Raw genomic sequence first — 56397 nt, 5'->3', positions numbered from 1 at the left:
GAGCGTGAGCAGGTCAATGGCCTGGATCTGGCCACGGGCGAGCAACGCTATCGCCTCAATCATGCTGATGCCGGGACAGGCTTGCTGCTGGGCACAGTGCAGCGCAACGACATGCTGGTGGTGATCGGCAGCGAGGCGACACTCGGTCTGGATATGCGCCAGGGCACCCGGCAATATGCGACGCCTACTGATCGCGTCAGCCACTACAGTCTCCATGGTGCCAGCCTGGTCCTGAAAAGCGGACAGCGCAATGCACAACGCGTGAACCTGGATAGCGGCACCTCGAGCCCGGTGGTGCGTCTGGGGAACGGCAGGACTTACTTTGGTGACCTGAGCGACGGCTTCGCGATTGACGGCGATGCGCGGCAGGCTATCGGTGTGAACGAAGAAGGAAAATTGCACGGCTACCTGTTCTGAGCCGTTTCCGAGAGATATTTTCCTACACGGCACCCTGCTGCGGCGTAATACTGAACAGTTCGCAGCTGTTGCGATAGGTATATCCGGCGACTGCTGCTGGCGTGTCGTCGCGGCATACCGCCAACTGCTGAACGATCCAGGGCAGCAGGGCCGGCTCGTTGCGGCCCTTGACCGGCGGCTTGTGTGGCAAGTCTCGCGGGATCAGGTACGGGCTGTCGGTTTCCACCAGCAGGCGATGGTCAGGAATATTGTGCACCAGCTTGCGCAGCGGCTCGCCGCGTCGCTCATCGCAGAGCCAGCCCGTGATGCCGATATGGCAGTCCATATCCAGATAGGCGAACAGTTCTTCCTTGCTGCCGGTGAAGCAGTGAACGACAGCGCCCGGTAGTTGGTCGCGATACTCTTTCAGGATGGGCAGAAAGCGCTCGTGGGCGTCGCGCTGATGCAGGAATACGGGTTTCTGCACCGCGACGGCCAGCCCCAGTTGCGCGGCGAAGGCATTCTCCTGTGCCGGGCGGGGGGAAAAATCGCGGTTGAAATCCAGGCCTGTTTCGCCGACAGCGCGCACGGCATCGTCTTTCGCCAGCGCCGCCAGGCTGCTCAGCATGTCCGGGCAGAAATGACGCGCTTCATGGGGGTGCAGGCCGGCGGTGGCGAACAGGTTGGTGTGGGCGGCGCTGAGAGCGACGGCGCGCTGGCTGCTTTCCAGATTGGTGCCGGTGACAAGCTGCCAGCGCACGCCGGCATCCTGCGCCCGCTGCAGGACGTCATCAAGGTCATTGGCGAAACGCTTGTCGCTGAGATTGACGCCGATATCAGCCAGTTCATCCGTCATCTTTGTATTTCACTCAGTGCGAGGCTGCATTGCCGCATTCAACTCGTCACGGAGCTGCTCGATCCGTCGTGCGTTAGCACCCATATCCCAGTAGCCGACGCGTGAGGCCGAGCGCACATCAATCCGGCCGTCATCGTGTAGCCAGAAGGCGACATCGTCCTTGAAGCGCATCAGCCGACTGGTAAATACGGCATGCACATAACGTGTGTCCTGGCTTTCCCAGGTGACGCGAGGCAGTGCATCCAGGACCTGAGAAAGATGCTTCCGGCTTTCTTCCAGGGTGCTGCCGCCCTGCAGCGGTTCCACCAAGCGGTCGGGGCGTTCGGCTACCGTATGGGCAATAGTCGCTGCGCAGTTAGGGGCTTTCGGGCAGGGCGCAAAAGGCACCGCCGGTTCCACGTCAGCTGCGGGCGCAGGTTGGTTTGCGTATGTCAGCGCAGGGCCCAGCAGCAGCGCCGCACAGAGCAGAGGGGTGGTAAATACAGATCTGGTCATACCGCATCCCGTATCAGCCCCACAAAGATACCTTCGATAACCAGCTGGTCGGCACCGACGGTGATGGGGGAATAGTCGTCGTTGGCTGGCATCAGTGTAGCACTGCCATTCCCCAGTTTGAGGGTCTTCACCGTGACGTCGTCGTCAATGCGTGCCACCACGATCTGTCCGGATCGCGCCATATTGCTCTTGCGTACGGCAATCAGGTCACCATCCAGGATGCCAGCGTCCTTCATGCTGTCGCCCTGAACGCGCAACAGGTAAGTGGGCCTTTGCCGGAACATGCCCTGGGGCACCGGCACACTGCGTTCCACGTTCTCGATGGCTTCGATGGGCAGGCCGGCGGCCACTTTGCCGACGACCGGCAGCTCATCTTCGGGCCAGAGGGCAGCGTCCAGCATCTGGATGCCGCGTGAACGGTCATTGTGCAGGCGGACATAGCCCTTGCGCTCCAGCGCACGCAAGTGATCGGACGCCGCGTTCTTGGACTGGAACCCCATGAGCTCGGCGAGCTCCGCCCGGGTGGGGGCCATACCGGTGTCGGAGAGAAACTGGCGAATGCAATCCAGTACCTGCTGCTGGCGGAATGTCAGCTTGTCACTCATGGTGGCGTCCTCACGTTAAGTGCTGCCGGCCTGTCTGGTCGGTTAATGATCAGATGCTAGCATGGATACTGTCGAAAAGAACAGTGCCCTTTGGTCAGCACGTCGAGATATTTGCGCGTACATCGGTAGACCGTTGAACAGCCGGGCAGCCGCGACTAGCATTGGCCGCGGCCGGATTTCCGGGGGGATACATAAATGAAGGAACGGAACCAATGAAGCTGGTGAATCGGTCTGACTGGCCGGATGAACGTATCAAGGGCTTGCTGGCGGGGGTGCCCTTCTTCAACGAGGTGCTGCGAGCGGACGCCGAGCAATTCCAGTTGCTGCTGGATCATGCGGATGTGCTGGTAGCGCAGCCCGGTGATGTCGTGATGCGTCAGGGGGACGACGACAACTACCTTTATTTCCTGCTGCGGGGGCAGTTGGGGGTGATGGCAGATCAGCGTGAGGCGGGCAGTCAGGTGCTCAATTACATATCGCCGGGCGAGGTGTTCGGGACGCTGGCGATGCTGCGCGGCACGCCGCGCACGGCGACCATCCGTGTGGATGATGCGACCCGGGAGGCTGTACTGGCCCGCATCGATTTCACGTTGTTCAGCAATATTCGTGCGGCCAGTGTCTTCTCGTTGGGGACCCGGCTGTCGTTTTACACCATGCTGGTGCACAACATCCGCTGGACGCTGGAGGTCAACCGCATGCAGGAACCGGAGCATCCGGTGGTCTCGCAGTTGCGCAAGGTGCCACTGTATACCGGCGCCAAGGGCACGGAGGAGGAGCTGGATGCCCTGCATCAGCAGGCGCATGTGCTGGCCGATCTGCTGTGCCAGTGGAATGAGTCGCCGCCAGCCATGGGCAACATGCAGCTGACCTGAAAGACCGCACAGAAAGGCCGTAAAAGTCAGCTGCGGGGGATTTTCACTGCGAGGACATCACAGTGCGCCCCCGGTACCACACCCCGTGCGGTGGAGCCCAGCAACAGGGCGAGGCCGGTGCGGGTGTGGCTGCCGATGACGATCAGGTCGGCACCGAGCATGTCGGCCTTGTCCTGGATGGTTTTCTCAATGGAGCCCAGTTCGACGTGCACCTGCGTCGGCGGCACCCGGAATTCCCCGGCGTAGAGGTCGATATTCTCACGCGCCTGTTGCATCAGGCTGGCCTGGAGATCGGTCACATCCATCGGCACATCCGCCCCGTAAGCCAACGCCAGGGGTTCGATGACATGCAGCAGATGCAGCCTGCCGCCGCTCCCGTCGACGATGGCGGCGGCGCGCGACAGCACGCAGCGAGACTCCTCGCTGCCATCGATGGCGACCAGCACATCCTTATATGTTCCGCCCATTGACACACCTCCGCGGCACCTGTCTCCATGATGTAGCACAGCTGGCGCGGTCTGGCAAAGAATCCGGGAAAAGACGTTTTTCAGCCTGCCTGAAACGGGGGGCAGGATGGGGGCCGGGACGGGGGCTGGAAAGGGCCCGAAAAACAGGTTCCTTGACCTTGACCGCAAACGCTTGCGTAAATAGGCGGCCTTTGGGACGGCTGAACGCCTGCCATGGCACAGGCCCGCAGGCACCTGAATATCCGCATCCGAGTAAGAGAGCTGATGGGAAAATCGCTAGTAATTGTCGAGTCTCCGGCCAAGGCCAAGACCATCAACCGGTACCTGGGCGACGACTTTATCGTCAAGTCCAGTGTCGGCCATGTGCGTGATCTGCCGGTCAGCGGCGGCGCCAGGACCAGCCCGGCCGAGCGGGCAAAAGAGGCGGCCTATACCCGTTCGTTGCCCCCGGAGGAGCGTGCCCGGCACAAGCAGAAGAAGGCCCGCGACCAGCTGGTAAACCGCATGGGCGTCGATCCGGACAAGGGTTGGGATGCGCGCTATGAGATCCTGCCTGGCAAGGAAAAGGTGATCGACGAGCTCAAGCGTCTGGCGGCCAAGGCCGACCGCATCTACCTGGCCACTGACCTTGACCGCGAGGGGGAGGCGATTGCCTGGCACCTGCGGGAAGTCATTGGCGGCGAAGACACCCGGTTTGATCGGGTGGTGTTCAACGAGATCACCAGCAAGGCCATCAAGGATGCGTTCAAGCAGCCGGGCAAGCTGGACATGCACCGGGTGGAAGCCCAGCAGGCGCGGCGTTTTCTGGATCGCGTGGTGGGCTTCATGGTGTCCCCGCTGCTGTGGGACAAGATTGCCCGGGGCCTGTCTGCCGGTCGCGTTCAGTCCGTGGCGGTGGAGCTGGTGGTGGAGCGTGAGCGCGAGATTCGTGCGTTCAACCCGGAAGAATACTGGGAGCTGCATACCGACACCCGTGCGCCTGCCGGTGAAGACGTGCGTCTGGCACTTGCCCGCAGCGGCGACAAGGCGTTCAGGCCGGATAACGAAGCGGATGCCCGGCGTGCCGAAGCCGATCTGAAACAGGCGGGCAAGCTGGAAGTGGTGGGTCGCGAAGACCGGCCGACACGCTCGAAGCCGTCGGCGCCGTTCATTACCTCGACCTTGCAGCAGGCCGCCAGTACGCGGCTGGGCTACGGCGTCAAGAAAACCATGACCATGGCGCAGCGCCTGTACGAAGCCGGTCATATCACTTATATGCGGACGGATTCCACTAACCTCAGCGCCGACGCGGTGGAAACCTGCCGCAAGTGGATTGTGGCGGAGCTGGGTGAGCGTTACCTGCCGGAAAAGCCGATCAGCTATTCCAGCCGTGATGGTGCCCAGGAAGCCCACGAAGCCATTCGCCCCTCGGATGTGCAACGGACGGCGGAATCACTCACGGACATGGAGCGTGATGCGAAGCGGCTGTATGAGCTGATCCGCAACCAGTTCATCGCCTGCCAGATGCCCCCGGCGGAGTATCTCAGCAGCACGATCACGGCCCGCAGTGGCGAGTACGAGCTCAAGGCCAAGGGGCGTATTCTCAAGTTCGACGGCTGGACGCGCATCCTGCCGCCGATGTCCCGCAAGGGGCAGGAGGACGTGGTCCTGCCCGCGCTGGAGCAGGGCGATACGCTGAAGATTACGAAGATTGATACGACTCAGCACTTTACCAAGCCGCCGGCGCGCTATACCGAAGCGAGTCTGGTGAAGGAGCTGGAGAAGCGTGGCATCGGCCGCCCGTCCACCTACGCTGCGATTATCTCGACGATCCAGGATCGCGGCTATGTGCGCCAGGATAACCGCCGTTTCTATGCGGAGAAGATGGGCGATATCGTGACGGATCGCCTGATGGAATCGTTTCCGAACCTGATGGATTACGGTTTTACGGCCAGCATGGAAGAAACCCTGGACAAGGTCGCCGCTGGCGAACGCAAGTGGCGTGATGTGCTGGATGAGTTCTACGCGGATTTTGTCCGTCGGCTGGAAGCCGCTCAGGGCGAAGCGGCGGGCAAGCTGGCGCAGGGCGGCATGCGTGCCAATCTGCCGACCGACACGGACGTAGCGTGCCCCAAGTGCGGCCGTCACATGCAGATCCGCACCGGCTCGACAGGCGTGTTCCTGGGCTGTTCGGGGTACAACCTGCCACCGAAAGAACGCTGCACAGCGACCCTGAACCTGTTGCCGGGCGAAGAAGCGGTCAGTGCCGATGATGACGAGGCGGAAGCGCTGGAGCAGCGCCGCAAGCGTCGTTGCCCGTTGTGCGGTACGGCCATGGACAGCTACCTGCTGGATGAAAAGCGCAAACTGCACATCTGCGGGAATAACCCGGACTGTGCCGGTTATGTGGTCGAGCAGGGCGAATTCCGCATCAAGGGCTATGACGGTCCGGTGCTGGAGTGTGAGAAGTGCGGCAGCGATATGGAGTTGCGCACGGGCCGGTTCGGCAAATTCTTCAAATGCACCAACGATGAATGTGGCAATACCCGCAAGTTGTTGCGCAACGGTGAACCTGCGCCACCGCGGGCTGACCCGGTGCCGATGCCGCATCTGAAGTGCGAAAAGGTGGATGACTATTACCTGCTGCGCGACGGCGCCTCGGGGTTGTTCATGGCGGCCAGCCAGTTCCCCAAAAACCGGGAAACCCGCGCACCGCTGGTGGAAGAGGTGCAGTCGGTCAAGGACAAGCTGGACCCCAAACACCTGTACCTTGCTGAAGCACCTGCCACGGATTCCAAGGGCAACAAGGCGGTGCTGCGTTTCAGCCGCAAGGCGCGGGAACAGTATGTGATGACCGAGGTCGACGGTAAGGCGACAGGATGGGCTGCCTTCTATCGTGACGACCGTTGGCAAGTCGAGGACAAGAGCGCAGAGAAGAAACCGGCGAAGAAAAAAGCCGCAGCCAAGAAAAAAGCAGTGAAAAAGAAAGCCGTAAAGAAAAAGGCGCCGGCAAAGAAAGCCGCAGCGAAGAAGGACTGAGCCATGTCGAGAATGGTGCGCGAAAGCGGTACCAGCGGGCTGCGCGAAAGGCTCTGGTTCGCCCGTGAGAGTCTGACGCTGTTGCGGCAGGCGAAGCAGAACGGTGCCGCGCCGGGGCAGCAACTGGCGTTACGTGGCGCTGTCATCTTTCATGCCTACAGTGTGCTGGTAGGGCTGGTGCGCCAGGCAGCAAAAAGCTACAGCGTAGCCGGTTGTGACCCGTTGCTGAGTCTGGCTGCGCTGGAGGCACAGTTTCGTGCTGCCGACGTCGAGTCGCCGGAGCTGAATCTGGTGGCGCGGGCGCGGGCTGACCAGCGCGATCCGCTGGCGTGGCTGGATGCGCAAGTGATGGGGGCCTTCGGTGCCGCCGGCATGGCACGGCGCCCGCAGCCCCAGGCCGAACAGGGCCAGCGTCTGGCGATTGCGGCGGAAGATCCCTATGCGCCACTGGCGGACGGCGACCTGTCTCGACTGGCGGCAGCGATCGACCGTGTGGCCGTCGTGCTGGAAGAGAGTGCCCCTTATTCTGACGAGTGGTAGAGGCTGAACAAACATGGAAGAAAGTCGGATACGTGAAGCATGGCGTGTACTGCGAATCCAGTCGGAGCTGGTGGATGGCATCGACAAGCTGGCGGACATAGGCCCGTCAGTCACCATCTTCGGCAGTGCGCGACTGGGCGAGGAATCGCCTTATTACCGTGATGCGGAAACGCTGGCGGCGCGTTTTTCTGAAGAGGGCCTGAACGTGCTCACCGGCGGCGGGCCCGGCATCATGGAAGGGGCCAACCGCGGTGCGTTTGGCAAGGCCTCCTGCTCTATCGGCCTGAATATTTCCCTGCCCCATGAACAGAGTGCCAATCTGTATCAGGATCTGGGCATCAATTTCCGCTACTTCTTCGTGCGCAAACTGATGTTCGTCAAACATGCGGTCGGCTTTGTCGTCTTTCCTGGCGGCTTTGGTACCATGGATGAGCTGTTCGAGGCACTGACACTGGTGCAGACCGGCAAGACAGCGCCGTTCCCCATCGTCCTGTTCGGCAGTGCCTTCTGGGCGGGCCTGGTGGACTGGATGAGCGAGCGCATGCTGGACGAGGGCTGTATCAGTGCGGCGGATCTCGAGCTGTTCTCGATCACTGATTCGGTGGACGAGGCGTTTGATATCGTCTTCCGCGCCCACAGCAAAATGCCGGAGCGCTCGGACAATCTGCCGCCCAGCGTCTAGACCTGGTTGCCCCTTTCCTTGACAGCGATGCCTTGCAAACATATGTTTGAAACGTTTGTATGCCTCGGTGATTCTCTGCCGGGCAGTCATGGTGCGGAGAGGCGGGGACACAGGCATGGCGGCGCAGTCGGGTACGGTGGAACGGATTCTGGATACGGCGGAGGTGCTATTTGCCGAGAAGGGCTTCGCTGAAACCAGTCTTCGGGCCATCACCAGCAAGGCCGGTGTCAATCTGGCCGCAGTCAATTACCACTTCGGGTCCAAAGAAGCCCTGATTCAGGCGATCTTCGAGCGTTTTCTGGCGCCGTTCTGCGCGGAGCTGGGTGCCAGCATGGCGCAGCTTGCGGCAGATGGGGAAACTCCCGACCTGGAGCGGCTGCTACGCATGATGTCGCGCACCGCACTGGGGGCTCACGGCAGCAGTCCCGAGCGCCTGGCGCTGTTCTTTCGCCTCTCCGGCCTGGCCTACACCCAGGCCCAGGGACATCTTCGACGCTTTATCCGTGAGCAATACGGTGACGTGTTCAATCGCTTTCTGACATTGTTGGCCAAAGCGGTGCCGGATGTGCCACCGCTGGAGCTGTTCTGGCGAGTACACTTTGGCCTCGGTGCCACCGTATTTGCCATGTCCAGCATGGATTCCCTGCGCGCGCTGTGTAAAAGCGATTTCGACACCGAGTTGAGCGCGGCGGACGTGACCCAGCGCCTGTTGCCGTTTATCGTGGGCGGCATCCGGGCCTGATACTGATTTGCCAATGCACATCCAGATTTCCCTTTCGCAACAGACGCTGACCTTTGATGACGGGCAGGGCGCTACGGTGACCTATCCGGTTTCCACCGCGCGAAACGGCGCCGGGGAGCAGGAGGGCAGTGGCTGTACACCCCGTGGCCGACATATCGTGCGCGCCTGCATTGGTGCCGGGCAGCCGCTCAACGCGGTATTTGTCGGGCGCAGACCAACCGGTGAGATCTGGTCCCCGGCGCTGGCGGCGGCTTTCCCGCAGCGCGACTGGATACTGACCCGGATCCTGTGGCTCAGCGGTTGTGAGCCGGGTCGCAATCGCCTGGGCGCCGTGGATTCCATGCGGCGCTTCATTTATATTCACGGCACACCCGATACCGAGCCCATGGGCGTGCCCGCATCCCACGGCTGTGTGCGTATGCGCAACGAGGCGGTGGCAGCCCTGTTCGACAAGGTGCGAGCGGGTTGCCCGGTAACCGTATCCTGATCAAGCAACCCCTGACTGGGCGATTTCATGTCTGACTCTCACACGACTTCTCGGCAGATTCCTGCGTATCCCGGTCTGCTCATGCTGGATATCGCGGGCACCGCGCTGGACGACACCGATCGCACCTTGCTTGCCAACCCGCTGGTCGGCGGGTTGATTCTGTTTGCCCGCAACATTCATGATCGCGCGCAGCTTTGCGCCCTGACAGCCGATATTCGCGCGCTGCGCCCCGACATACTGATTGCCGTGGATCAGGAAGGCGGGCGTGTGCAGCGCTTTCGTGACGGGTTCGTGCGTTTGCCGCCGATGGCGGCACTCGGTAAGCGCTACGAGGACGACGCCGAGCAGGCGCTGGTGGACAGTCGCTTGCTCGGCCGCCTGATGGCGGAAGAAGTGCTCGCCTGCGATGTGGATATCAGCTTCGCGCCGGTGCTGGATATCGACCACGGCAGAAGCGACATCATGGGGGACCGTTGTTTTTACCACGATGCGGAGGGTGTCAGCGCGCTGGCGGGCGCTTTCGTGGCGGGTATGCAGGACGCGGGGATGGCGGCGACGGGCAAGCATTTTCCCGGGCACGGTTATGCCGAGGCCGATTCCCACCTGGCCCTGCCGGTTGACGAGCGTGACATGACAGCCCTGCGCAAGGCAGACCTGGTTCCGTTTGCGCGCCTGGCGCAGCAGCTCACAGGTATCATGCCGGCGCATATCGTCTACGAGTCCATGGATGATATGCCAGCCGGTTTCTCCCGTTTCTGGCTGCAGCAGGTGCTGCGAGCGGAGCTGGGGTTCAGTGGTGTCATTTTCAGCGACGATCTCAGTATGGCCGGTGCGGCCATGGCGGGTGGCTATCCCGAGCGTGCCCGTGCGGCGCTGGAAGCCGGGTGCGATATGGTGCTGGTGTGTAATGATCGCCCCGGTGCGTTACAGGTGCTGCGTTTTCTGGAAAGCGAGCTATCAACACTGGCGTTGCCGGCCGCGCCGGTCAGTGCCAGATGTCTGCTGGCAGGCGAGGGTCGGCGTATGACCGGTAGCGAACGTGAGGATGCAGAAGCGCTGGCCGAGGCGCTTTGTACTGAAGCAGGCATCATTTGAAGGCAATTGCTGAACACAAGGCCGAAGACAGCGCGGAAGGAAGACTCATGAACGGCGAAATCATCAACGGCGACCTGTTTGAACAGTTGCTGGCAACATCAGCTGAACCGCGCATCTGGATGCTCCAGGTGTTCGTGGTGGTGCTGGTAACGGTCACACTCAACTTCATCCTGATGCGCCTTATCGACCTGATCGAGCGGCTGGTCAAAAATACCGAGACCTTGTGGGACGATGCCCTGCTGGAGGCGGCGCGTCTGCCAGTCAGGCTGGTGATCTGGGTGGTCGGGCTTTCTTTTGCGATCAATATCATGCAGGAGGTGGCGCCCGCGGCGGTGTTCGAATCCTTGCCGGAGATACGCCGACTGTCGCTGATTGTGATTCTGGCGTTGTTCCTGACGCGCTTTATCCGCAATGCCGAACAGGTGCTGGTTGATGGCAGCAAGGTGGACAAGCCCATGGATCAGACCACCGCCAAGGCAGTAGGCAAGCTGCTGCGGCTGTCGGTGGTGATCACGGCGGGCCTGCTGTTGTTGCAGAATATGGGTTACAGCATTTCCGGGGTGCTGGCGTTCGGCGGCATCGGCGGTATCGCCATCGGTTTTGCGGCCAAGGATCTGCTGGCCAACTTCTTTGGCGGCATGATGGTGTATCTGGACAAGCCGTTCCGTGTCGGTGACTGGGTGCGCTCACCGGATCGCGATATCGAAGGGACGGTGGAGGATATCGGCTGGCGGTTGACGCGGATTCGTACCTTTGACAAACGCCCGCTGTATATTCCCAACGCCATGTTTTCCAGCATCGTGGTGGAAAACCCGTCGCGCATGCATAACCGTCGTATTTTTGAAACACTCGGTGTGCGCTATCAGGATGGTCCGAAGTTGCAGGTGATCTGCGACGAGGTGATGCGCATGTTGCAGGCGCATGAGGAGATCGAGAGCGATCATACCCTGATGGTGAACTTCAACAGCTACGGCGCGTCATCGCTGGAGTTCTTTATCTACGCGTTTACGCGCACCACCAACTGGGTGAAGTTCCATCAGGTGAAGCAGGATGTGCTGCTGAAAGTCATGGCCATTGTCGAGTCTTATGGCGCTGAGTTTGCCTTTCCCACGCGCACGCTGCACTTCCAGCCTGCGACGCCGGCGGAGGCGTCTTCCCGGAGCGTCACCAGCACGCCACCGGCAGCCCAGGCGGCGCCTGCACAAACTGGAGAGAGTCCGGAATGAACGAGTTGTTACGCAAAGAGCTGATGCAGGTTCGCGAACAAGCGCGCGAGCTGCACGACATGGCGGCAGTGGACGCCGGTATCGACCAGGTTGCCCGGGCATTACGCCGGGATTATCAGGACCGTAACCCGCTCCTGCTGACGGTAATGAATGGCGGCGTCGTGTTCGCCGGGCGTTTGCTCACCGCGCTGGATTTTCCGCTGGAAATTGATTACCTGCATGCCACCCGCTACACCGGTGATACGGCCGGGGGCGATATTCAGTGGCTGGTCACACCCGGGGTTAATCTGGCCGGGCGCCACGTCATCATCATGGATGACATTCTGGATGTAGGCACAACACTGCTGGCCATCATCGACGCGTGTCAGGCGCAAGGTGCGGCCTCTGTGGCAACGGCGGTGCTGGTAGACAAGCAGCACGAGCGCAAGGCGCGCCCGGGCCTGGTGGCGGATTACACGGCGGTGTACGCCGAGGATGCCTACCTGTTCGGTTGTGGCATGGATTACAAGGGCTTCTGGCGTAACGCTCCCGGGATCTATGCGGTGGCGGACACGGCGTCGTCAGGAGACGCGTCATGACGCTGGCCCTGATTGGCGGTACTGGCTTGAGCCGGATGCCTGGTCTGGTGATCGAGAATGCAGACGCTAATGCCGGCGCCAATGCCGTCGTCACCGAGTGGGGCGAGTCCGCTGCGCCGGTGTTGCAGGGTCGCCTCAACGGGCTGCCGGTGCTGTTTCTGGCCCGGCACGGCAATCCCCATCGCCTGTTGCCACATCAGGTCAACTATCGGGCCAACATTGCCGCGTTAAAGCAAGCGGGTGCCAGCGCCATCATCGCGGTCAATGCGGTGGGGGGGATCAGTGCCGAAGCAGCCAGCGGTGTCATGGTGCTGCCAGATCAGATCATCGATTACACCTGGGGCCGGGATATGACCTTTTTTGATCAGGGTCAGACGCCGGTGGTGCATGTGGATTTTTCCTGGCCTTTCGATGCCGCACTGCGCGAACGTCTGGCGGTGGTGCTGGCGCGCAGCGGTATGCCCTGGCTGAACGGCGGTTGTTACGCGGCGACCCAGGGGCCTCGCCTGGAAACGGCAGCCGAAGTGCTTCGTCTGGAGCGTGATGGCTGTGACATCGTCGGGATGACCGGCATGCCGGAAGCGGTGCTGGCCCGGGAGCTGGAGTTGCCCTATGCCATGCTGTCGCTGGTGGTGAATCCAGCGGCGGGTAAAAGCGAGCGGGAGATCACCATGGCCGAGATCGAGGCGGTGCTGCACCACGGCATGGACAGTGTCTGCCGGGTGCTGGCGGAGACCTGCGCCGATATGTTACGCCAATGATTCTGCAGATCCTGATCGGCACAGTAGTATTTCTGGTGCTGGTACTGGCGGCGTTGCCGTTTTGGCTCAGGCGCCCCGGATCAAGTGTTCCCGGTGCTTATTATCTGGCGCAGACATTCCGTGACCAGGTGGTGGATGTGTGGCGGGATTTCCGTGTCGCCAACGAGGATTACCCGCGCCACCGGGATAATCCGGTGTGGGTGGGTGAGCTGGCGGCCACCTTTGCCGGTGTTTTTGCCCAGCAGGTGGTCGACAAGTACGACCGGGAAATGCGCGTCTGGCGCGACGATCTGCTGGCCCGGGAAGGGCAGGCGGGGGTGCACCGGGCGATCATTATTGCGGCGCTCGAGTTTCAGTACCGGCAGGATCAGCAGGCCTTGAGTGAGGCGCTGGTGGTCGCCTTGCATCGCTGCGGTGCGGCCTGATGGCGCACCGCGATGTGGTGGTGATCGGGGCTGGCGCTGCGGGGTTGATGTGCGCCGCCACGGCGGGCTATCGCGGCCGCAGTGTGCGGGTGATTGATCACGCCAACAAACCGGGCAAGAAGATTCTCATGTCCGGCGGTGGGCGATGTAATTTTACCCATCTAAATACCTCGGCCGCGCATTTCATTTCTGCCAATCCGTCTTTCTGTATTTCTGCGCTGAAGCGCTATACCGCCCGGGATTTTCATGAGCTGGTGGAGCGGCACGGTATTGCATGGTGCGAGAAAGGGCCAGGCCAGTTGTTCTGCGTCGACAGCAGCCGCCCGATCCTCGATATGTTGCTCACGGAATGCGACTGGGCCGGTGCCGAGATCGCACTGAATACCTCAGTGGCCGCCATCGAGCGCCGTGAGGGCGGGTTTCTGTTGCGCACATCGGCGGGGCCGCTGACCTGTGAGGCCCTGGTGATTGCCTGCGGGGGCCTGTCGATTCCCACCATGGGGGCAACCGGTTTTGGCTACGAGGTGGCCAGGCAGTTCGGTTTGCCGGTGTTGCCGGTCCGGGCGGGGCTGGTGCCCTTCACATTACAGCCGGCGTTGAAGACCGCGCTGGCGCCTTTGTCCGGCATCAGCGTGCCGGTCAGCGTGGCGTGCAACGGGCAAACCTTTACCGAGCCCATGCTGATTACCCATCGCGGCCTCAGTGGTCCCGCCATGTTGCAGATTTCCAGCTACTGGCAGCCCGGTGACACGCTGGCAATCAATCTTCTGCCCGACACCCGGGACGTGCAGGCTGTGCTTGCGGACCAGCGCAAGGCGACCCCTGCTGCGAAGACCGAGGCGTTGTTTGCGCGCCTGTTTCCGCGTCGCTTCGGGCAGTGGCTGACTGAGCAGCACGGCTGGCAGCAGGACTGGCAACAGTTCAGCAACGCCGCGCTCGAGCAGATGGCGGAGCAGTTGCGACACTGGCAGGTCAAGCCGGGGGGCACGGAAGGGTATCGCACGGCGGAAGTGACATTGGGCGGCGTGGATACGCAGGCCGTATCCTCGCGGACGTTCGAAGCCCGGGACGTACCCGGGTTGTTTTTTATTGGCGAGGTGCTGGATGTCACAGGCCAATTGGGAGGGCACAACTTCCAATGGGCCTGGTCATCCGGGTATTGCGCGGGGCAGTTTGTCTAGATTTTTTTCTAGCGTGTCACTTTGACCACAATGCCGAACAGCGGATGGTCGATGTAGTGCAATTCATCGCTGCGCATGCGGCGGCTCTGGTCGATATTGACGTAGTAGCGCTGGTCGTCACTGTCGACCCGGGTGAACCACAGATTCGGGTCGATATGCAGGAAGCGCGATACGCTGAGTTGCAGGGTGCCTTGCAGTTCGTACTGGGGGGCGCTGTCAAACACCGACATGTCCTGGCTGCCCTGATCGCCATCACCCTCAACGTCGCTGAAGCTGCTGCGGTACAGCGCCGGGTCCGGTGACAGCTCGCGGCCGCCCTGGATATGCACCGGTATGGTCTGATCCCGTTCGCGCATGGGCTGGCGCCAACTGCTGTGGAACAGGCTGCGATACTCGCCGCTGCGTTCCATTTGCTGGCGCATGGCGGTCAGCGACAGGCGATCATCCGGCAGTGCCTGCCAGGCGCCCTGGCGCAGGGCCTGACGGTCCGGGTTGCTGGCGTTGTCGGGCAGCGAGGCGCCGCTGGTGCGATAGCGCACGTGGTCGCGCGGGTATTCCGGGCGGACATCCAGGCGCCAGTGCTCGCCACCGCTGGCCTGGGTGCGGGCAAAGACCAGCACTTCCACCTGGAACCAGCGCTCTTCCGCGCTTGCCTGAGCGGGCATCAGGCCCAGAGGGGCCAGTATCGCCAGCAGCATGATCCAACGTGTCATCAAGTATTCCTTTTCAGGTCAAGTTATCCAGCAGGCTTTCCACTGCGACGAAGCGTTCTTCCTCGGTATCGGCTTCCAGGGTAAAGCGCAGCATGCTGGCGCCCTGCAGGCGGTAGCGGTTCGGGCCTGATTGTACCAGCTTCACGAGGCGCAGCGGATCAATCGCCGTGCGCTCGGAGAATTCCAGCCGACCGCTTTCGCTGCCGGCATCCACACGGCTGATGCCCAGCGCCTCGGCGCGCTGCCGCAAGGCGGTAACCCGGAACAGGTTCTTGACCTGCCGGGGCAGCATGCCGAAGCGGTCGATCATTTCGACCTTGAGTTCATCCAGTTGTTCACCGGTGCGGCAGCTGGCAATGCGCTTGTACAGACCAAGCCGGGTAAAGACGTCCGGCAGGTAATCCTCGGGGATCAGCGCCGGAACACGCAGGTTGATGTCCGGGCCGCCGGAAAGCGGTTTGGCGGTATCGGGTTGTTCGCCGCGCTTGAGCGCCTCCACGGCCTGTTCGAGCATCTCCATGTACAGGGAAAAGCCGATGGACTCGATATGCCCGTGCTGCTCGTCGCCCAGCAAGGCACCGGCACCGCGAATCTCCAGATCGTGACTCGCGAGCATGAAGCCGGCGCCCAGATCCGAGGCTTGCTCGATGGCTTCCAGGCGTTTCACCGCATCCCGCGTCATGGCCTTCGGGTGGGGCGTCAGCAGGAAGGCATAGGCCTGGTGATGGGAACGGCCGACGCGGCCGCGCAGCTGGTGCAGCTGCGCCAGGCCGAATTTGTCGGCCCGCTCGATGATAATGGTATTGGCGGAGGGCACGTCGATACCGGTTTCGATAATGGTGGTACACAACAGCACGTTGAAGCGCCGGTGGTAAAAGTCGGACATGATCTGCTCGAGATCCCGCTCGCGCATCTGCCCGTGAGCAATGCCGACCCGGGCATCGGGGACCAGCTCACGAATCTCCTCGGCCGAGCGCGCCATGCTGTCGATGTCGTTGTGCAGGAAGTAGACCTGACCGCCGCGCAGCAGCTCGCGCAGGATCGCTTCCTTGATGGCAATGGGATTTTTCTGCTGCACAAAGGTTTTGACCGACAGGCGCTTTTCCGGCGGCGTGGCGATGATGGAGATGTCGCGCATGCCGGACATGGCCATGTTCAGGGTGCGTGGAATCGGCGTGGCGGTGAGGGTGAGAATATCGGCCTCGGCGCGCAGCTCTTTCAGGCGCTCCTTGTGGCGCACCCCGAAGCGGTGCTCCTCATCGACGATCACCAGACCCAGATCACGGAATGTGACTGACTCCTGCAGCAATTGATGCGTGCCGACCACGATATCCACGGTGCCGGCCTCCAGGCGTCGCAGGACGTCGGTCTTTTCCTTCTGGCTGCGGAAGCGGCTCAGCACTTCGATGTGCACGGGCCAGTCGGCAAAGCGGTCACTGAAGGACTCATAGTGCTGCTGGGCGAGCAGGGTAGTGGGCACCAGAATGGCGACCTGAGTATTGTTCTGCACGGCGACAAACGCTGCGCGCATGGCCACTTCGGTCTTGCCGAAGCCGACATCGCCGCACACCAGCCGGTCGGTGGGGCGGTTCGCCTGCATATCGCTGAGCACGGCATTGATCGCCGCCTGCTGGTCGGCGGTTTCCTCGAACGGGAAGCCGCTGGCGAAGCGATTGTAGTCGTCTTCCGGCACGGTGAAGGCGCGTCCTTCACGTGCCTCGCGGCGGGCGTAGGTATTCAGCAGCTCGGCGGCCACGTCATGAATCTTCTCGGCGGCCCGCTGGCGGGCCCGGCCCCATTGATCCGAGCCCAGGCGCGTCAGTGGCGCGTGTTCCGGGTCTCCGCCGCCGTAGCGGCTGATGAGATGAAGATTCGACACGGGCAGGTAAATCTTGTCGCCACCTGCGTATTCCAGCAGCAGAAATTCGTGGGCCTGGCCGTCCACCGTCATGTGGGTCAGCCCGCGATAGCGGCCGACGCCATGGTCGATATGCACCACCGGTGAGCCGGATACCAGCTCGCCGAGTGAGCGGAAGGCCTGATCGGCGGTCGTCTCCTGACCGCCTTTGCGGCGTCGGCGCTGCATGATCCGCTCGCCATAGAGCTGGCTTTCCGCGATCACCAGATAGCCGGCCTCGGGCGCCCAGAAACCCTGATCCAGCTCGCCCACGGTCAGTGACCAGGGCGCACTGCCATCGAGGAACCCTTGCCAGCCCTCCACCAGTTCAGGCTGCAGGCCCTGTTTCTGCATCAATTCCAGCAGAGCCTCTCGACGCCCGGGCGTCTCTGCGCAGATCAGCACGCGCAAGCCGGGGTGCTGCGCGGGCAGCGCGATCAGCGAGGCGAACGGGTTGGCGATGCGGTCACTCGGAGGCTGTGGTGGCGGGGTAAAGCCGAAGCTGACGCCGTCCTGCGTGTCTGTGCCGGGGGTCAGGCGCGCCCGGGGATGGCTGCGCAAGTGGCGGTTGAGCTCGTCCACGGGCAGGAACAGCTCCGCTGGCGCCAGAATCGGCCGACGGATGTCATGGCGCCGGTCTTCATGGCGTGTGTTGACCTCTTGCCAGAAATGCTCTGCTGCCGCGTCGCAGCCCGACAGTTCGACCAGGCGCACCGCTGCGGGCAAATAATCAAACAGCGTAGCCATCTCATCGAAAAACAATGGCAGATAATACTCGAGCCCCGGGCTGGCAATGCCGTCGGACACATCCTGGTAAAGGCTGCACTGCCGGTGATCCACATCAAAGCGCTCGCGAAAGCGATTGCGGAAATGGGCGATCCCGTCGCTGCTGAGCGGGTATTCAGCGGCGGGCAGCAGGGTGATCTGTTGGACCTGATCCACCGAGCGCTGCGTCTCTGCGTCAAACAGGCGCAATGACTCGATGTCGTCGTCGAACAGCTCGACGCGAAACGGTTGGCGAGTGCCCATGGGAAAGATATCCATGATGGCACCGCGCACGGCGAATTCACCGTGCTCATAAACGCTGTCGCGCTGGCGATAGCCGCAGGCCGCCAGGCGTGAACGGGTGGCGTCCATGTCAAAGCGCTCACCCACTTGCAAGGCAAAGCTGCTGCCGCTGATCTGCATGCGCGGCGCCAGCCGTTGCATGACGGTATTGACCGGGGCGATGAGCACGCCGCGACGACTTTCAGGCAGCCGATGCAGCACTTCTATCCGCTCGCTGATGATGTCCTGGTGGGGCGAGAACAGGTCATAGGGCAGGGTCTCCCAGTCCGGGAACAGCATCACCGGCACATCGCTGCCGTCGAGATAGAACGCGAGGCTGTCCGCCAGTTGTTGCGCGGCACTGCTGTCCGGCGTGATGACCAGCAGAAGCTGTGTTTCGCGCTGCGCCAGTGCCGCAAGCGTAACCGCCAGACTGCCGCTGTCCAGGCCTGGCCAGTTACGGAACCGGTCCGGTCCGGTGGGGAACATCTCTGCGGAGGGAAGAAGCGTCATTGGCTGATGAAATTATCTGAATCAAGGGAGCCGCATTGTAGCGGAAACCAGCCGTGAAAGCGCCAGTTTGTGGGTTGTCAGATTGGGGGGCGGGGTGTGGTCACTGCGTGACTAGTGTATGGTGTCTACGCTCTTGACGGCCTCGCTGGTCTCAACGCTGGCGAGCAATGCACTGCCAACGTAATGGAGGCAGCATTATGAAGAAAGATCCGAACAAGGGCTTTGTCGCGTTACTGGGCTGGAGCCTCAATGCGGTGGAAGCCGCCGAATCCTTCGACCGTCGCTATGTCGTCGTCGCGCCCGACTGGGCCGAAGAGTATTGCCAGCAACACGACATCCCCTATGTCCCCTGGAATTTCGAGCGACTCAATGATCGCTCCATGGAAATTGCCCAGACGCTCAAGGATATGGGCGTTGATGTTGCTATTCCGCTGTTCGAGGAAACGGTGGAGTGGGCTGGCGCAATCAACTCGGCATTGCTGAATAACCCGCGTCTGCTGGGCCAGGCGATGCTGATGCGCGACAAATCCCTGATGAAACGCCGCGCACAACTGGGCGGTATTCGTGTCGGTATCTTCGAAGAAGCGCATGATCGTGATGATGTCATCCGTTTTCTCAAGCGCGTCAATCAGACCCTGCTGAAGCTGGATGGCGATCCCAACGATCCGATCCATCTCAAGGCGTTTGATAAAGCCGGTTGCCTCGGTCATCGCGTGATTCGCACACCGGACGAAGTGGACGCGATTCCCGATGAAGAATTCCCGTCATTGATGGAGTCACATCTGGATGGTTGGGAGTTTGCCGTCGAGGCCTGGATCCATGATGGCAAGATTCGCTTTCTGAATATTTCCGAGTATGTGTCGCTGGGCTATTCCGTTTTTGTACCCGCGTCGCCGGAACTGGAGAGTTATCGGCCGCAAATTCGCTCTCAGATTGAAAAACTTGTTAAAACCTTTGATATCGAGTTCGGCTTTATTCATCCCGAGTATTTCGTGACCAGTGACAGCGAGATGTATTTCGGTGAAGTGGCTTACCGACCGCCCGGCTTCAAGGTGTTCGAGTTGCTGGAACGGGTCTATGGCTTTAACGCCTACCATGCACTGATCCTGTCATTCGATCCGAAGACCACGGAAGAAGAGATTACCGGTTTCTTCCCGAAAGAGGTGGAGGACGCTGACGGCTATGCGGGTTGTTTTGGTGTGTACCCGCGCCGCCGTGTGGTCAGCCGTCTCGAGATTCCGGCTGAAACGGAAGATCATCCCTATTTCGAATCCCATGAGCTGACACCGCCGCAACAGGAAACGGTGACCAAGCGCACGGCATTCGGGACCCATTGGGGCCTGATGTATTTCCGCGGTGAAGATTCCGATACGCTGAAGACGTTGCTCAAGCATCAGGAAGATCTCGATTTCTATGTGTGACAATTCAGTGTGTGAAAAGCCAGGGTGAATGGTGTGACGGATTCCGATGACGCAGACGTGACGCGCGACGCAGCAGAGCAGGCAGCGCAGAAGCTGGATGCACTGCTGGTCAGGCTGGATGAGGCACTGGCGGTGATGGCCCGTGCACCGGCGTTTGCCAAGCCGGGCAAGGTGCCTCGCGTGCTGGACACTGCCCGGCGGGTGATGCTTCAGGATGGCGGCTGCGCTGCCGTGGCCGCGCGTGCCGAGGCCATAGAGCAGGCCGGTGTGTTTGCCGGATCTGATTGGGCAACGCCGCAAATCCTGATCCCGTCGCTGAGTCGTATCGCCTTGCGCAGTGCCGAGGCGGATCTGGTGGTCATTGAAGCGCTCAGCGAGCTGCGCCTGCTTGCCGTATCACAGGCCTGGTTTCTGCATCCGCTGATGTCCTCCGAACAGGCGCACCACTATCTGACGCAGGTTCTGGCGCTGAATCTGGAGATGCTGTTCTCTCCGCCGGGCGAGGCTGAACGTGCCCAGCAGGGGCGCTTGGCCCAGGTGCCGCGCAATCTGTTTCGCTATCTGGCCGAGACCATTGGCTATGAGCATGTGATTGATCAACTGATTGACGAGATCTGGCGCATTCAGCAGCAGCGGCCGATTCAGGTCGATATGGTCAAGCACATGATCACGCAGATTGCGGTCTGTCGGGGCAGCGGCGATATCAATTGGGGCGGCAGCGGCCAGGGGGCGGATCGTCTGGTCAGCAGCCTGTACGGCCCGACCCAGGCGACACGGGAAGATCCAGGGCTGGAGGAGTACCAGCGCCGACTGGACAGCATGGATGTCACGGCGTTGCAGTATGAAGCCTCAGGCTTCGCGCGCGCGATGCACGATACCGGTCTGGTATCGCCTTACCACGCGATGATGCTGCGTCACTTGCCCGAACAGAGCGACCATTTGCTGGCTGAGTGTCTGGGTTTGTCGGCCACCGGTCGCGACTGTCTGTTGTGCTATCGGGAGCTGGTGCATGCCCTGATCGATGCGGCGGTTCACCCGGATACTGCGCAGGCAGTATATGGCCTGGCGTTGATGCTGGAACGCGGCATTCTGTACCAGGCGCCGGTCGCGCCAGCGCTGTGGCGCCAGCTGCGACTGCCCTTGTCTGCGGCGGCCGAGCAGCGGCTGGTGCGGACCTTTGGTGATGCCGTGCCGCCGGCCTCCCGCTTGCTGGAGGGCGTGTTGTGCATGATGGGCTTGCCGCTGGGGGTGGGGCAGGGCAACAACCCGACCTGCCAGTCTGCCCGGGCCTTGTCCATGTGGGCCTGCAATGATCCCGACTATCTGCTGCAAATGGTGGCCTGGGCGGCGCGGGATGACGAGATCATCATGCACTTCGAAGGGCAGTCGATCTCTTCCCGGGAAAGTGCGGGGGGCGTGGCGACGGAAGTGCCCGTGGACCTGGACCCCGTATCGCTATTGGTGGTGCCGCACCTGGACCGCATTTATGCAGAAATGGGGCGCCGTTGCCTGGGCCGGGAGGGCGATCCGCATCGCTGGGTCAATCCGGAGTTCCATGGCTGGTGGTCAGGCAGGGGTTTTCGTATCAATGTTGACGTTGCTACCGGTCTGCTGCACGAGCTGGAAGACTTTCTGCGGCATTTCTATGCCGCGTATCACCCTTATTACAACGGTAACCAGCCGTTGATTCATCCCCAGCCGGCCGGTATTGCCGTGACCGACAGCGCGGCGCGCTTTATCGGTTGGCATGCTATTACGTTGTTGCGCGTCACGCTGGATCCGTCGGGCAATATGCGTGCGTATTTCTACAACCCCAACAATGACAGCGGGCAGGACTGGGGTGATGGTGTGGTGGTCAAGACGGCCGGGAATGGCGAGCACTTTGGTGAGGCATCATTGCCCTTCGAGCAATTTGCTTCTCGCTTGTACATCTTTCACTACGATCCGTTGGAGTATGGTGAACCTGCCCAGGTTTCCCAGGAGGAACTGGATCGGGTGATCGGCTACGTACATCGCAGCTGGGGGGCGACGAGACTGCCCGCCGGGGCGTTGCAGGCGGAGGACGGTGTGCCGACACCGCAATGACGACGTCAGGAAAGATGGTATGATGCGCGGCTTGTTGATTGCGCGCGAATGCCGGGAAACGTGTCATGAAAGAACGTGCTACGAAAGAAACAGTCAGCGATCTGCTGGAAGTCATCCGGCTGGAACAGCTCGAAGAGAATCTGTTCCGCGGGCAGAGCCGCAATACCGGCCAGCGCAGCATCTTTGGCGGACTGGTAGCGGGCCAGGCGCTGATGGCGGCGGCACGCACTGTGCCAGAAGACCGGCCAGTCCACTCCCTGCATTCCTATTTCCTGCGTCCGGGTGATTTCAACATTCCGATCATCTATGACGTGGACAGGATTCGGGATGGCAAGAGCTTTACCACCCGCCGCGTTACCGCGATTCAGCACGGCCGGGCGATCTTCAGCCTCGAAGCGTCGTTTCAGCTGGAAGAGGGCGGTGTCGAGCATCAGGCAGACATGCCGGATGTGCCGGCCCCGGAGACACTGGAAACCGATCGTGTGTTGCGGGAGCGCATTGCGCACCGGATACCGGAGAACTTCCGTGAGGCGTTTCTGGCCGAGCGACCGGTGGAATTTCGACCGGTCAAGCCGGAAAACTCCTTCGAGGCCGAGCCCCAGGACCCGTCGCGCATGGTCTGGTTCCGCATTGCGGATACGCTGGACGTGGATGTGGCGACTCACCGGGCGCTGCTGGCTTTTTGCTCTGACTTCGGTCTGCTGGGGACCTCGATGCTGCCCCACGGCATGAACTTCTTCCAGCCCCATGTGCAGTCTGCCAGTATCGATCACGCGATGTGGTTTCATCGGCCTTTCCGGGTTGATGAATGGCTGCTCTACAGCACCTTCAGCCCCTCGGCCTCCGGGGCCCGTGGCATGAATCTGGGCTACATCTACCGTGCAGATGGCGTGCTGGCGGCCACGGTGGCGCAGGAAGGGTTGATGCGCCTGCGGCCTCAGGAGCCGCGCGCCTGATCCCTGTGCTGGACGAACTGCTGCACGAGGTGCGCAGTTGCCGGGTATGCGAGGCGGCGCTGCCACTCGGGCCCCGGCCCGTCGTCCGGGCCAGCGCCACAGCGCGCGTGTTGATCATCGGGCAAGCGCCCGGAACGCGGGTGCACGCCACAGGTATCCCCTGGAATGACCCGTCCGGTGAGCGGCTGCGCCATTGGCTGGCCATCCCCCCTGACGTCTTCTACGACGTTGGTCGTATCGCCATCATGCCCATGGGGTTCTGCTATCCGGGGCGAGGGCGGGGTGGCGACATGCCACCACGGCCCGAGTGTGCCCCCCTGTGGCATCCGCCGTTGCTGGCCGCGATGCCGGGGGTGGAGCTGGTGCTGCTGGTGGGGCAGTATGCCCAGAAGCGCTATTTGCCCGGTTGCCAAGCGTCGCTGACTGAGAACGTCAGGCCCTTCCTGGACCCGGCGATAGCCAGAGAGCAGCGCTGGTTTCCATTGCCGCATCCGAGCCCGCGGAATACGCGTTGGCTGCGGCAGCGCCCCTGGTTCGAGGCGCAGGTGGTGCCCGTGTTGCGGCAGCGATTGCGGAGTGTGTTGGGATAGGGGTGTGCCGGGGCAATAGCCTTGCTTTCCCGGTGGATAAGCGGGCGCCAAAGCGCTAGAATGCGCGCCCCGAAACACCTGTCACCAGAGGGCCAGATCTCGTGAATAAACTGGAAGACCACTTCGGACGCTGGAAGAACCGGGAAGAAATCGCTGAAGCCATGATCCCGATGGTCGGCAAGCTGTATCGTGAGCGCAACGTCACGACTACGGTGTACAGCCGTTCACTCGTTAACCGCTCCGTTATTCAGATTCTCAAGGCCCATCGCTTCGTGAAGCAGATCGAGGACGCTGAGCTGTCTGTCGTGGACACCTTCCCGATCCTGCAGGAAGTGAACAAGCTGGATCTGGGCCCCTGCCGCATTGATGTGGGCAAACTGGCCGTCAACTGGAAACAGGATAATCAGGGGCAGTCCATTGAGGAATATGTCCGCAACCAGTTGTCTGATGCCACGGAGAACAAGCTCGATCGTCCGGAGCACAAGGATGTCGTGCTGTATGGCTTCGGTCGTATCGGTCGTATTCTGGCCCGTTTGCTGATCGAGAAAGTCGGCAGTGGCGATGGCCTGCGCCTGAAAGCGATTGTGGTGCGCGAATCCGGCAAGGGCGACCTGCAGAAGCGCGCCAGCCTGCTGCGTCGTGACTCGGTGCACGGGCCTTTCTCCGGCACCATTGCGGTGGATGAAGAAGAGAATGCCATCATCGCCAACGGCAACTTCATCAAGATCATCTATGCCAACGACCCCAAGACCATCGATTATTCGGCCTACGGCATTCGCAATGCGGTCCTGATCGACAACACCGGTATGTGGCGTGACCGTGAGGGTCTGAGCCAGCACCTGGGCTGCAAGGGCATCAGCCGCGTGATTCTGACTGCACCTGGCAAGGGTGACCTCAAGAATATCGTGCATGGCGTCAACAACGCTCTGATCGACGACAGCGACAGCATCATTTCTGCGGCCAGCTGCACGACCAACGCCATTGTGCCGCCGCTGAAAGCGCTCAACGACAAGTTCGGCATCGTTGTCGGGCACGTGGAAACCGTGCACTCCTACACCAATGACCAGAACCTGCTGGATAACTTCCACAAAGGGCCGCGCCGTGGCCGTGCTGCGCCGCTGAACATGGTCATCACCGAAACCGGCGCTGCCACAGCGGCAGCCAAGGCGCTGCCGGAACTGGCGGGCAAGTTGTCCGGCAACTCCATCCGGGTGCCGACACCGAACGTATCGCTGGCAATTCTCAATCTCACCCTTGAGAAAGAGACCAGTCTGGAAGAGCTGAACGAGTATCTGCGCTGGGTCTCCCTGCATTCACCGCTGCAGCGCCAGATCGACTTCATCAGCTCGCCGGATGCGGTATCCACCGACTTCGTGGGTGCCCGGCATGCCTCAGTGATCGATGCCGAGGCGACCATCGTCAACGGCAAGCATTGCGTACTGTACGTCTGGTACGACAATGAGTTTGGCTATAGCTGCCAGGTGGTACGTATCCTGCAGCAGATCTCCGGTGTGGAATATCCGGCGTACCCGAAAGACTGATCGGTGACAAAGGCCTGCGCTATGCAGGCCTTTCGTTATCGGTGGGTGCGATTTGCAGGTATTGGCGGCCGGCGCGAGTAGCAAATGGTCGACTGGCATTGGCGCGACGCTGTCCCTATAATGGCGCGCGCCGGTGTTCTGCCGGACCAGCATCACGACGCAAGTGGCCGTTTTCAAAGGTATTTGCAGGGCTTTGTGCGCAACGGCGTGGCGTCAGACTGAATGCCAGCCGGGCAATACCAATCTCCAGTGTCAGAACGTGGGCGAGAGGCTATGATCAAAATCAAACGGGGGCTTGACCTGCCAATCACCGGGGCACCGCGCCAGGTGATCGAGGATGGGCCGCGCGTACGCACCGTGGCCGTGCTTGGCGGCGACTACATGGGTATGAAACCCACCATGGAAGTACGTGAAGGCGACCGGGTGCGACAGGGCCAGGTGATCTTTACGGACAAGAAAACCGAGGGCGTGAAGTATACCGCACCGGCGTCAGGCACCATCCTGGCCGTCAACCGTGGTCAGAAGCGCGTGCTGCAATCCGTGGTCATTGAGGTGGAAGGCGATGATGACGCCGTCACCTTCGCCGCTCACAACGAAGGCGCGCTGGCCAGCCTGGACCGCGCTTCGGTGCAGGAACAACTGATCGAGTCCGGTCAGTGGACGGCGCTGCGCACTCGCCCGTTCGGCAAGGTGCCTGCCCCCGGCACCGCACCCAACTCGATTTTCGTCTCGGTGATGGATACCAATCCGCTGGCAGCAAGCCCGGAGCAGGTGATTACCGAGCAGCTGCAGGCCTTTCGCAATGGCCTGACAGTGCTGTCCCGCCTGACGGACGGCCCTGTCTGGGTTTGCCGCGCACCGTCTACCGACCTGCCGTCCTTCGCTGGCGGTCAGGTGCGTGAAGAGACCTTTGCCGGGCCGCACCCTGCCGGCAACACCGGGACGCATATTCACTTCCTTGATCCGGTGGGCATGAAGAAGACGGTCTGGTCCGTGGGCTATCAGGACGTGATCGCCATCGGCAAGCTGTTCACCACCGGGCGCCTGTACATGGATCGTGTGGTAGCACTGGCCGGTCCCCAGGTTCAGAATCCCCGCTTGCTGCGCACCCGTGTTGGCGCCAACCTGGAAGATCTGACCGAGGGTCAGTTGAAAGCCGGCGAAAACCGCATCGTGTCCGGCTCGGTGTTCAATGGCCACAATGCCCGCGGTCCGCTGGCCTACCTGGGACGCCTGGCCAATCAGGTCACGGTGCTGCTGGAAGGGCGCGAGCGCGCGCTGTTCGGTTATATTTCACCGGGCATTAACCGCCATTCTGTTATGAACATCTACGTGTCCAAGCTGATGCGGGGCAAGTTGTTCAACTTCACTACGACGACCAACGGGAGTGAGCGTGCCATGGTGCCGATCGGCAACTATGAGCAGGTCATGCCGCTGGACGTACTCCCCACTCAGCTTTTGCGTTCCCTGATCGTCAGCGATACGGATACCGCTCAGGCTCTGGGTGCGCTGGAACTGGTGGAAGAAGACCTGGCCCTGTGCACCTACGTTTGCGTAGGCAAGTACGAGTACGGTCCGATTCTTCGTGACAACCTCACTCGCATTGAGCTGGAGGGCTGACCATGGGCTTACGCGCAACGATCGACAAGAATATCGCACCTCACTTCCATGAGGGCGGCAAGCTGCAGAAGTATTACGTCTTTTACGAGATGTTCGATACCATGCTGTACAGCCCCTCCGATACCACGCGCTCCACCTCCCACGTGCGTGACGGTATCGACCTCAAGCGCGTGATGATGACGGTGTTCTTCGCCACGTTTCCGGCGATTCTGTTCGGTATCTACAACACCGGCTATCAGGCCAACCTGCAGATCTCCGAGTTCGGATTCAGCGCCATTGAAGGCTGGCGTACTGCGCTGGTTGCCGGGCTGACCGGTTTTGATCACACCAGTTTCTTCGCCAACTTCCTGCACGGTCTGGTGTACTACGTGCCGATTGTGATTGTGGTCTACGGCACCGGTTTCCTCTGGGAAGGCCTGTTCGCGTGGAAACGCGGGCATGAAGTGAACGAAGGCTTCTTTGTGACCGGTATTCTCTTCACCCTGATCCTGCCGCCGGCGATTCCGCTGTGGCAAGTGTTCCTCGGGGTGTCCTTCGGTATCGTGATCGGCAAGGAAGTATTCGGCGGCACCGGCAAGAACTTCCTTAACCCTGCGCTGGTCGGTCGGGCGTTCCTGTTCTTCGCGTACCCGGCGCAGATGTCCGGCGACGCTGTCTGGACGGCTGTTGACAACTTCAGTGGCGCTACGCCGCTGTCGCTGGCAGCCAGTGGTGACCTGAACTTTGCCGCAGGCCTGACACAGAACGCGGTTGCCGCAGGGCAGTCCGTGGACATTACCTGGATGCAGACCTTCCTGGGGGGCATTCAGGGCTCGATTGGTGAGACCTCGACGCTGGCCATCATGCTCGGCGCGGCGCTACTGCTGTTCACCAAGATTGCCTCCTGGCGCATCATGGCGGGCGTTGTGATCGGCATGGTGGCGCTGGCCTCGTTGCTCAACGCGGTCGGCAGTGACAGCAATGCAATGTTTGCCATGCCCTGGTACTGGCATCTGACCGTCGGCTCAGCCGCGTTTGGTCTGGTGTTCATGGCGACCGACCCGGTGTCTGCCGCGATGACCAACACGGGCAAGTGGGTATTCGGCATATTGATCGGCTTGATGATCATCATGATCCGGGTCATCAATCCCGCCTTCCCGGAAGGTGTGATGTTGGCAATCCTGTTCGGTAATCTGTGCGCTCCGCTGATTGATTACTTTGTGGTTCAGGCGAATATCAAGCGTCGCCAGCGGCGTACGGCAGAGGTGGTGTAATGGCAGCGAACAAAGAAAGTGTAGGCAGAACCCTGCTGGTTGCCTTCCTGGTGTGTCTGGTGTGCGCGGTGGTGGTTTCCACCGCCGCCGTAACACTGCGACCCACCCAGGAGGCAAACCGCATACTGGATCGCCAGATCAACATTCTGCGCGCTGCGGACCGGTACGAGCCGGGCATCAATGTGCAGGAAGAATTCGACAAGATCGAGCGTCGCTTTGTTGATATCACAACCGGTGAATACGTCGAGATGCCGGAAGACTACGATCAGCGTCGTGCTTCCCGTGATGATGACATGAGCCGTCGCCTGACCGGCGATCAGGATATCGCTTCCATTCGCCGCCAGGCGAAGGTGGCAGAGGTGTACCTGGTCCAGAACGAGGAAGGCGAGGTGACCCGCCTGATCCTGCCGATGCACGGCTACGGGCTCTGGTCCACCATGTACGGTTTCCTGTCCCTGGAAACCGATGCCAATACCATTGCCGGTGTCGTGTTCTATGAACATGGCGAGACGCCGGGGCTGGGCGGCGAGATCGAGAATGTCCGGTGGCGCGCCAACTGGGAAGGCAAACAGCTGTTTGATGACAACGGCAATGTGGCCTTCCAGATCATCAAAGGCAATGTGGACAGCAACACGCCAGACGCTGAACATAAAGTCGACGGCCTGTCCGGTGCCACATTGACAGCAAATGGCGTGACCAACGCGGTGCGCTTCTGGATGGGGGAGAACGGCTTCGGCCCCTACCTCGATCGTCTCAGATCTGACAGCGCGCAGCTGAATTAAGGAGACAGACATGGCCGATGCAAAGAAAAAGGACATCCTGTTCCAGCCGATCTTCGACAATAACCCCATTGCGTTACAGATCCTGGGTATCTGTTCTGCACTGGCGGTTACCACACAGATGTCGACGACGCTGACGATGTGTGTCGCCCTCACTGTGGTATTGGTGTTCTCGAACTTCTTCGTTAGTGTGATCCGCACCCAGATCCCGTCGAGCATCCGCATCATCGTGCAGATGACCATCATTGCCTCGCTGGTAATTGTGGTAGACCAGTTCCTGCGCGCCTACGCCTACGACATCAGTCGGCAGCTGTCGGTGTTTGTGGGCCTGATCATTACCAACTGTATCGTCATGGGCCGGGCTGAAGCTTTCGCCATGAAGAACCCGCCTGGCGTGTCCTTCATTGACGGCCTGGGCAATGCGCTGGGCTACAGTGTGGTGCTTCTGGCGGTGGGTTTTGCCCGCGAGCTGCTGGGCTCCGGCTCACTGTTCGGCGTGGAAATCATGCCGCTGATCACCGAAGGGGGCTGGTACTACAGTAATGGCCTGATGCTGCTGCCACCGAGCGCATTCTTCCTGATTGGCCTGTTCATCTGGGCGCTGCGCGCCTGGAAGCCTGAGCAGGTGGAAGAAGAGCAGTTCAAGATGGCGCCAAACTCACGCACCAGCGACGTATTCTGAGGGGATGAGACGTGTTTGAACATTATCTGAGTCTGTTTGTCCGCGCCATCTTCGTTGAGAACATGGCGTTGGCCTTCTTCCTGGGCATGTGTACTTTCCTGGCTGTCTCCAAGAAAGTGCAGACTGCGATCGGCCTGGGCATCGCGGTGGTTGTGGTGCTTGCCATCACGGTTCCCGTGAACAACCTCATCCTCAGTCATCTGCTCTCCGAGAATGCACTGGAATGGACGGGTATCGAGGCACTGAGCACCCTGGACCTGCGTTTCCTCGGGTTGCTGAGTTACATCGGTGTGATTGCAGCACTGGTGCAGATCCTCGAAATGACCCTGGATAAATATGTCCCGTCGCTCTACAACGCGCTGGGTATCTTTCTCCCTCTGATCACAGTGAACTGTGCGATCCTCGGTGCCAGCCTGTTCATGGTCGAGCGTGACTACACTTTCAACGAAAGTGTGGTGTTCGGTCTGGGCGCAGGTATTGGCTGGGCACTTGCCATCACGCTGCTGGCGGCCATTCGTGAGAAGCTGAAATACAGTGACGTGCCCGACGGCCTCAAGGGCCTGGGTATCACCTTCATTGTGGTAGGCCTGATGTCACTGGGCTTCATGTCATTCTCCGGCGTACAGCTGTAACCGCGGAGTAGAGGAGAGCGATGATGAATATCGAAATCGTGTTCGGGGTGGTGATGTTCACCACCATCGTACTGCTGCTGGTTGCGGTGATTCTGGCGGCCCGTTCCAGGCTGGTCAGCAGCGGCAACGTGCACATCAATATCAATGAAGACGAGTCGGTCAGCATTGATGCACCTGCCGGCGGCAAGTTGCTGAACACACTGGCAGACCAGGGCATCTTTCTGTCTTCCGCCTGTGGCGGCGGCGGCACCTGCGCGCAGTGCAAGTGCAAGGTGGTCGACGGCGGCGGGGATATCCTGCCCACAGAAGAAGGCTACTTCACCAAGGCGCAGATTCGCGAGGGCTACCGCCTGTCTTGCCAGGTGACTGTCAAGCAGGACATGAAGATCGAAGTCCCGGAAGAATTCTTCGGCGTGAAGAAATGGGAATGCGAAGTCATTTCCAACGACAACGTGGCGACCTTCATCAAGGAGCTCGTGCTGAAGCTGCCGGAAGGCGAGGAAGTCGATTTTCGCGCGGGTGGTTATGTGCAGCTGGAATGCCCGCCTTACGATATCAAGTTCTCCGAGTTTGATATCGGCGAGGAGTACCGGGGCGATTGGGAACGCTTCAAGTTCTTTGATCTGCGTGCGGTGAACAAGGAAGACGTGATTCGCGCCTACTCCATGGCGAACTATCCCGATGAGCGTGGCCTGCTGAAGTTCAATATCCGTATTGCGACACCCCCTCCGGGTGCCAAGGATATTCCGCCGGGCATCATGTCCAGCTATGTCTTCAACCTGAAGCCGGGTGACAAGCTGACCGTGTTCGGGCCCTTCGGCGAATTCTTTGCCAAGGACACCGATGCCGAGATGATCTTTGTTGGTGGTGGTGCGGGTATGGCGCCCATGCGCTCGCACATCTTCGACCAGCTCAAGCGCCTCAATTCCAAACGCAAGATCAGCTTCTGGTATGGCGCACGCTCCATGCGCGAAGCCTTTTATGTCGAAGAGTATGACAAGCTGGCTGAGGAGAATGATAACTTCGAGTGGCACCTGGCGCTGTCTGATCCGCAGCCCGAAGACAACTGGACGGGGCTGACCGGCTTTATCCATCTGGTGCTGTTCGAGGAGTACCTGAAGAATCACCCTGCGCCGGAAGACTGCGAGTTCTACATGTGCGGTCCGCCGATGATGAACGCGGCGGTGATCAAGCTGCTGGAAGACCTGGGCGTCGAGAAAGAGAATATCCTGCTCGATGACTTTGGCGGCTGACGGATGGCGTACGTGCTGTCATCAGTGAGCACCATCAGGAGGCAGGGCCCGCGGGCCCTGCCTTTCTTCGTTATCCCGGGCCTTGTGGCACTGGTCTGCCTGCTCCTGGTCACCGGGTGCAGCAAGCCGATCCACAAGTTGGGTGGCGCGACCATGGGCACCACCTGGCAGGTGCAGATCGCCGGCGTCCCCTCCGGGACATCGGTGGCGCAGCTGCAGGAAGATATCGAAGCCTTGCTGGATCTGGTCAATCGGCAAATGAGCACCTATATCGAGGACTCGGATCTGTCCCGTTACAACCAGGCAGAGGCGGGGACCTGGCAGCGTATTCCGCCGGACTTCGCCACCGTGTTGTCGACCTCCCTGCGCCTTGCTGAAATCAGCGAGGGTGCGTTTGACCCGACGGTGGGGCCGCTGGTCAATCTCTGGGGCTTCGGGCCTGAGGGGCGCCGACAGCAGGCGCCTGATGCGGAGGCCATTGCTGAAGCGCGCCGTCGTTCGGGCTGGCAGCGCCTGGAAACCCGCGATACGGGGCGCGAGATACTGCAACCGGGTGCCCTGTACCTCGACTTTTCCGCCATCGCCAAAGGTTACGCCGTGGATCGTCTTGGTGAGTACCTGGATGCCCGGGGTGTCGCCGCCTGGTTGGTGGATATCGGCGGTGATCTGCGCGCCCGGGGCGTCAAGCCTGACGGTAGCCCGTGGCGGATCGCCGTAGAGCGCCCGAGCACGGGCCCACAGCAGATACACAGCGTCGTGAAACCGGGTGATATGGCGATCGCCACATCAGGTGACTATCGCAACTATTTCCGTGATGGCGGGCGGCAGTTCTCGCACACCATCGACCCGCGCACCGGGGAGCCTGTGGCGCATCAATTGGCGTCGGTTACCGTAATCCATGATAATTGCATGGAGGCTGATGGCTATGCCACGCTGTTGACGGTGTTGGGCCCGGAGGAGGGTCTGGCATTTGCGACAGAGAATGACCTGGCCGCGCTCTTCATCACCCGCGCAGCATCAGGTGATGGGTTTAGTGAGCAGATGACAGATGCGTTCCGGCAGTATCTGGCGCAATAACCCGCTGCGTAACGTGCGGATTCGGATGAAACTGGCTGAACGCCAAAGGAGCAACCCATGTTGACAACGTTTCTGGCAGCGATTGTCGTGGTCGGGATTCTGTTTGCCGGTATGGCAATCGGCGTCATCGTCTCGAACAAGCCGGTCAAGGGTTCCTGTGGCGGCCTGAGTGCAGTCGGGTTGCAAGGCTCCTGTGATATCTGCGGTCGTGATCCGGTGGACTGTGATAATCCCGATGTGCGCGATGAAGTGACCCGCGCACGCGCGGCGAATCTGTCAACGAATGCGCTGGGTGACGTTGACACCGGCAGGGAGTAACGCACCGATTGGCTTTTGACATGTTGCGTGCCCGGCCGCCGCTGCCCGAGCGGGCCGGCCTCATCCTCTCCGGCGGTGGCGCCAGGGCGGCCTATCAGGTCGGTGTGCTCACCGCGATTGCGGATCTGCTTCCACGCGGTACCCGAAACCCCTTTCCTGTAATCTGCGGCACCTCCGCAGGAGCGATCAATGCGGCCAGCCTTGCCGCCAATGCCGGCAATTACCGCCTCGCGGTGCGGGGTCTGGAGCGGGTCTGGTCCAATCTGACCGCAGAGCAGGTGTATCGCACCGATCTGCTGGCGTTCGTCAAATCACTGCTGCGCTGGGCCTTGCCGACCTACATGACCGGCAATACACCGGTTAACAGCGCCTTGCTGGACAGCCGTCCGCTGCGACGCTTGCTGTCGCTGGTGATCAACTTCCAGCATATCGAGCGCTCTCTTCAGCGCGGTGATCTGCACGCACTCTCGATCACCGCGTCTTCCTATGCCACCGGGGAGTCTGTCGCCTTCTTTCAGGCGCTGCCGGAGGTGCAGGAGTGGTCCCGCGCTCGCCGGCTCGGGCGGCGCGCGCACATTGGCATGCCGCATTTGCTGGCCTCATCAGCCATCCCGTTGCTATTCCCGGCCCAGGCCGTGGAGGGCACCTATTACGGCGATGGCGCTGTGCGGCAGCTGGCGCCCATCAGCCCGGCGCTGCATCTGGGGGCCAGTAAGGTGCTCGTGGTGGGGGTTTCCGGGAATATCAGCGCCCACCCGCAGCGGCCGCTGCACAATTATCCGTCCATGGCGCAGGTGCTCGGGCATGTGCTCAACAGCGTCTTCGTCGATACGCTGGAGGGCGATGTAGAGCGTCTGGAGCGCATTAACGGCACGCTGCACGCCATCCCCCAGGGGGTGCGGGACAAGCAGGGCATTGGCCTGCGTGAAGTGGACGTGCTGAAGATCTACCCCTCACAACCGATAGACGAGATCGCTGCAGAGCACATCGGCGAGCTGCCACGCAGCCTGCGCTTCTTCCTGCGGGGGTCTGGCGGCACCAGTGCCGCAGGCGCGGCGGCGGTCAGCTACCTGCTGTTCGAGCCGGGCTTCTGTCGCCGGTTGATGTCACTGGGATACCAGGATGCCATGCGCCGCGAGCAGGAGATCAGGGCCTTCCTGACTCTCTCAACGTAATCTCAAGGTAATCCCAACGTAATCCCGGGCGCACCGCCTGACTCACTGTCACTGGGGCCTGATTTGGCGCCGCCGTGCGAGTGCCTCGAAATGGGCGATAAAGCTGGTGGGGTAGTCGGTAATGATGCTGTCCACCCCCAGCGCCGCCAGGCGTTCGGCTTCTCGCAGGTCGTTCACCGTCCAGACCGAAACCCTCAACCCGCGTTTGCGAGCCCGGGCCATCAGATCCTGTGTGGCCAGGCTGTAGTGGGCGATCAGCCAGCGACAGCCAAGCGAGGCGGTGCGCCGGGTTGGCTGAAGATAACGGTGCTCACAGACGTAGCCTCGCATTACGTTGGGCGCCTGCATGCCCATCATGCGCAGGAACCCGGTGTGACTGGATGTCACCACGACCCGATCGTGCATGCGTCTGTCGACAATCAGCACCCTCAGGTTATGGGCCAGCCGGGTCAGGTAGCGGCGGTCGGATTCCCCTTTTACTTCAAACTGGAACCCGGTATCCGGGGGGCAGGCGTCAATGACTTCGGCCAGGGTAGGGATGCCGATGGCACTGTGCCAGCCTGGGGTGTTACGACGGGCATCCAGCAGACCCAGCTCTGCCTGGGTGAAGCCGCGGACCAGGCCCGTGGACCAGGTGGTGCGGTCCACCCGGTGGTCGTGGACCACAATCAACTCGCCATCGGCGGACATGCGCACATCCAGCTCGATGGCCTTGACGCCGGCGGCAACAGCAACCTGAAAGCTGGCCAGCGTATTCTCGGGCGCCTCTCCCCGTGCGCCCCGGTGGCCAACGATGGCCGGATAGGTGTAGTCGGACATAAGGCCCTGCATGCCAAGGTGATGTCATTCGTCGGTACTTTAGGGGCAGAGAGGCTGGGGCGCAACGCTGGAGAGGCTGATCATGGCAGCAAAAAAAAGCCCGCCGGGGGGCGGGTCTGATGCAATATCTCATCAAATATCAGGAACAGTGCCTTCAATTCTTGGAGGGCTGTAACACTGGCGTCAGATTAGCCAATGCAGGGTGCGTTGAAAATATAAGTAAAAGAAAAGCTGCTTTTCTCATACAAAAAGTCGAGGCAATAAAAAACCATGATGGCAAAGTGCCATCATGGTTTTCAGTTGGCGGCAGAAGTGTATGAAATATCAGTCGTCATCCGGTGCATTCGGCGCCACAGAGCTTGCCGCGATGCGATCGGTATAGCGCTCCAGAAACTCGACAAACTCCTTTGTCTTGGCGGGAAGATGTTTCCGGCTGGCGTACACAATATAGAAATCCAGATTCGGAACAGTGTAACCCTCGAGTAACGTTACCAAAGTACCCGCTTTGAGTTCGTCCTGGATATCCCATTCGCTTTTCAGCGCGATGCCGAGCCCGTCCAGCAGCCAGTCCCGCAGTGTTTCACTGCTGTCGGTAATCAGATTGCCTGAGACACGGATCATTTCCCTGTGGCTGGGACCATTGATGGGCCACAGGTCGCGATACGATCCGTAGCAATCCAGCACCAGACAACGGTGACGTTTCAGATCGTCCGGGCTGCGTAACGGTGGTGCTTTTGCCAGGTACTTTGGTGAGGCACAGATGTAGCAGCGATTGCGTAACAGCCGTTTGGCGATCAGTGTGGAATCTGCCGGCTGGCCCACCGTAATAGCAATGTCATAACCGTCGCGAATGAAGTCGATATGCTTGTCTGCAAGGTGCAACTGCACCGCCAGCTCCGGATTTTCCACGGTGAACTGGGCCACCAGCGGGGCGATGCGGCTGCGGCCGAGGCCCGATGTGGAGATCAGGCGTAGCACGCCCTTGGCATTGTCACCGGACTTCGCCGCCAGCGAGAGGCTGTCGTCCAGATCATCAAGGATGACCACCAGGCGATGGTAGAGCTCCTTGCCTTCTTCGGTGAGACTCATGGCCCGCGAACTGCGGTTGAGTACACGAATTCCCAGCTCCTGTTCCAGCCGGGTCATACGCTTGCTGATGGATGCGGTGGAGAGGCCCAGACGGCGCCCGGCCTCGGTGATGGTTCCTGCCCGGACAACCAGTACAAATGTCGTGAGGTCAGCTATAGATAAGTTCATCGCAACCATGCCCTTTTTTGAAAAGCAGCTTTTACCCAGTTTCTGTTTCCGCTGCAGTAGCGAGTGATTAGGCTTACGCCAGAATCATGCTACGGGGTGCGCATGCAGTGCGCATGGCGCATGAGCATGAAAGAGGGGAGGGATCGATGAGCCTTGCCGGGTCTCATATTACTTGATCTTTCGAACAAGTTTCCGGAATAGTAACGCCGGATAATAAGGAAAAGCAAAAAATATCCGAAAATAGATGTGGCATGATGACATCACGAAAAGAAAAGGCCGGGATCCATGATGTGGATCCACGGCCCGGAATAATGTGCCCGCTTCAGTCCCTGTATCGGCACGTGATGTCGCCGTAGGCGTCGATGCGCCGGTCGCGCAGATAAGGCCACATGCGTCGCACGGCTTCGCTGCGCTGCATGTCGATGTCGGCCATCAATACCTGTTCGGTTGAGGCGTCTGCCCGGGCGAGAAACTCTCCTTGCGGGCCAGCAATGAAGCTGTTGCCCCAGAACTGGATGCCGTCATCGGGATGCGTAGTATTGTCTGAGGTATGTGGCGCGGCCTCGAACCCGGTGCGATTGGCAACCAGAGCCGGTATGCCATTGGCGATGGCGTGGGCCCGCTGAACCGTGATCCAGGCATCCAGCTGCCGGGACTTTTCGTCGTCCGGGTCGGCGGGTGCCCAGCCGATGGCGGTGGGGTAGAGCAACAGCTCTGCGCCAGCCAGCGCCATCAGGCGTGCCGCTTCCGGGTACCACTGATCCCAGCATACCAGGAGCCCCAGTCGTCCGACGGAGGTGTCGATGGGGGTAAAGCCGCTGGCGCCGTTGTTGAAGGTGGCGTCGCCGGGCGTGAAGTAGAATTTCTCGTAGAAGCCCGGGTCATCGGGGATATGCATTTTGCGATAGATGCCGGCCAGACTGCCGTCGCGCTCCAGCACCACAGCCGTGTTGTGGTACAGGCCGGTGGCGCGTTTCTCGAACAGGCTGCCCACCAGCACGATATTCAGTTCCCGGGCCAGCTTGCCGAGGCGTTCGGTGGACGGGCCGGGGATGCTTTCGGCCAGATCAAACTGCTCGGTGGCTTCGGTCTGGCAAAAGTAAAGACTGCAATGAAGCTCCTGCAGCATCACCAACTCGGCGCCGGCGGCGGCTGCCTCGCGTACCAGGCGCTCTGAGAGGGCCAGATTGGCCTGGATATCATCCGTATTGGCTTGCTGGATTACGGCGACGCGCATTATCGGGCTCCCTGGTCGATGGCGTTGAAGGTGCCGGCGGGCAGTTGCATGGTAACGCAGTGCAGGCTGCCATGCTGAATGATCAGGCTGCGGCAATCGATGCCGATGACGTCATGATCAGGCAAGGCGCCGCGCAGACGTTCCAGCGCCACCGCGTCGGTGTCGCAGGCGTAGGTCGGCACCAGCACGGCGCCGTTGATGATCAGGAAATTGGCGTAAGTGGCGGGCAGCCGCTGGCCCTCGCTGTCATGCTGCGCGGGCGCCATGGGCAGCGGCACCAGGTCAATCCGGTGCGCCCGGGCTAGAGCCTGCAGTTCGGCCTGCATTGCTTGCAGCGCAGTGAAATGGCTGTCATCCGGGTCCTCGCACTGCACGTAGGCAATGGTGTGCGGCCCGCAGAAGCGCGCCAGGGTGTCCACATGGGCGTCGGTGTCATCCCCTTCAAGGTGTCCCTGGGTCAGCCACAGAAACTCACTGATCCCCAGGCGCTGACGCAGATGCGCTTCGATGTCGTCCTGGCTCATGCCCGGGTTGCGGTTCGGGTTGAGCAGGCAATGACGCGTGGTCAGCAGGCGCCCGGCACCGTCCGTGTCGATGGAGCCGCCCTCCAGCACCAGGGCATCAGTAACCAGGGGCACGGCCCAGTCGATGCGCGAAGAGACCGCGTTGTCATCGTCGGCAGCGAACTTGCCGCCCCAGCCGTTGAAGCGGAAATCCAGCAACTGCAGTGCACCGTCCTCGGTAATCGCGATGGGGCCGAAATCCCGTGCCCAGGTATCGTTGTAGGGCAGCGGGTGCAGGTGCAGCCGATCGGTACGGGCGCCAGCGGCGTCCAGCAACTGGCGGATGTGCGCGCCGTGGGTGGCGTCGCGACACAGTACCAGCAGGTGTTCGCGCGCCAGCACCGCTTCGGCGATGCGGCAATACGTCGCCTCGGCGTCATCAAGAATGTGAGCCCAGTCGGTGTCGGCGTGCGGCCAGGCCAACAGCACACCCCATTGTGGGTGCCACTCGGGAAGCAGATGAGACATAACGACCTCGGAAGTGTCAAAACAGCGACCCGAGCGGGCCGCGAGCGTGAGGGCGTCAGGATAAATGAAGTCGAGGGTTTGCGATATTCTCTCTTGCCAGATCAGCCCCCTGCGACGGGTTCAGCCGGGCAGGGGGCGGGCGGAGAGGTTTACCACTGCATGAAGAAGCCGCCGTCACTGTCGCCCTCTTCGGGCGCTTCAGTCGTGTCAGTCGTCTCAGGCGTTGACTGCGGGGCGGGCTGATCCGGTGCGGCCGGGGCAGTATCCTCCGCAGCGGGCTGCGCGGCTTCATCCGCCGGCGCCTGGTCAACCACGATGCGCCCGGTGGCAGGATCGAACCGGAAGCGTGGCTCGTCCGCCTCGGCTGCAGCCGGTGTTTCGGGTGCGGCCGGTTCCGGAGCCGTTTGAGCGGCCTGTTCGGGGGCCGGTTCTGGCGCTGGCGTAGCGTCCGCTGTCGGCTGACCGTTGGCATCCAGTTCCACCATCTTGCCGCTGGCCGGATCGAAGTGGAACCTGGGCCGGGCATCCGGGGTCACAGCTCCGTCAGCGCGGTCGATCTCTTCGATGGGGGGGAGCTCGGTGACAACCGTGCTCCCGGATACCACCGCCGGAGCAGGTTTCGGTGCGTGATGGGAGACAGCATGCAGGGTGTAGTCACCTTCAAAGTACACGGTGAAATCACCATACACCCAACGGCTGATGGGCGGCTGCCCGACCGCAGGGCGCGTTTGTTCCGGCTTGCCGAAATTGCGCTCGACCTGGGTTTTGGTCATGCCGCGCTCGGGCATGTTCGTGGCTGCAACGCTCGCCCATGGCAGCGCGCAAACAAGGCCGACCAGTACCGTACTGATTGCAGTACTTATTCTTATCTGCATCCCGGTTCCCCCGTCGGATGTGTAAAGTCTTGTGATATTAGAAAGTTAGATGGCGTTATTCAACCATTTTGGCCAAACAGTGCGTGGACGCCGTTCACAAAGACACAATCTATTTCCCCTGCGATCTCTCTTGTCAGCAGAATGGCCCCGGTAGCGGTAATCGCCGGCGCTTATTCCACTGGCCCCAGCCCCGGGAATGATGCTTAAATGCGCGCCATGTTCAGACCCCTCTCTCTCTTTGTTGGTTTGCGTTACACCGGCGCCCGGTCGCGCAGCAGCTTTGTCTCCGTGATCACGGTCATTTCGGCCGCGGGACTGATGCTGGGCGTTGCCGTGCTGATCACCGTATTGTCGGTGATGAATGGCTTCGAGCGTGAATTGCAGACCCGTATTCTCGGTATGGTCACCCATGTGTCCGTGCATGGCCGTGAGCCGGTGCAGGACTGGCCGGCGCTGGCCGACGAGGTATCCCGCCATCCCCAGGTCATTGCTGCCGCCCCCTTTGTGGAGCTGCAGGGCATGCTCAGTCACGGTGGCGAAGTGGCCGGTCTGATGGTCAACGGGGTCGATCCCGAGCCTGAAAAGGCGGTGTCCATCGTCGGCGAGCACATGTGGGATGGCGACATGGCAAGCCTGACCCCGGGCAGTTTCAACATGGTGATCGGCTACGGTCTGGCACGGCAGCTGGGCGTTGGCGTTGGTGACAAGGTGGTACTGGTGTTGCCGGAGGCGAGCCTGTCACCGGCTGGCGTGACGCCACGGTTTCGCCGTTTCGACGTCACCGGGATATTCCGGGTGCGGGCCGAGGTGGATTCCCTGCTGGCCTATGTCCACGTCGAGGACGCGGCGCGGATGGCACGGCAGGGCGGCGCCGTAGAAGGCGTGCGCTTGCGCATTCATGACCTGTTTGCCTCCCGACAGGTGGCCTGGGATCTGCAGCAGCGGCTGGGCAGCGACTATTACATGACCGACTGGACCCGCAGCCATGGCAGCCTGTTTCAGGCGATCCGCATGGAAAAGACCATGATGACGCTGCTGCTGTCCTTCATCGTGGCGGTGGCGGCCTTCAATATCATTTCCAGCCAGGTGATGCTGGTGAATGAAAAGCGCGCCAATATCGCTGTGCTGCGCACGCTGGGCGCCACACCGGGCACCATCATGCGGATATTCATGGTCCAGGGTACGGTGATCGGCTTCGTCGGTACCGGGTTGGGGGTGCTGCTCGGTGTGCTGATGGCGACGTTTGTGCCGGATCTCGGCGCATGGATCGAAAGCACCTTCAATGCCAGCATGTTTGATGCGTATTTCGTCAATTATCTGCCATCCGAACTGCAGTGGGGTGATGTCGGCATGATCGCCACCGTTGCCATGCTGATCAGCTTCTCGGCCACTATCTATCCTTCCTGGCGTGCCAGCCAGGTCGAACCTGCGGAGGCGCTGCGTTATGAGTAATGTCGTGCTTGACGCCGCAGGGCTGGTCAAACGCTACAGCGAAGGTGTGGGTGAGCTGGAAGTTCTCAGCGGTATCAATCTGCGCCTGCACGCGGGAGACACCCTGGCGATCGTCGGTGCCTCGGGCTGTGGCAAATCGACATTGCTGAACCTGCTGGGCGGCCTGGATACCCCCTCAGCGGGTGTCGTGTCGGTGGCGGGGCAGTTGCTGACCAGCCTGTCCGAGAAAGAGCGCGGCATTCAGCGTAATCGCCATATGGGCTTCATCTATCAGTTTCATCATCTGCTGCCGGAGTTCTCCGCCCTGGAAAACGTGGCCATGCCGCTGTTGATCCGGGATGAAGCGCCGAAGGTGGCGACTGCCAGGGCTGAGGAGATGCTGGATGCGGTGGGGCTGAGCGCGCGTCTGAGCCACAGGCCTGCGACCCTCAGCGGCGGTGAGCGTCAGCGCGTGGCCATTGCCCGGGCGCTGGTCACTCGGCCCAGCATTGTGTTTGCCGATGAGCCCACAGGTAACCTGGATGAGCGCACAGCTACCCAGGTGCAGGATCTGATGCTGGAGCTGAATCGTCGTTACGGGGTGGCGCTGCTGATTGTCACCCATGATCCCGGGTTTGCGGCACGCTGTGCCATGCAGCGTGAGTTGCATGACGGTCGGCTTGCGCCGGCGGCGTCAACCCCGCTCCGGTAAGCGGCCCGCGTCTACACCACCAACGCCTACTCTTCTTTGTCCTGTGTTGACGGGACAGATTGGTTTCTGCGTTTCCAGCTGCGCACGATTGCCAGCCGCCACAAAAGCCGCACAGTGACAAATGCGATCCCGCCAAATACCAGCCCGCACACCAGCGACCCGACCCATAACGGAATAAGCTGTTCCACGAACCAGGCAATGGTCACCTGTTCCGGGATAGCGCGGGACATGCCCAGCATGCCGGCGCCAACCCGGTAGGTGAAATAGAAGATCGGCACATAAGTCAGCGGGTTGCTGACCCACACCAGCACGATGGACATCGGCAGGTTGCACTTGAAGCGCAGCGCCAGCCCGGCAGCCAGCAGCATTTGCAGCGGTATCGGCATGAAGGCCGAAAAAATGCCGATGAAGGCGGCGCCGGACAGCGAGCGTCGATTCAGATGCCACAGATTGGGGTCGGCGAACAGCTGACTTATGCCCCCGATAGCGCGTTGCTTGCGCAGGCGCTCGGCGGAGGGCAGATATTTCCGAAACCACTTTCTTGGCATGTGAATCCTGTGCGAACACTCTCAGGCGGGCGACATTATGCCCGCTGTCATCTCTGACTGACAGCCATCCCGCTCCGGGTTCGTTAAAATGCCACCTTCAATCCGGATTGCAGGGAAGCATACAGGATGTGGTATAGCACGGCAGGAGTTGTCGTTGCGTCATTGACCGGGGCGGGGCCCGGGGGAATGGCGTTGACGGTGCTGGTGACACTGGCAGGGCTTTTTTGGCTGCTATGCAGGGCGCACGCGCGACGCCTGGACCGCTGGCCGGGTGCCTTGTTGCCGCAGTCGGCGCCGCAGAGCGCTGCAAGGGTGGCATCTGTGCTCCTGGTTATCGCCGGCATGGGCTGGGGGCAGTATCACGTGAACCGGGCGCTGGCGGGCTGGTTGCCGCCCTCGCTGGCCGGCATCACCCTCGAAATGGCAGGGCGGGTGGCGGATCTCCCGGCTACCGATACGCTCGGCCCCGGCGGCGCGGCGCGCAGCCGCTTTCATCTCACTGATGCGCGTGTGACAGGGGCGCTGCCCGACGGCCAGGCCTGGCCGGGGCGCCACCGTGTGGCGTTGACGTTCAATTATCCCGACGGTGCGCATCCGGATGCGCTGACGCAGATACGTGCCGGAGATGAACTGCGATTGACGGTGCGCCTGTATCCGCCTCGAGGCTGGGTCAACGCCGGGTCCTTCGACCGGGCGCGTCTGGATCTGGCGCGGGGGATTGCGGCACGCGGCACCGTGCAGACGCTGATGGCGCAGCAGCGACAACCTCGCACTGTGGCGGCATGGCGGGAGCGTCTGAGCCAGCGATTACATCAGCGCCTGGCGCAGCAGCCCCTGGCACAACGTATTCTGCCAGCGCTGGTCACCGCTGACCGGCGCGGCCTGACGGATACCGACTGGGCACTGCTGCAGCGCACGGGGACGGCGCATCTGATGGCGATTTCCGGCCTGCACATCACCCTCGTTGCTGGCCTGGTGTGGTCTGTCGCGCGCTGGCTGCTGACGCCGTTGTTGTCGCCTCGGGGAGTGTCTGCCGCGCGTTGGGCGGTGCTGCCGGCGATGACGGTGGCGTTGGGGTATGCGGTGCTGGCCGGGTTCGGCCTGCCGGCCCGGCGCGCGTTGATCATGACGGTGGTGGGGCTGGCGGCGCTGGCCACGCGCCACGCGGTATCTTTGCCGCGCGTGTTGCTGATCGCATTGACCGCGGTGCTCTGGTACGACCCGCTGGCAGCGCTGGATAACGGCTTCTGGCTGTCCTTCGGCGCGGTGGGCCTGCTTTGTCTTTGTCGAGCAGGTAGCGGCCTGCTCGGGTTGTTGCGCGCGCAATGGGTCTTGTCACTGGGACTGGGCGCATTCAGTGCCTGGTTGTTCGGCGCCTGGGGCTGGGTCGGGCCCATCGCGAATCTGGTGCTGGTGCCGGTGTTCTCGCTCTTGCTGGTGCCATTGCTGTTGTGCGGCGCCTTGTTGCCAGGGGCAGGGTCGCCAACCGGATCGCCAGAGCCGCTGACTGTGCCGCTGACTGCGCCGCTGGGTGAGCTGCTGCTGGCGCTGAGTGGCTGGCTCTTGCAGGGCTGCTGGGTGTTCCTGAGCGGGCTGGAGCAGGTCAATGCCATGCTGCCGCCCCCGGCGGGGTTGCTGGCAGTGGCGTTGGTGCTGGTGGCCAGTCTGCTGCTGGTCATGCCGCGCTTGCCCTGGCCTCGCGCCGCAGCCCTGGTGTTGCTGTTGCCCTGGCTGTGGCCGGCGGCGGACCGCCCGGATTACGGCGATTTCGATCTGGTGGTGTTTGATGTGGGACAGGGCCAGGCCGTGGCGGTGCGCACACGACATCAGCTGATCCTGTACGACATGGGGCCGGGTTGGGGCGGGGGCGATGCAGGGCGTGCTGTCGTAACGCCCTGGTTGCGGCGGCAGCGGCTGCCCGTCACGCTGGCGTTTGTCAGCCATGGCGATCTGGATCACGCCGGCGGGCTGGCGAGTCTGATGCCCTGGTTGGGGCGCGCACCGGTGCTCAGTGGTGAACCGTTTCGCTCTCCGGGGACAGTGCCGTGCGTGAACGGCCAGCACTGGGATCGGGATGGGGTGCGCATCGAGGTCTTGTGGCCGGCGGCGCAGATCCCTCTGCGCTCACCCAATAATCGCAGCTGCGTGGTGCGTATCAGCGGGCGACACGGTGCCGCCTTGCTGACCGGAGATATATATCACGCGGTAGAGTTCGCGTTGCTGGAGCGCGAAGCGCACAGCGGGGCGCTGCGTGCGGATCTGCTGCTGGTGCCGCACCATGGCAGCGCCACCAGCTCCAGCTACGCGTTTTTGCGTGCTGTCGGGCCGCGCTGGGCGCTGGCAAGCGCGGGCTACGCAAATCGCCATGGGCATCCTGCTGCGCAGATTCGTCAGCGCTATGCTGAACTGGGGATCGCGTTCAAGGTCAGTTATGAGACGGGTATGATTGTCTTTCCCATGCGTGGCTCCCATAATCCTGCGCCATTGTTGTGGCGGGAACGCTTTCCGGTAGCGTGGCGGCCGACGTCGACCAGATGGTAACCTCATGGCCGCCGGGTTGGCCCGGATCGTCATCCGCTGACACAGAGCGATACGCTGTTAATTTAGATCCATGAAGGGGAATGCCGTGCAGGAAATCGTACTTTCCGGGGGCTGGATGATGCTTCCGATTCTTGTATGTTCAGGCGTGGCGCTGGCCATTGTGGTGGAGCGCTTCTGGACCCTGCGCCCGGCACGGCTGGCGCCGCCTGAGTTGTCATCCCAGGTGCGCGGCAGCTGGCAGAAAGGCAAGGTAGACCGGCAGTATCTCGCTGCCCTGCGTGAGACCTCCGCGCTGGGCCGCGTGCTGGCCGCCGGGCTGGCCAGTGGTGATGCCGAGCGCGACATCATGAAAGAACGCATTGAGGAAGCCGCCTCTCAGGAAATCCATGATATGGAGCGCTTCCTGAATACCCTGGGCACCATTGCTGCCATCACGCCCCTGTTGGGTCTGTTGGGTACCGTGATCGGTATGATTGACGTGTTTTCCGCCATCATGATTCATGGCACCGGCGATGCCGCGCGGCTGGCTGGCGGTATTTCTCAAGCGCTGATTACGACGGCCGCTGGCCTGACCGTGGCGATTCCGGCAATTTTCTTTCACCGCTTCTTTGTGCGCCGGGTTGATGAAATTACCATCGGCATGGAGCAGGCCGCAGTGCAGTTGCTGGATTGGGTGCATGGTGAGGGCAGTGCCAGCCCCGGCGCACCGCAAGATGCACCCCGCGCCGCCGCGTCGCCGCGTCGCCGTGCTGCCAAAGCGCGCACACCGAAGTCTGACGTGGCGCAGGACGGAGCGGCATCGTGAAGTTTCGTCGTCAACGCACCGATGATGTGGCGGTGAATCTGACACCGCTGATCGACGTGGTGTTTCTGCTGCTGATCTTTTTCATGGTGTCCACCACCTTCACGCGGGAGACACGCCTGTCAATCACGCTGCCGGAAGCCACCGGCATGCCCCAGGTAGAAATGCCGGAGCGGGTCGATGTGATCATTGGTGCTGGCGGCGAGTACCGTATCAACGGCGAGCAACTGGTGCGCAATGACACCGACACACTGCGTTCGGTGCTGCTGCGTTTGTCGCCGGACGCCGCGGAGACGCCAGTGATGATTACCGCCGATGCCAACGCGACCCACCAATCGGTGGTGCGGGTCATGGATGTCGCGGGTCAGTTGGGTTTCGTCAATATCAGTATCACCACCCGTGAACCGGGCGGGGAGTCGCAATGAAGGCATGGAAAGGTAACCCCGGGCAGGCACCGGTCTCTCCCGTTGCGCCAGACAGCAACTGGGTCGTCTACAAACGCTTGCTGGGTTACACCCGCCGTCACTGGTTGATGATGGCGGCCAGTATTTTCGGCTATATCATCTATTCCTCGATGCAGCCGGTGATCGCCGAAATGATGCGCATCATTGCGGAGACAATCGAGAACCCCACTCCTTTTATGGTGCTGGTGATATGCCTGGCGCCTTTCACTATCTCCTTCATTCAGGGGATTGGCCATTTTATTGGCAACTACTCCATTACCTGGGTGGGGCAACGCATTGTGTACGACATGCGCAATGAAACCTTTCAGCATGTGTTGCGCCTGCCTACCCGGGAATATCAGCAGAATGCCTCCGGGCGCATCATGTCCAAGGTTATTTATGATGCACAGCAGGTGACGGCTGCGGGCACGGATGCCGTGACGGTCATCTTCCGCGAAGGGTTTACGGTGCTTGGCCTGCTGATCTATCTGTTCTACCGCAATTGGCAGTTGACCCTGATTCTGTTTACCGTCGGGCCGATTATTGGCCTGGTGGTCGGTTACATGAGTCGCCGTTTCCGTATGATCAGCCGCCGTTTGCAAGCCAGCATGGGGAATATTACCCAGTTTCTCGGTGAGGCGATTGAGGGCAATCAGGCGGTCAAGATTTTTTCCGGTCAAGAGCTGGAGGAGCAGCGCTTCGAGAAAGTCAGCCGCAACTTCCGCCAGCAGAATGTGAAGATGGAGATCAGCAAGATCGCTGGCACAGTGGCGGTGCAGCTGGTGATTTCCATTGGTGTCGGCATCATCACTTATTTGTATATTCGTATCATGGGCACCGATATCTCCCTGGGGGAGTTCCTGGCCTTTATCGCCGCAGTGGGTCTGATCCAGAAACCGATCAAGAAACTCACGGAAGTGAACGTCAAGATTCAACGTGGCGTCACCGGTGCGGCGTCCGTATTCGAACTGATGGACCGGCCGGCAGAACCGGACACAGGAAAACAGCCGCTCGGGCGCGCTCGGGGAGATATCGAGTTTCGCAATGTGTCGTTTGGCTACAACCCGAACACCCCGGTGGTAAAGAACCTGTCGTTTACCGTGCGCGCCGGGCAAACCGTGGCACTGGTCGGGCGCTCCGGCGCCGGCAAGAGCACCATCGCCACATTGCTGCCCCGGTTCTACGACCCTGAAGAAGGCATGATCCTGCTGGATGGCATACCGCTGCCTGAATATCAGCTGCAAAGTCTGCGGCATCAGATCGCAATGGTGACCCAGAAAGTTGTGCTGTTTAATGACAATATCCGCAACAACATCGCCTACGGCGAATTACGCGGCACGCCGGACGACGACATCATCAGTGCAGCCAAAGACGCCTACGCCTGGGAATTCATTGAGCGCATGTCGGCAGGTCTGGACACCGAGGTGGGGCAGGATGGTACACAGCTCTCTGGCGGCCAGCGGCAGCGCCTGGCCATTGCCCGGGCCCTGCTCAAGGACGCGCCCATTCTGATTCTGGATGAGGCCACGTCTGCGCTCGATAACGAGTCTGAGCACTTTATCCAGCTGGCGCTTGATCGTGTCATGAAAGGGCGCACGACGCTGGTGATTGCGCATCGCCTGTCGACCATCGAAAACGCAGACCGCATTCTGGTGCTGGATGAGGGCGAGTTGATTGAAAGCGGCAACCACCAGGAGCTGCTGGCCAAAGGCGGCGTTTACGCCCAGATGCATCAGATGAATTTCGAGGAAATCTGAGTATGGCCGGCGGCAGGTTTTCAGCCGCGTTAACCCGTGCCTGGTATGCCGGCAGCCCGTGGCTGTTGCCGCTGGCGCCATTGGGGCGATTGACCGCCTCGGTGGCCGGGCGACGACTGCAGCGCTTTCGCGCACGGGCAGAAAAGCCCCCGGTGCCGGTGCTGGTCGTCGGCAACATTACCGTTGGCGGCACCGGCAAAACCCCCCTTGTGATTGCCTTGTGTCGCGAAGCCAGCGCCCGGGGCCTGAATCCGGTGGTGATTTCCCGTGGCTACGGCGCGTGCCCACCGTCGTTGCCCTGGCGGGTGACGCCGGATCAGCGTCCCGCAGAAGCCGGCGACGAGCCCCTGATGGTGGCGGCCGCCACGGGCGTCCCGGTGATCATTGATCCGCAACGCCGCCGCGCGCTGGACGCCGCATTGGCGTTGTCGCCGGATCTGGTGATCAGCGACGATGGCCTGCAGCATTACGCTTTGCCGCGCACTGCGGAAATCGTGGTGATTGATGCGGCCCGTGGTCTGGGTAATGGCCGTTGCCTGCCCGCCGGGCCGTTGCGGGAGCCTGCACTGCGGCTGCAACACAGCAACTGGGTGGTATGCAATGGCGCGCCAGGTGCCGGCAGCAACCTGCCAGCGGGCATCGCGGAGCAGGGCATCACCATGACGCTGACGCCGGGCCTGCTGACCAATGCCGTGAGCGATGAGCAACTGTCCCCGGCGGCATTTCTGGCCCGCTATCCAGCGGTCAACGCGGTAGCCGGCATCGGTAACCCGGCGCGTTTTTTCCACACACTGGACACCTTTGGGCTCACCGTGACCGGCCATGCCTTCGCCGATCATCATGCCTATACGCCGGATGACCTGGCGCTGCCCGGCGAGGCGCCCATCGTGATGACAGAAAAGGATCTGGTAAAATGCCAGGCCTTCGTCACTGACCGGGTCTGGGTGCTCCCCGTGACGGCGGCATTGCCGCCCGGTTTTTTTGATGAGGTCTTTACACTGCTGTTTCAGGATCAGACATGACGCAATTCAAGGTGGTGATTCCCGCTCGCTATGCCGCCAGTCGTTTGCCGGGCAAACCGCTGGCAGACATCGGCGGTAAACCGATGGTGGTGCGCGTTTATGAGCGTTGCCTGGAAAGCGCCGCAGCAGATGTGTGGGTGGCCACCGATGATGCACGGGTTGCTGATGCCGTGCGTGATCATGGCGGACAGGTGTTGATGACGCGTGGTGACCATCCTTCGGGCACGGACCGCTTGCAGGAAGTGGCCGCGCAACTGCAACTGGCGGACCGGGATATTCTGGTTAACGTGCAAGGCGACGAACCGATGATTCCGCCCGCCGTGATCAATCAGGTGGCAGACAATCTGGCGGCCAATCCCACTGCGGGCATCGCCACCTTGTGCGAACCGATCACTCATCGCAGCGATGTGTTCAGCCCCGATATTGTCAAAGTCGTTTTCGACATCGATGGCCGTGCGCTGTATTTCAGCCGCGCACCGATGCCATGGCACCGCGATACCTTTGCCGCCGCAAGCGACCCGAATACGGCACTGCCGCCGGGAAACTGGTGGCGCCATATCGGCATTTACGGTTACCGCGTCAGCCTGCTGAATCAGTACGTGACCTGGCAACCGGCACCGCCGGAGCTGGCGGAGTCGCTGGAGCAATTGCGCGCCATGTATCACGGCGTGGCCATTCATGTGGCACCGGCCTGTGCCGCCGTGCCCGGCGGCGTGGACACCGAAGCTGACTTGTTGCGTATGCGCGCGTTGATCGCGTCCGCCCCCAACACGTCTCAGGAGCAACGCGGATGAGCCTGTCTGTCCTGTTTGTGTGCCTTGGCAATATCTGTCGCTCACCCACCGCCGAGGGTGTTTTTCGTGAGCGTGTGCAGGCGGCGGGCCTGGAAGATGTCATACAGATCGACAGCGCCGGCACCGGCGACTGGCATCTGGGCAAAGCACCGGACCAGCGTATGACCCGTGCTGCCGCAAAGCGCGGCTATGACCTGTCGCCGCTGCGCGCGCGCTTGGTCACACCCGCTGACATGCAGCAATTCGATTATGTGCTGGCCATGGATCATGCCAATTTGCGTGACCTGCAAGCCATGCTGGAAGGCACCCCGCGCGGCCATCTGGGGCTGTTCCTCGACTTCCATCCGCAGCGCCCCCTGGCTGAAGTGCCTGATCCGTACTATGGCGGTGAAGCTGGCTTCGAGCAGGTGCTGGATCTGGTGGAAAGCGCCTGTGACGGACTGCTGGCAGCGGTCAGGGAGCAGATCAGTTGATGCCACTGCAGGCCGACTGTTCCCTGGCGCAGATGAATACACTGGGTCTGCCCGCGCAGGCCCAATGGCTGGCGCAGCCGGACAACGAGGCAGCGCTGCAAGCCCTGCTACGCGACCCGGCCTGGGCCGCGTTGCCACGCACCGTGATCGGCGACGGCAGCAACCTGGTGCTGGCCGGGGACATTCCCGGGTTGGTGATTCGACCCGCGCTGCAGGGCAGGGCAGTGGTGTCCGAGGATTCGGAGCACGTGCTGGTGGAAGTCGGCGCTGGCGAGCACTGGGACAGCTTTGTGGCCTGGACGCTGGCGCAGGGCTGGCAGGGCCTTGAGAACCTGTCACTGATCCCCGGCGCCTGCGGTGCCGCACCTTTTCAGAATATCGGCGCCTACGGCGTTGAGCTCAGCGATGTGCTGGATGCTGTCGATGCCTTGTCACTGCGGGATGGCACAGCGCGCACTTTCACTCGCGATGAATGCGGCTTCGCCTACCGCGACAGCCGCTTCAAATCCGCCGAGCGCGGCCAGTGGGTCATCACGCGCCTGCGCGTGCGGCTGAACCGCACGCCGCGCCTGCAACTGACCTACGCGGATCTGGCAGCCCGCTTTGCTGATTTGCCGCAGGCGCAGCAGACGCCCGACGGCCTGCGCACGCTGATCTGCAACATCCGCCGCGCCAAACTGCCTGATCCGGTCACGCTGCCCAATGCGGGCAGCTTCTTCAAGAACCCGACCGTGAGCGCCGATGAACACGCCGCTCTGCAACAACGCTTCCCTGACCTGGTGGCGTTTCCGCAAGCGGATGGCCGGGTCAAGCTGGCCGCAGGCTGGCTGATCGAACAGGCGGGCTGGAAAGGCCGTCGTGTCGGCGACCTGGGGATGCATGCGCAACAGGCGCTGGTGCTGGTGAACCACGGTGCCGCCGAGGGCAGGGCGACAGTGACTGGCGCCCAGGTTCTGGCCTTTGCCGCCCAGGTGCGCGACAGCGTGCAGGCGCGCTTCGGCGTCACTCTGGAGCAGGAACCTGTGATCCTGCCAGCGCCGACCTCAGACCACTGAGCTCACACCACTGAGCCCTCATCACGGACTTCAGAAAGCCGTGCGCAACCCCAGCGCCAGCGAATGAATGCGGCTCCGGCCGCCATCCGTATAACGCACATACTCCATATTCAGCGCCACCGCTTCACTTAGCATGAAGTCCGCACCGCCACCGAATGACAGGCCATGCAGATCTTCGCGGCGGCGTTCGCGCACGCTGCCGATCAACAATGGTTGGTCACGGGTAATGCGTTGTTGGGTATGCGTGTGGCCGCCCAGCAAATAGGGGCGGCCCATGCCCTGATTCACCGGTATTGACAGTTTGACAAAGGCGGCGGCCAGCCACTCGGTCTGCACCTTTTCGCGCACCCCGTTGCGGCTACGTCGATCAGATGAGATGCCGGTGCCAAGGCGGCCTTCAAGCCCCAGAAACTCGTTGAACTCGATGCCGGTGCGGACATGCACGGCGTAAGGCCGCAGGTCCTTGGTGTCGTTGGGCAACTCATAGCGCAGCGCCGCGGCGTTGATACCCAGATAGGGCTCGATGGCCTGCGCGGGCAGGCTCGACAGCAGCCCGAACAGGGCAAACGGCAGGGTGAATACAAGACGGCGGGACAGGTGATCAAGCATGGCTGCGTACTCCTCGCGATGCACATATCTCTACGATACCGCAGCGTGAAGCAACGCTCTGTGAGCAGAATGTTTCAGAGCCAGGTCTTGAGCAGCTTGCGCACCGCGCCCCAGCGATTCACCAGCAGCGCCGTGAAGATCAGCGCACAGCCGCCCAGTTGCTGCAGGCTCATGGTTTCCCCGAACCACGCCGCCGCGAACAGCGCCACCCAGATCGGTTCGATCACCAGAATCACCACGCCGTGGCTGTGATTGGACAGACTCTGCGCCCAGGTCTGCACAAAGAACCGCGCCGCCGTACCGATGACCGCACTGGCGACCACCCAGCCCGCCAGCTCGAGACTGACGCGCTCGAAGGTGGGTGCCCAAGGCTCCAGCACCAGGGACAGCGCGCCGGTAAAGACCCCCACCGTCAGCAGCACCATGGCGGTTAGCGCAAGCACCGGCACTTTTTCCCGCTGCTGCACCGCGCCATCGCGGGTGGTCAGCGTCTGGGTATTGGCCGCCTGCGTGTTCATGCTGAAGTAGAGCGCAAAGATCGCCGCCGCCAGCACGAAATACAGCTGCCCGGCCTCCGGCCGGAAGCCGTGCTCCAGCGACAGCAGGGCCAGCCCGGCGACGGCCACCGGCAAGGCCAGCCAGGTGCTGGACGGGGGCGTTTCCCGGAATACCAGCGTGCCGATCACCGGCACCAGCACCACCGCCAGACTGGTCAGAAAGGCCCCTTCGCCCACATGCGTGCCGCGATGCAGCCCGGTCACCCAGAAGCTCATGGCGATACCGAATACCAGGCCCACCATCACCGCACGCTTGCACTGATCCAGCGTCAGCCGCCGCATCATGCGCCAGCCCACCAGCGCCAGCAGGGCGCCCGCCATCAAGAAGCGGATGCCCATGAACAGCAGCGGTGGCATCTGCATCACCGCTTCCTTGGAGAATATCCAGCTGACGGCGGCCAGCAACGTGACCAGGACCATCAGCAGGTCGGCCTTGGTGGTATTCGACATGAATCAGCTCGCGGGCAAGTAAACAGCGCACAGCAAAAACAGCGGCTGCACAAAGGCGGCAGTATAGCATCCGCATTGCACGTCCGTACTGGCATCCTGTGACACCACCGATTAAAGTCGTCAACGATTCACGCAGGGGCGGGACCTCGGGGGCAGCATGCAACGGCAACACATTGCGATCATCGGTGCGGGCACCGCCGGCCTGGCGACGGCCATTTTTCTGGCCCGGCAAGGACACCACATCACCCTGATCGAACAGGCCCCGGCCTTGACACCCGTCGGCGCCGGCATCCTGTTACAGCCCGCCGGCCTGGTCGTCCTCGACCTGCTCGGCCTGCGCGACAAGGCCCTGCACTATGGCGCCCGCGTCGACGCCCTGGTCGGCGACACCCTGAGCGGCCGCACCATCATGCACACCCGCTATGCTGACCTCGGGCTGCCAGACAGTTCCCATGGCGTCGGCATCCACCGCGCCAGCCTCTGCCATATCCTTGATCAGGCCCTGGCGCCCCTGCCACACAAACGCCTGATGCACACCCGCGTCGACAGCGTGGCCGAACAGGGCAGGGGCGTCCGCCTGACCCTGAGCCGTGACGGCGCCACCGACACACTCGAGGCCGATGCCGTGCTGATCGCCAACGGCAGCAACAGCCAACTGCGCCCACCCGCCCTGGTGCGCTACGACCGCCAATACCCCTGGGGCGCCCTGTGGACCATGCAACCGTGCTCCGAGGCGAGCACGGCCCTGCGCCAACGCTACGACGGCTGCCACACCATGGCCGGTATCCTGCCTACCGGCATCACCCCGGCCCGGCCCGATACCCCGCTGGTCAGCGTTTTCTGGAGCCTGCCGGTGGCAGACATGCCCGCCTGGCGTGACGGCCGCATCGACCTGAACACCTGGCGCGTCGGCGCCGAGCGCACCTGGCCCGATCTGGCCCCGCTACTGGCGCCCCTGCGCAGCAGCCGCGAACTGATCCCCGCCACCTACCGTGACGTAATCATGCGCCGCTGGGCCCAGGGCCGCATCGGCGTCATCGGCGACGCCGCCCACGCCATGAGCCCGCAACTGGGGCAGGGCGCCAACATGGCCCTCGCCGATGCCCTGGCACTGGCCCAGGCCCTCAGCAACGCCACCGCCTGGCCCGACGCCTGGGCCACCTACCACCGCCTGCGCACCGGCCCGATCCGCTTCTACCAACGCATGAGCCGCGGCCTGACCCCCGTATTCCAGTCACACAGCCGCAGCCTGGCCGCCGCACGGGATATGGCCTTTCCCCTGATGTATGCGGTGCCTTGGCTGAGAAAACAGATGGCATTGACTGTGGCGGGATTGAAGACAGGATTGCTCTGAAAGCTGGTCTTTTTTAATTTACTTCAACAACCCCTGCACCGCCTTGAACTGCGGATGCAGGCTGTCGTGCAACCACTCGAACAACACCATTTCCGTGGTCACGATATCTGCACCCGCCTGCCGCAACCGCGCCAACGCCAGTTCCCGATCCGCCGCAAATCGCGAGCCACAGGCGTCCGCCACAACCCGCACCCGATAACCCGCCTCCAGCAGATTCATGGCTGTCTGCAACAGACACACATGCGTCTCGCACCCGGCCAGCACCAGTTCGTGCCGCCCCTGCGCCAACACCGTCTCGATCTCCCGCGCCGCCGTGCCGAACGTTGTCTTGAGCAGCGTCTGATCACACAGCCCCGCGATCTCCGCCACGTTATGCCCGATCTTCTCCGGGCGCTGCTCGGTGCCGATGACCGGCACCCCCAGCAATTGTGCTGCCTTGCCCAGCCGTACCGCACGTGTCAGTACCTCCGCAGTATTGGCGATGGCAGGCATCAGGCGCCCCTGGTAGTCGATCAGTATCAGCGTGCTGGTTTCGGCGTTGGCGAGCATGGGAGGGGGCCTTGTAGTGAGTAGTGAGCAAACTGTAGCAGCACAAGGCGCACCATGCGCTGCGACAAACGTATGGGTCTGCCGAATATGGTCGCTGCTGTTCGCTCCCGGTGCGCTTCGCTATCGCTCAGCACACCCTACGTCTGGGCTGCATATTGACCGTATTGGGGTGCCGTGATGTGATCCGGTGGCAGAAGGGGCGGCACGGCCATAGGAGGGTGGTGCTGCCATGGATGGCCTTGTTTATCATCAGGTGATATAGTGAGCATGGATCGCGATACGGGTATGGATACCCTGCTTGACCTTCATGGGTCTATTTTCGATCAGGGTAAAGGGTATTGGATAAAGATTGACGCGTGGCGGGTGAGTGTCAGCAAGGAAATGCCGCACGGCATTCGATATTCGCTGACGCTGCATGAGCCTTATGGCAAACGTATCCTGGGGTATGACAATGCGCATGCGGTGAAGCCGCCCCGCAGAACCGGATACGCGGGCCGAATATGCGCCTATGACCACAGGCATCGTCATGCGTCGGACAAGGGCGTGCCTTATGCGTTCAAGGATGCACAACAGCTGCTGATCGACTTCTTTGATGAAGTGGATCGCGTGTTGTTAAAGGTGAAGAGCCAAGGGTGAAGTGTCAGAGGTGAAATAATCATGCGTACGCTGGTGATTGGTATCATGCCGCAGGAGCAGATTCGAAGCCGCGCGCTGGCGATTGCGCGTGGCGAGTACAAGCCCAAAGCGGGCGAGCCCAAGATATGGTTTACTTCCATGAAATCGCTGGCCGAAGTGCTCAGCGACGATAATCGTGCACTGCTGCGCGTGATGACGGAAACCAATCCTGAATCCATCTCGGCGCTGGCCGCTGCCACCGGACGTGCGCCGGGCAACTTGTCCCGCACGCTTAAAACCATGTCGAACTATGGCATCGTGGATTTGAAGCGAGAAAGAAATCAGGTGCGTCCCGTCGCAAAGGCGACAGCGTTTCGCATTATTGCGGCTTGATAAAAACAAAGCCCGCTTTCGCGGGCCTTGTTTTATTGCCGAGTTTTATTGCCGATAAGCAATCTTTCTGATCAGCTGGCCTGCGCCACCGGAATCTTCACTCCGTCAGCCACCTTCTGGTACTCGGCGATCTGATCGAAGTTCAGGTAACGGTAGATTTCCGCAGACATGGAATCGATGGTGTTGGCGTACACCATGTATTCCTCTGTCGTGGGCAGCTTGCCGATGACCGCAGCGACTGAAGCCAGCTCAGCGGAGGCCAGATACACATTGGCGCCCTGACCGAGTCGGTTCGGGAAGTTACGGGTAGATGTGGACACCACAGTGCTGTTCGGTGCGACACGGGCCTGGTTGCCCATGCACAGGGAGCAGCCCGGCATTTCGGTACGTGCGCCAGCACGGCCGTAGATGTTGTAGTAGCCCTCGTCGGACAGCTGGTGCTGGTCCATTTTGGTCGGCGGGGCAATCCACAGGCGCGTGGTCAGCGAGCCGCTGGGGATTTGCTCCAGCAGTTTGCCAGCGGCGCGGAAGTGGCCGATGTTGGTCATGCAGGAGCCGATGAACACTTCATCGATCTTGTCGCCGGCGACGTCGGACAGGGTCTTGGCATCGTCCGGGTCGTTCGGGCAGCACAGGATCGGCTCTTTGATCTGGTCCATGTCGATCTCGATCACCTGGGCGTACTCGGCGTCTTTGTCGGCGCGCATCAGGGTCGGGTTGGCCAGCCAGTCGTTCATCTTGTTGATGCGGCGCTCGATGGTGCGGGCGTCGCCGTAACCGTTGGCAATCATCCACTTCAGCAGCGTGATGTTGGACTTCAGGTACTCGGTCACGCTGTCTTCGGACAGGGTGATGGTGCAACCGGCGGCGGACCGTTCGGCGGAGGCATCAGAGAGTTCGAATGCCTGTTCCACGGTCAGGTCTTCCAGGCCTTCGATTTCGAGAATGCGGCCGTTGAAGACGTTCTTCTTGCCTTTCTTCTCGACGGTCAGCAGGCCTTCCTTGATCGCTTGCAGCGGGATCGCGTGTACCAGGTCACGCAGGGTGATGCCCGGCTGACGCTTGCCCTTGAAGCGCACGACTACGGATTCCGGC

Annotated in this window: 56 protein-coding genes (2 of these 56 cut by a window edge); 40 read left to right on the top strand and 16 right to left on the bottom strand. The window is 61.5% G+C overall.

Annotated features, from left to right (window positions below):
* Positions 1-417: the 3' portion of an outer membrane protein assembly factor BamB family protein gene (locus tag K8B33_RS03055; protein ID WP_223423153.1), read on the top strand. Its footprint begins 1380 nt before the window's first position; 417 of the gene's 1797 nt are visible here — the last part of the coding sequence; its start codon lies off the left edge, out of view; it ends in the stop codon at positions 415-417.
* Between the two features lie 22 nt (positions 418-439).
* Here the strand turns inward: K8B33_RS03055 and K8B33_RS03050 are convergent, their stop codons facing one another.
* Genes K8B33_RS03050 through lexA form a run of 3 tightly spaced genes read right to left on the bottom strand, consistent with a single transcriptional unit; the run spans position 440 to position 2352 of the window.
* Positions 440-1252, bottom strand: a complete 813-nt coding sequence (locus tag K8B33_RS03050; RefSeq protein WP_223423150.1) for a TatD family hydrolase — start codon at positions 1250-1252, stop codon at positions 440-442.
* 9 nt (positions 1253-1261) lie between these two features.
* Positions 1262-1747: a DUF1499 domain-containing protein gene (locus K8B33_RS03045; RefSeq protein ID WP_223423148.1), complete on the bottom strand. Its 486-nt coding sequence runs from the start codon at positions 1745-1747 to the stop codon at positions 1262-1264.
* Positions 1744-2352, bottom strand: coding sequence for a transcriptional repressor LexA (gene lexA / locus K8B33_RS03040; protein WP_223423145.1), 609 nt, complete (start codon positions 2350-2352; stop codon positions 1744-1746). Before lexA ends, K8B33_RS03045 begins: the two co-directional genes overlap by 4 nt.
* A gap of 212 nt (positions 2353-2564) precedes the next feature.
* On the opposite strand from lexA, the gene K8B33_RS03035 reads away from it, so the two are divergent.
* Positions 2565-3224 (top strand): cyclic nucleotide-binding domain-containing protein, encoded by a 660-nt coding sequence (locus K8B33_RS03035; protein WP_223423142.1) that lies wholly within the window; start codon positions 2565-2567, stop codon positions 3222-3224.
* A gap of 26 nt (positions 3225-3250) precedes the next feature.
* Here K8B33_RS03035 and K8B33_RS03030 read toward each other — a convergent pair whose 3' ends face one another.
* The gene (locus K8B33_RS03030) at positions 3251-3691 is read right to left on the bottom strand and encodes a universal stress protein (RefSeq protein WP_223423140.1); all 441 of its coding nucleotides are present in this window, start codon (positions 3689-3691) and stop codon (positions 3251-3253) included.
* Between the two features lie 264 nt (positions 3692-3955).
* Here K8B33_RS03030 and topA point away from each other — a divergent pair, with 264 nt between their 5' ends.
* The 11 genes from topA to K8B33_RS02975 all read left to right on the top strand — a co-directional run bounded on the left by topA (position 3956) and on the right by K8B33_RS02975 (position 14426).
* Positions 3956-6709, top strand: a complete 2754-nt coding sequence (topA, locus tag K8B33_RS03025; RefSeq protein WP_223423138.1) for a type I DNA topoisomerase — start codon at positions 3956-3958, stop codon at positions 6707-6709.
* A 3-nt stretch (positions 6710-6712) separates the two neighbouring features.
* Complete coding sequence (locus tag K8B33_RS03020) at positions 6713-7249, top strand: hypothetical protein (protein WP_223423135.1); 537 nt, start codon at positions 6713-6715, stop codon at positions 7247-7249.
* 13 nt (positions 7250-7262) lie between these two features.
* Complete coding sequence (locus tag K8B33_RS03015) at positions 7263-7931, top strand: LOG family protein (RefSeq protein WP_223423133.1); 669 nt, start codon at positions 7263-7265, stop codon at positions 7929-7931.
* Positions 7932-8046: 115 nt separating this feature from the next.
* On the top strand, positions 8047-8673 hold the full coding sequence (locus K8B33_RS03010) for a TetR/AcrR family transcriptional regulator (protein ID WP_223423131.1): 627 nt from the start codon (positions 8047-8049) through the stop codon (positions 8671-8673).
* 13 nt (positions 8674-8686) lie between these two features.
* The gene (locus tag K8B33_RS03005) at positions 8687-9160 is read left to right on the top strand and encodes a L,D-transpeptidase (protein WP_223423128.1); all 474 of its coding nucleotides are present in this window, start codon (positions 8687-8689) and stop codon (positions 9158-9160) included.
* 27 nt (positions 9161-9187) lie between these two features.
* Positions 9188-10255, top strand: coding sequence for a beta-N-acetylhexosaminidase (gene nagZ / locus K8B33_RS03000; RefSeq protein WP_223423126.1), 1068 nt, complete (start codon positions 9188-9190; stop codon positions 10253-10255).
* A gap of 47 nt (positions 10256-10302) precedes the next feature.
* Complete coding sequence (locus K8B33_RS02995) at positions 10303-11481, top strand: mechanosensitive ion channel family protein (protein WP_223423124.1); 1179 nt, start codon at positions 10303-10305, stop codon at positions 11479-11481.
* Positions 11478-12059, top strand: coding sequence for a hypoxanthine-guanine phosphoribosyltransferase (locus K8B33_RS02990; RefSeq protein WP_223423122.1), 582 nt, complete (start codon positions 11478-11480; stop codon positions 12057-12059). The genes K8B33_RS02995 and K8B33_RS02990 overlap by 4 nt, the downstream gene beginning before the upstream one ends.
* Positions 12056-12820, top strand: coding sequence for an S-methyl-5'-thioinosine phosphorylase (locus K8B33_RS02985; RefSeq protein WP_223423120.1), 765 nt, complete (start codon positions 12056-12058; stop codon positions 12818-12820). The genes K8B33_RS02990 and K8B33_RS02985 overlap by 4 nt, the downstream gene beginning before the upstream one ends.
* Positions 12817-13245 (top strand): hypothetical protein, encoded by a 429-nt coding sequence (locus K8B33_RS02980; RefSeq protein WP_223423118.1) that lies wholly within the window; start codon positions 12817-12819, stop codon positions 13243-13245. The genes K8B33_RS02985 and K8B33_RS02980 overlap by 4 nt, the downstream gene beginning before the upstream one ends.
* On the top strand, positions 13245-14426 hold the full coding sequence (locus tag K8B33_RS02975) for a BaiN/RdsA family NAD(P)/FAD-dependent oxidoreductase (RefSeq protein WP_223423116.1): 1182 nt from the start codon (positions 13245-13247) through the stop codon (positions 14424-14426). The genes K8B33_RS02980 and K8B33_RS02975 overlap by 1 nt, the downstream gene beginning before the upstream one ends.
* A gap of 8 nt (positions 14427-14434) precedes the next feature.
* Here K8B33_RS02975 and K8B33_RS02970 read toward each other — a convergent pair whose 3' ends face one another.
* Positions 14435-15139 carry a peptidoglycan binding protein CsiV gene (locus K8B33_RS02970; RefSeq protein WP_223423113.1) on the bottom strand — a complete coding sequence of 235 codons (705 nt, stop codon included), beginning with the start codon at positions 15137-15139 and terminating at the stop codon, positions 14435-14437.
* Between the two features lie 13 nt (positions 15140-15152).
* Positions 15153-18596, bottom strand: coding sequence for a transcription-repair coupling factor (mfd, locus tag K8B33_RS02965; RefSeq protein ID WP_223423110.1), 3444 nt, complete (start codon positions 18594-18596; stop codon positions 15153-15155).
* Between the two features lie 197 nt (positions 18597-18793).
* On the opposite strand from mfd, the gene K8B33_RS02960 reads away from it, so the two are divergent.
* The 14 genes from K8B33_RS02960 (at position 18794) to K8B33_RS02895 (ending at position 33978) form a co-directional block, all read left to right on the top strand.
* Positions 18794-20017, top strand: a complete 1224-nt coding sequence (locus K8B33_RS02960) for a carboxylate--amine ligase (protein WP_223423108.1) — start codon at positions 18794-18796, stop codon at positions 20015-20017.
* A 33-nt stretch (positions 20018-20050) separates the two neighbouring features.
* Complete coding sequence (locus K8B33_RS02955) at positions 20051-22102, top strand: hypothetical protein (protein ID WP_223423106.1); 2052 nt, start codon at positions 20051-20053, stop codon at positions 22100-22102.
* A gap of 65 nt (positions 22103-22167) precedes the next feature.
* Positions 22168-23058 carry an acyl-CoA thioesterase II gene (gene tesB / locus K8B33_RS02950; protein WP_223423104.1) on the top strand — a complete coding sequence of 297 codons (891 nt, stop codon included), beginning with the start codon at positions 22168-22170 and terminating at the stop codon, positions 23056-23058.
* The gene (locus tag K8B33_RS02945) at positions 23058-23648 is read left to right on the top strand and encodes a uracil-DNA glycosylase family protein (RefSeq protein WP_223424495.1); all 591 of its coding nucleotides are present in this window, start codon (positions 23058-23060) and stop codon (positions 23646-23648) included. The genes tesB and K8B33_RS02945 overlap by 1 nt, the downstream gene beginning before the upstream one ends.
* Positions 23649-23749: 101 nt before the next feature.
* Positions 23750-25189, top strand: a complete 1440-nt coding sequence (locus K8B33_RS02940) for a glyceraldehyde-3-phosphate dehydrogenase (RefSeq protein WP_223423101.1) — start codon at positions 23750-23752, stop codon at positions 25187-25189.
* Positions 25190-25462: 273 nt separating this feature from the next.
* Positions 25463-26809 carry a Na(+)-translocating NADH-quinone reductase subunit A gene (locus tag K8B33_RS02935; protein ID WP_223423099.1) on the top strand — a complete coding sequence of 449 codons (1347 nt, stop codon included), beginning with the start codon at positions 25463-25465 and terminating at the stop codon, positions 26807-26809.
* 2 nt (positions 26810-26811) lie between these two features.
* Positions 26812-28062, top strand: coding sequence for an NADH:ubiquinone reductase (Na(+)-transporting) subunit B (locus tag K8B33_RS02930; protein ID WP_223423097.1), 1251 nt, complete (start codon positions 26812-26814; stop codon positions 28060-28062).
* On the top strand, positions 28062-28844 hold the full coding sequence (locus K8B33_RS02925) for a Na(+)-translocating NADH-quinone reductase subunit C (RefSeq protein WP_223423094.1): 783 nt from the start codon (positions 28062-28064) through the stop codon (positions 28842-28844). The genes K8B33_RS02930 and K8B33_RS02925 overlap by 1 nt, the downstream gene beginning before the upstream one ends.
* 10 nt (positions 28845-28854) lie before the next feature.
* On the top strand, positions 28855-29523 hold the full coding sequence (locus K8B33_RS02920) for an NADH:ubiquinone reductase (Na(+)-transporting) subunit D (protein WP_223423091.1): 669 nt from the start codon (positions 28855-28857) through the stop codon (positions 29521-29523).
* An 11-nt stretch (positions 29524-29534) separates the two neighbouring features.
* The gene (gene nqrE / locus K8B33_RS02915) at positions 29535-30155 is read left to right on the top strand and encodes an NADH:ubiquinone reductase (Na(+)-transporting) subunit E (RefSeq protein ID WP_223423089.1); all 621 of its coding nucleotides are present in this window, start codon (positions 29535-29537) and stop codon (positions 30153-30155) included.
* A 23-nt stretch (positions 30156-30178) separates the two neighbouring features.
* On the top strand, positions 30179-31408 hold the full coding sequence (gene nqrF, locus K8B33_RS02910; protein WP_396020957.1) for an NADH:ubiquinone reductase (Na(+)-transporting) subunit F: 1230 nt from the start codon (positions 30179-30181) through the stop codon (positions 31406-31408).
* Between the two features lie 12 nt (positions 31409-31420).
* A complete protein-coding gene (locus tag K8B33_RS02905) occupies positions 31421-32485 on the top strand; it encodes an FAD:protein FMN transferase (RefSeq protein WP_223423084.1) in 1065 nt (354 codons plus the stop codon).
* A gap of 57 nt (positions 32486-32542) precedes the next feature.
* Positions 32543-32803 carry a (Na+)-NQR maturation NqrM gene (nqrM, locus tag K8B33_RS02900; protein WP_223423082.1) on the top strand — a complete coding sequence of 87 codons (261 nt, stop codon included), beginning with the start codon at positions 32543-32545 and terminating at the stop codon, positions 32801-32803.
* An 8-nt stretch (positions 32804-32811) separates the two neighbouring features.
* Complete coding sequence (locus K8B33_RS02895) at positions 32812-33978, top strand: patatin-like phospholipase family protein (RefSeq protein ID WP_317846185.1); 1167 nt, start codon at positions 32812-32814, stop codon at positions 33976-33978.
* A gap of 48 nt (positions 33979-34026) precedes the next feature.
* On the opposite strand, the gene K8B33_RS02890 is transcribed toward K8B33_RS02895, so the two are convergent.
* From K8B33_RS02890 to K8B33_RS02870, 5 genes are all read right to left on the bottom strand, one after another.
* The gene (locus K8B33_RS02890) at positions 34027-34797 is read right to left on the bottom strand and encodes a glycerophosphodiester phosphodiesterase (protein WP_223423080.1); all 771 of its coding nucleotides are present in this window, start codon (positions 34795-34797) and stop codon (positions 34027-34029) included.
* A 324-nt stretch (positions 34798-35121) separates the two neighbouring features.
* Positions 35122-36054: a LysR family transcriptional regulator gene (locus tag K8B33_RS02885; protein WP_223423078.1), complete on the bottom strand. Its 933-nt coding sequence runs from the start codon at positions 36052-36054 to the stop codon at positions 35122-35124.
* 322 nt (positions 36055-36376) lie between these two features.
* A complete protein-coding gene (locus tag K8B33_RS02880) occupies positions 36377-37291 on the bottom strand; it encodes a carbon-nitrogen hydrolase (protein WP_223423076.1) in 915 nt (304 codons plus the stop codon).
* Positions 37291-38322 (bottom strand): agmatine deiminase family protein, encoded by a 1032-nt coding sequence (locus tag K8B33_RS02875; RefSeq protein ID WP_223423074.1) that lies wholly within the window; start codon positions 38320-38322, stop codon positions 37291-37293. Before K8B33_RS02875 ends, K8B33_RS02880 begins: the two co-directional genes overlap by 1 nt.
* Before the next feature lie 149 nt (positions 38323-38471).
* Complete coding sequence (locus tag K8B33_RS02870; protein ID WP_223423072.1) at positions 38472-39095, bottom strand: hypothetical protein; 624 nt, start codon at positions 39093-39095, stop codon at positions 38472-38474.
* Positions 39096-39413: 318 nt separating this feature from the next.
* Between K8B33_RS02870 and K8B33_RS02865 the strand changes: the two genes are divergently transcribed.
* Positions 39414-40649, top strand: coding sequence for a lipoprotein-releasing ABC transporter permease subunit (locus K8B33_RS02865; protein WP_223424490.1), 1236 nt, complete (start codon positions 39414-39416; stop codon positions 40647-40649).
* Positions 40642-41340, top strand: a complete 699-nt coding sequence (locus tag K8B33_RS02860; RefSeq protein WP_223423070.1) for an ABC transporter ATP-binding protein — start codon at positions 40642-40644, stop codon at positions 41338-41340. Before K8B33_RS02865 ends, K8B33_RS02860 begins: the two co-directional genes overlap by 8 nt.
* Before the next feature lie 26 nt (positions 41341-41366).
* Here K8B33_RS02860 and K8B33_RS02855 read toward each other — a convergent pair whose 3' ends face one another.
* Complete coding sequence (locus K8B33_RS02855) at positions 41367-41888, bottom strand: DUF2062 domain-containing protein (RefSeq protein ID WP_223423068.1); 522 nt, start codon at positions 41886-41888, stop codon at positions 41367-41369.
* 126 nt (positions 41889-42014) lie between these two features.
* On the opposite strand from K8B33_RS02855, the gene K8B33_RS02850 reads away from it, so the two are divergent.
* The 8 genes from K8B33_RS02850 to murB all read left to right on the top strand — a co-directional run bounded on the left by K8B33_RS02850 (position 42015) and on the right by murB (position 50775).
* Positions 42015-44429 (top strand): DNA internalization-related competence protein ComEC/Rec2, encoded by a 2415-nt coding sequence (locus tag K8B33_RS02850; RefSeq protein WP_317846184.1) that lies wholly within the window; start codon positions 42015-42017, stop codon positions 44427-44429.
* An 85-nt stretch (positions 44430-44514) separates the two neighbouring features.
* The gene (locus K8B33_RS02845; protein WP_223423063.1) at positions 44515-45234 is read left to right on the top strand and encodes a MotA/TolQ/ExbB proton channel family protein; all 720 of its coding nucleotides are present in this window, start codon (positions 44515-44517) and stop codon (positions 45232-45234) included.
* On the top strand, positions 45231-45656 hold the full coding sequence (locus K8B33_RS02840) for an ExbD/TolR family protein (RefSeq protein ID WP_223423061.1): 426 nt from the start codon (positions 45231-45233) through the stop codon (positions 45654-45656). Before K8B33_RS02845 ends, K8B33_RS02840 begins: the two co-directional genes overlap by 4 nt.
* Positions 45653-47431 (top strand): lipid A export permease/ATP-binding protein MsbA, encoded by a 1779-nt coding sequence (gene msbA, locus K8B33_RS02835; protein ID WP_223423058.1) that lies wholly within the window; start codon positions 45653-45655, stop codon positions 47429-47431. Before K8B33_RS02840 ends, msbA begins: the two co-directional genes overlap by 4 nt.
* A 2-nt stretch (positions 47432-47433) precedes the next feature.
* Positions 47434-48453 (top strand): tetraacyldisaccharide 4'-kinase, encoded by a 1020-nt coding sequence (gene lpxK, locus K8B33_RS02830; RefSeq protein ID WP_223423056.1) that lies wholly within the window; start codon positions 47434-47436, stop codon positions 48451-48453.
* A complete protein-coding gene (gene kdsB / locus K8B33_RS02825; protein WP_223423054.1) occupies positions 48450-49247 on the top strand; it encodes a 3-deoxy-manno-octulosonate cytidylyltransferase in 798 nt (265 codons plus the stop codon). The genes lpxK and kdsB overlap by 4 nt, the downstream gene beginning before the upstream one ends.
* On the top strand, positions 49244-49720 hold the full coding sequence (locus tag K8B33_RS02820; RefSeq protein WP_223423052.1) for a low molecular weight protein-tyrosine-phosphatase: 477 nt from the start codon (positions 49244-49246) through the stop codon (positions 49718-49720). The genes kdsB and K8B33_RS02820 overlap by 4 nt, the downstream gene beginning before the upstream one ends.
* Positions 49720-50775 (top strand): UDP-N-acetylmuramate dehydrogenase, encoded by a 1056-nt coding sequence (gene murB, locus K8B33_RS02815; RefSeq protein ID WP_223423050.1) that lies wholly within the window; start codon positions 49720-49722, stop codon positions 50773-50775. Before K8B33_RS02820 ends, murB begins: the two co-directional genes overlap by 1 nt.
* A 30-nt stretch (positions 50776-50805) precedes the next feature.
* On the opposite strand, the gene K8B33_RS02810 is transcribed toward murB, so the two are convergent.
* Complete coding sequence (locus K8B33_RS02810) at positions 50806-51384, bottom strand: outer membrane beta-barrel protein (protein ID WP_223423048.1); 579 nt, start codon at positions 51382-51384, stop codon at positions 50806-50808.
* 74 nt (positions 51385-51458) lie between these two features.
* On the bottom strand, positions 51459-52391 hold the full coding sequence (locus tag K8B33_RS02805) for a DMT family transporter (protein WP_223423046.1): 933 nt from the start codon (positions 52389-52391) through the stop codon (positions 51459-51461).
* A gap of 157 nt (positions 52392-52548) precedes the next feature.
* On the opposite strand from K8B33_RS02805, the gene K8B33_RS02800 reads away from it, so the two are divergent.
* Positions 52549-53745, top strand: a complete 1197-nt coding sequence (locus tag K8B33_RS02800; protein ID WP_223423043.1) for an FAD-dependent oxidoreductase — start codon at positions 52549-52551, stop codon at positions 53743-53745.
* 18 nt (positions 53746-53763) lie between these two features.
* Here K8B33_RS02800 and K8B33_RS02795 read toward each other — a convergent pair whose 3' ends face one another.
* On the bottom strand, positions 53764-54294 hold the full coding sequence (locus tag K8B33_RS02795; RefSeq protein WP_223423041.1) for an isochorismatase family protein: 531 nt from the start codon (positions 54292-54294) through the stop codon (positions 53764-53766).
* A 267-nt stretch (positions 54295-54561) separates the two neighbouring features.
* On the opposite strand from K8B33_RS02795, the gene K8B33_RS02790 reads away from it, so the two are divergent.
* Both K8B33_RS02790 and K8B33_RS02785 read left to right on the top strand, forming a co-directional pair.
* Positions 54562-54930 carry a toxin-antitoxin system TumE family protein gene (locus K8B33_RS02790; protein ID WP_223423039.1) on the top strand — a complete coding sequence of 123 codons (369 nt, stop codon included), beginning with the start codon at positions 54562-54564 and terminating at the stop codon, positions 54928-54930.
* Positions 54931-54951: 21 nt separating this feature from the next.
* Positions 54952-55302, top strand: a complete 351-nt coding sequence (locus tag K8B33_RS02785; RefSeq protein WP_223423037.1) for an HVO_A0114 family putative DNA-binding protein — start codon at positions 54952-54954, stop codon at positions 55300-55302.
* Between the two features lie 71 nt (positions 55303-55373).
* On the opposite strand, the gene acnB is transcribed toward K8B33_RS02785, so the two are convergent.
* Positions 55374-56397 carry the final stretch of a bifunctional aconitate hydratase 2/2-methylisocitrate dehydratase gene (gene acnB, locus K8B33_RS02780; protein ID WP_223423035.1) on the bottom strand. 1583 nt of this gene lie beyond the right edge of the window, so the window shows 1024 of its 2607 coding nt (coding positions 1584-2607); its start codon lies off the right edge, out of view; the stop codon is at positions 55374-55376.

The sequence above is a fragment of the Alcanivorax limicola genome, assembly GCF_019931215.1.
In the GTDB taxonomy this organism is placed as follows: domain Bacteria; phylum Pseudomonadota; class Gammaproteobacteria; order Pseudomonadales; family Alcanivoracaceae; genus Isoalcanivorax; species Isoalcanivorax limicola.
This window is presented reverse-complemented; position numbering and strand designations above follow the sequence as displayed.

Coding starts and splice junctions, on each gene's coding strand:
- K8B33_RS03020 (WP_223423135.1), top strand. CDS start 6,713: ATGTCGAGAATGGTGCGCGAAAGCGGTACCAGCGGGCTGCGCGAAAGG.
- murB (WP_223423050.1), top strand. CDS start 49,720: ATGCCACTGCAGGCCGACTGTTCCCTGGCGCAGATGAATACACTGGGT.
- topA (WP_223423138.1), top strand. CDS start 3,956: ATGGGAAAATCGCTAGTAATTGTCGAGTCTCCGGCCAAGGCCAAGACC.
- K8B33_RS02995 (WP_223423124.1), top strand. CDS start 10,303: ATGAACGGCGAAATCATCAACGGCGACCTGTTTGAACAGTTGCTGGCA.
- K8B33_RS02990 (WP_223423122.1), top strand. CDS start 11,478: ATGAACGAGTTGTTACGCAAAGAGCTGATGCAGGTTCGCGAACAAGCG.
- K8B33_RS02820 (WP_223423052.1), top strand. CDS start 49,244: ATGAGCCTGTCTGTCCTGTTTGTGTGCCTTGGCAATATCTGTCGCTCA.
- K8B33_RS02890 (WP_223423080.1), bottom strand. CDS start 34,797: ATGTCCGACTACACCTATCCGGCCATCGTTGGCCACCGGGGCGCACGG.
- msbA (WP_223423058.1), top strand. CDS start 45,653: ATGAAGGCATGGAAAGGTAACCCCGGGCAGGCACCGGTCTCTCCCGTT.
- K8B33_RS02925 (WP_223423094.1), top strand. CDS start 28,062: ATGGCAGCGAACAAAGAAAGTGTAGGCAGAACCCTGCTGGTTGCCTTC.
- K8B33_RS03045 (WP_223423148.1), bottom strand. CDS start 1,747: ATGACCAGATCTGTATTTACCACCCCTCTGCTCTGTGCGGCGCTGCTG.
- nagZ (WP_223423126.1), top strand. CDS start 9,188: ATGTCTGACTCTCACACGACTTCTCGGCAGATTCCTGCGTATCCCGGT.
- K8B33_RS03030 (WP_223423140.1), bottom strand. CDS start 3,691: ATGGGCGGAACATATAAGGATGTGCTGGTCGCCATCGATGGCAGCGAG.
- K8B33_RS02870 (WP_223423072.1), bottom strand. CDS start 39,095: ATGACCAAAACCCAGGTCGAGCGCAATTTCGGCAAGCCGGAACAAACG.
- nqrM (WP_223423082.1), top strand. CDS start 32,543: ATGTTGACAACGTTTCTGGCAGCGATTGTCGTGGTCGGGATTCTGTTT.
- K8B33_RS02855 (WP_223423068.1), bottom strand. CDS start 41,888: ATGCCAAGAAAGTGGTTTCGGAAATATCTGCCCTCCGCCGAGCGCCTG.
- K8B33_RS02810 (WP_223423048.1), bottom strand. CDS start 51,384: ATGCTTGATCACCTGTCCCGCCGTCTTGTATTCACCCTGCCGTTTGCC.
- K8B33_RS02850 (WP_317846184.1), top strand. CDS start 42,015: ATGTGGTATAGCACGGCAGGAGTTGTCGTTGCGTCATTGACCGGGGCG.
- K8B33_RS03015 (WP_223423133.1), top strand. CDS start 7,263: ATGGAAGAAAGTCGGATACGTGAAGCATGGCGTGTACTGCGAATCCAG.
- K8B33_RS02860 (WP_223423070.1), top strand. CDS start 40,642: ATGAGTAATGTCGTGCTTGACGCCGCAGGGCTGGTCAAACGCTACAGC.
- K8B33_RS03010 (WP_223423131.1), top strand. CDS start 8,047: ATGGCGGCGCAGTCGGGTACGGTGGAACGGATTCTGGATACGGCGGAG.
- K8B33_RS02795 (WP_223423041.1), bottom strand. CDS start 54,294: ATGCTCGCCAACGCCGAAACCAGCACGCTGATACTGATCGACTACCAG.
- K8B33_RS02920 (WP_223423091.1), top strand. CDS start 28,855: ATGGCCGATGCAAAGAAAAAGGACATCCTGTTCCAGCCGATCTTCGAC.
- K8B33_RS02880 (WP_223423076.1), bottom strand. CDS start 37,291: ATGCGCGTCGCCGTAATCCAGCAAGCCAATACGGATGATATCCAGGCC.
- lpxK (WP_223423056.1), top strand. CDS start 47,434: ATGGCCGGCGGCAGGTTTTCAGCCGCGTTAACCCGTGCCTGGTATGCC.
- K8B33_RS02785 (WP_223423037.1), top strand. CDS start 54,952: ATGCGTACGCTGGTGATTGGTATCATGCCGCAGGAGCAGATTCGAAGC.
- K8B33_RS03035 (WP_223423142.1), top strand. CDS start 2,565: ATGAAGCTGGTGAATCGGTCTGACTGGCCGGATGAACGTATCAAGGGC.
- K8B33_RS02960 (WP_223423108.1), top strand. CDS start 18,794: ATGAAGAAAGATCCGAACAAGGGCTTTGTCGCGTTACTGGGCTGGAGC.
- lexA (WP_223423145.1), bottom strand. CDS start 2,352: ATGAGTGACAAGCTGACATTCCGCCAGCAGCAGGTACTGGATTGCATT.
- K8B33_RS02805 (WP_223423046.1), bottom strand. CDS start 52,391: ATGTCGAATACCACCAAGGCCGACCTGCTGATGGTCCTGGTCACGTTG.
- K8B33_RS02800 (WP_223423043.1), top strand. CDS start 52,549: ATGCAACGGCAACACATTGCGATCATCGGTGCGGGCACCGCCGGCCTG.
- K8B33_RS02875 (WP_223423074.1), bottom strand. CDS start 38,322: ATGTCTCATCTGCTTCCCGAGTGGCACCCACAATGGGGTGTGCTGTTG.
- nqrF (WP_396020957.1), top strand. CDS start 30,179: ATGAATATCGAAATCGTGTTCGGGGTGGTGATGTTCACCACCATCGTA.
- K8B33_RS02790 (WP_223423039.1), top strand. CDS start 54,562: ATGGATCGCGATACGGGTATGGATACCCTGCTTGACCTTCATGGGTCT.
- K8B33_RS02980 (WP_223423118.1), top strand. CDS start 12,817: ATGATTCTGCAGATCCTGATCGGCACAGTAGTATTTCTGGTGCTGGTA.
- K8B33_RS02935 (WP_223423099.1), top strand. CDS start 25,463: ATGATCAAAATCAAACGGGGGCTTGACCTGCCAATCACCGGGGCACCG.
- K8B33_RS03050 (WP_223423150.1), bottom strand. CDS start 1,252: ATGACGGATGAACTGGCTGATATCGGCGTCAATCTCAGCGACAAGCGT.
- K8B33_RS02885 (WP_223423078.1), bottom strand. CDS start 36,054: ATGAACTTATCTATAGCTGACCTCACGACATTTGTACTGGTTGTCCGG.
- K8B33_RS02985 (WP_223423120.1), top strand. CDS start 12,056: ATGACGCTGGCCCTGATTGGCGGTACTGGCTTGAGCCGGATGCCTGGT.
- K8B33_RS02865 (WP_223424490.1), top strand. CDS start 39,414: ATGTTCAGACCCCTCTCTCTCTTTGTTGGTTTGCGTTACACCGGCGCC.
- tesB (WP_223423104.1), top strand. CDS start 22,168: ATGAAAGAACGTGCTACGAAAGAAACAGTCAGCGATCTGCTGGAAGTC.
- K8B33_RS03005 (WP_223423128.1), top strand. CDS start 8,687: ATGCACATCCAGATTTCCCTTTCGCAACAGACGCTGACCTTTGATGAC.
- K8B33_RS02975 (WP_223423116.1), top strand. CDS start 13,245: ATGGCGCACCGCGATGTGGTGGTGATCGGGGCTGGCGCTGCGGGGTTG.
- K8B33_RS02970 (WP_223423113.1), bottom strand. CDS start 15,139: ATGACACGTTGGATCATGCTGCTGGCGATACTGGCCCCTCTGGGCCTG.
- mfd (WP_223423110.1), bottom strand. CDS start 18,596: ATGACGCTTCTTCCCTCCGCAGAGATGTTCCCCACCGGACCGGACCGG.
- K8B33_RS02930 (WP_223423097.1), top strand. CDS start 26,812: ATGGGCTTACGCGCAACGATCGACAAGAATATCGCACCTCACTTCCAT.
- kdsB (WP_223423054.1), top strand. CDS start 48,450: ATGACGCAATTCAAGGTGGTGATTCCCGCTCGCTATGCCGCCAGTCGT.